Genomic DNA, 57671 nt, shown 5'->3' on the forward strand with positions numbered 1-57671 from the left:
TTACTCCAACAAAACAGGAATCTCTACATTTGAGCGCTTCAAACTAGGTGGTGACGGTATGCAAGGATTTGATTTCCTACAGGGGTCTGAAATCATCGCGATGCGTGGCTATGCAAATGGTTCCATTATTCCAGAAGGAACACAAAACGTTAATATCGCTATGCGTTCAGGTAGTCCAATTTACACCAAGTACCAAATGGAATTGAGACATCCTGTCATGTTAAATGAACAAGCAACAGTCTTTGTATTAGCTTTTGCTGAAGCTGGTAATACTTGGAACAAATTCTCTGAATACAATCCATTTAAAGTAAGACGCGCAGCGGGTGTTGGTGCACGTATCTTCTTACCTATATTTGGTATGTTAGGTATCGATTACGGTCACGCATTTGATCCGATCCCAGGTTTACAAAGTAGCCAGTGGAAACAAAATTTCACATTCAGTATCATGCAAAATATGGGCGGGTTTTAATCGCTGGATTTATCCAACCCTCAGGTACTATCAAAATAAAAAGAAAGGCTTTCACAATGGTGAAAGCCTTTCTTTTTACCACCAATTCCTAAAAGGGTTGAGAAGTTTGTTTTAAACACTAAGTTTTCAATTATTCTAAAAACGCGTTTCATCTCCTATGCCAAAAGTATAAAATACCATACTCACATCCAGCAACTCGATTATAAACCCCTCGAAACAGCATTTATAAAAAACGACTATAAGTGATAATACTATTTAACGAAACAAATAAAAAACACGCATTAAATGCTACATATCATTGATAATATTTCAAAAAAAGTTCCTACAAAAAAAATAATAATTCATCAAATTATCATTAACCACTAGAATCTATACTACTCATAACATGAAGGAAAAAGGGCAAACAAGTTAAATAGTGTTAAACCCGAAAAATATCGCATAGATTGCTTCTTTTTTATTATTTTTGGGCAGTAAGTTTACTGGAGATGATTTTCCCAAATTAAACTATTGGGTTTATCCATGGTCTTAAAGTAAATTAGTGTTAAATAATATATTATAGTCTATAAAACTTTCAGAGAATATGAAAAAAATAGTTTTAGTAATAGCATTTGTCGTAGTTACCATATCAGCTACTTTTGCACAAAATTTTGCCTATGTTAATTCAGAATATATTTTAAAGCATATCCCTGAATATACAGCCGCACAAAAACAGTTAGATGATCTTTCTCAAAAATGGCAACAAGAGGTAGATCAACAATATGCTGAAATAGAAAAAATGTATAAAGCTTATCAGAATGATCAAGTTTTACTAAATGAAGATATGCGCAGACGTCGCGAAGATGAAATCGTGAAAAAAGAAAAAGAAGTAAAAGATTATCAAAAACAAAAATTTGGTTTTGAAGGCGAGTTATTTAAACAACGTCAGCAACTGGTTCAACCTATACAACAACGCGTGTCCAAAGCAATTCAAGATGTAGCGCAATCACAAGGATTCGATCTTGTATTAGATAGAGGTCAAGAAGTAACATTCCTATATGCAAATCCAAAATTGGATAAAAGTAATGACGTCATTATTAAATTAGGATTAAAACCTAATTCAGCACTTGCAAACTAAATATTAGTTTATTAATATTGCGAGAACAAATACCAGTAGTAGTAAGTATTAAATTAGAAACACAAAAATTTGTCTCATTTATAATTTGAAGAGACGATTTAAGATTAAAATGAAAAGAATGAGAAATTTATTTAAAGGTGCTATTGCATTTGTAGCAGTTATTTTCGCTACTCAGTTAGCTCAGGCACAACAAAAAATTGGTCACGTTAATTTAGCTGAAGTTATTCAGGCAACACCAGAATTCAAAACAGCGGAAGGCCAATTGAAAACTTTAAGCGACGGAAAAACGAAAGAGCTTCAAGATATGTATGCGATGTATCAAACGAAACAAAAAGAAGCAAATGATAAAGCACGTAACAGAAGCGAAGCAAACAAAGAGACTGTTGATGTTGAATTACAAAAATTAGGTACTGAATTACGCGATATCGAAACTCGTATCAACGAAAACCAACGTGTTGCTCAAGAAGAATTAAACAAAAAAGAAGAAGAGTTGATTTCTCCTATTCATAGAAAAGTATCAGATGCACTTACTGCTGTATCTAAAGAAAAAGGATTTGCTTATGTTTTTGATATCTCAAGCACAAACATTCCTTATTTCCAAGGCGGAGATGATTTAACACCTGCTTTAAAAACAAAATTAGGTATTTCTGCAACAGCTGCTCCTGCAACTCCTGCAAAAAAATAATTAATTAAATCCTGAAATAAATTCAGGTCATAAAAAAACAGCAGTCCCTTCAAGGTCTGCTGTTTTTTTTTATGACCTTACCTTACCTTACCTTACCTTACCTTACCTTACCTTACCTTACCTTACCTTACCTTACCTTACCTTACCTTACCTTACCTTACCTTACCTTAACTTACCTTACCTTACCTTACCTTACCTTACCTTACCTTACCTTACCTTACCTTACCTTACCTTACCTTACCTTACCTTACCTTACCTTACCTTACCATTTGTAGCTAATAAGCAATATCGTCAGAATTGAATACACACCCCAGGCCTACCTCCAAACCACAATGCCAAACTTATTTATTCAAAAAAGTCATTAATTTTTAAAAATTCTAAATAATATATTATGCATGCATAATATATTATTTATATTATATTTGTGTATACAGTGATAAAAAGATATGATTAACCAACTTATATTTACATTATGCTTTGTTAGCGCAATAATTCTGTTTGCAAAAAATGCTAGGCAGATTTATAAAAATATAAAAATAGGAAGAGCGCTTAATCGAAATGACAAACCTGCCGAACGTTTTAAAACCATGCTTTTGGTTGCATTTGGTCAAAAAAAAATGTTTAAGCGGATTATTCCCGCAATACTTCACCTTTTCGTTTATATCGGTTTTTGTATTATCAATATAGAGATGATTGAGATCGTAGTAGACGGCATATTTGGTACCCATCGTTTTTTATCATTTTTAGGAGGATTTTATAATTTCTTGATTGCCTCATTCGAATGGTTAGCTTTTGGTGTTCTGTTGGGCTGTATCATTTTCTTTATTCGCAGAAATGTCCTTCACTTAAAGCGCCTCAATAGCCCAGAATTAAAGAATTGGCCAAAAACAGATGCAAACCTTATTCTGATTACAGAAATTCTGTTAATGACAGCGTTTTTATTAATGAATGCCGCAGATCAAAAATTACAGCTCTATGGCGAATCACATTATATTATTGCCGGCTCATTTCCAATCAGTCAATATATAATTTCATTCCTACCTTCCGATCCATCTGCTCTGATAATGATTGAGCGGATCTGCTGGTGGTTCCACATTCTTGGAGTATTAGCTTTTCTTAATTATTTACCCTATTCAAAACACCTGCACATTTTGCTGGCATTCCCGAACACCTATTTTTCGAATTTAAAACCCAAGGGAGAATTAACGAATATGGAAAGTGTAACCAATGAGGTAAAAGCGATGTTAGATCCAACCTTCACCCCTCCTGTATCAGATCAACCTATTCGTTTTGGTGCAAAAGATGTTCAGGATTTAACATGGAAAAACTTATTGGATGCCTACACCTGTACAGAATGCGGACGATGCACATCCTCTTGTCCCGCAAATATAACAGGCAAATTGCTATCTCCAAGAAAAATCATGATGGACACACGCGATCGTCTAGATGAAGTCGGAAAAAATATTAAAGCCAATGGAAGCTTTGTAGATGATCAAAAATCTTTATTAGACACTTATATAACTCGTGAAGAATTATGGGCCTGCACAAGCTGTAATGCATGTGTAGAGCAATGTCCAGTGAATATCAATCCCCTTGAAATAATTATTGAATTGAGAAGGTTCTCTGTGATGGAAGAATCACAAGCACCTGCAAGCATTAATACAATGTTTGGAAATGTAGAAAATAACGGTGCACCTTGGAAATATTCACAAATGGATCGTGCAAACTGGACTTCTCAAAAATAATGCTTTTTATAAAACGATAAAGATGGAAAAAGAATTACACGTCCCAACGATGGCCGAGTTAGTGGCTAAAGGTGAAACAGCAGATATTCTATTTTGGGTAGGTTGTGCCGGAAGTTTTGATGAAAGGGCTCAAAAGATAACCCGAGATATTTGCCGTATCCTACAGCATGTCGGAATCAAATACGCGATATTGGGAACAGAAGAAAGTTGTACCGGTGATCCAGCAAAACGTGCTGGCAATGAATTTCTATTTCAAATGCAGGCCATGATGAATATTCAGGTATTAGATGGCTATGAAGTAAAAAAAATAGTAACTGCATGCCCCCATTGTTTTAACACCCTTAAAAACGAGTATCCTGCACTTGGGGGGAACTACGAACTAATTCATCACACGCAATTGATTCAAAGTCTAATTGATGAAGGAAAACTGAAACCTGCAGACGGTCATATTTTTCAGGGCAAAAAGATCACTTACCATGATCCCTGCTACTTAGGTCGCGCCAATGAAGTTTACGAAGCACCTAGAAAAGTACTGGAAAGTCTAGATGCACAATTAATCGAATTAAAAAGATGTAAAAGCAATGGACTATGCTGTGGAGCTGGTGGCGGGCAAATGTTTAAAGAACCTGAGAAAGGCACAAAAGACGTCAATATAGAGCGCATAGAGGAAGTAATCGACAGCCAAGCTACGATTGTTGCCGCCGCCTGTCCATTCTGCATGACTATGCTTAAAGATGGAGTAAAAATTAAAGACAAAGAAACGGAAATAGAAGTATTAGATATCGCCGAAATAACGGTACGAGCTAATCGAATATAAAAAAAGGTCTGGAAAAATATCCAGACCTTTTTTTATCATCAATATGATGTACCCAGAAGCAGATTCGAACTGCCACACCCATACAGGCGCCACCCCCTCAAGATGGTGCGTCTACCAATTTCGCCACCTGGGCCTAATTTCAAAATGGTATCGCAAATTTAAACGTTTTTTTAAATTCTACAAGTATTTTTTACCTGTATATTCATTTTTATTTTTACCTCTTATTTTAGCAAATTCTTTTTTATCAAAGTATGGATAACCCCGTCAACTAATCCTACGCGAGGTACCATAATCTGCTTCAAGTGTCCATACTTCATGATAGTCATGAAAATTTCTGTCGCTGGGATAATGACGTCGGCACGATCATCATTTAATCCCAATAAAGTAATGCGTTCTTTTAAAGAATACGAAGTTAGATAATGATAAAGAGCCTTCAATTTTGCATAAGAAATAGGCTTATCACCTTTTTCATTTGCCAAGCGGGAAAGCTTATTGATATTACCACCCGTTCCTATACCGTACACCTGCTTATACATTTTTGTATTATTGGTTACCCATTCCTTAAGGTCATCCCAGGTCTCCTGTTCATCTTTGTTATCCAAAATACGGATTGTTCCTAAATTAAAAGATTTGGAATTCACCAATTTGGCATTTGCAAACAACGATAATTCAGTACTTCCGCCGCCAACATCGATATACAAATAAACTTTATCCATATCCATCTTCGCTTCCAGATGGCTATTGTAAATTATCTCAGCTTCTTTGGTTCCATCAATAATAGCGATATCAATACCAATTTCACTTACCCGTTTCACAACCTCAGGACCGTTGGTTACATCACGCATCGCCGATGTAGCACATGCCATATAATCTTCAACATTATACACATCCATCAGTTCACGAAATGCACGCATAGTCTTTACTAAATTATCCGCTTTTTTAGGCGATAATTTTTGATGGATGAAAGCGTCATCACCAAGACGCAACGGCACCCTTAGTAGGGTATTCTTTTTAAAAGAAAAACCTTCTTTTTCTTGAACAATATCAGCAATTAAAAGTCTAACCGCATTGGAGCCGATATCTATCGCAGCATACCTCACATTAATACATTTAAAGTAAATAAAAATGAAATTGACTTCTTACTGAGAATGGATAAAATACTCCTTCACAATAAGCCTTCTTTAATTGTTTCGAAAATATAAATAATAAATGAAGACGAAGTGAAATTAGTGTTAAATAATTATGAACAAGATAATAATTTAACACTAAGTCGGTTATTCCAAAATTTCCAATTGCCAATAAATCTGTTCTTCCGTAACAAAATAAGCCTTATCGTTTCTTATTTGATCGTAAACAGCATCAAACAACAGCATATAATTACCTTTTAAAGCTTTTAATCGTTCTGAGACCATATTACCCTGCTCTAAGTAAGTAAGCAATCCTTCGGCATGTTCATTCTCTTCTCCATAATGCTCATCAATAGGACTAATACCATCAATCAGTTGATTCTCTTGCACGTCCGTACGATCCTTAACAAAGGTTCCTTGTGTACCATGGAGCAGAAAGCTATACTGTGATTCTAAGACCAACATACTGACCGTGATAAATACGGTAAGACCATGATCAAAAGTCAATAGAAGTGTAGCAAAATCATCAACCTCAGAATCTTTACGATGTATAGATGTTCTTTTGACAGCAGTTAATGGCTTGCCAAATAAAGAGATCACCTGGTCCAGTAAGTGAGATCCCAGATCAAACAAAATTCCTGCGGCAGGACGCTTAGTTTCTTTAAAGACCTTTTGTCCAATCTCAGCACGATAACGATCAAATCGTAAATGAAGTTCAACAGGTTCACCAACTTTACCACATTCCAAAACAGATTTTAGCGAATTAAAATCCGAATCAAATCTTCTGTTATGATAAGGTAATACAAACTTTCCAACCTTTCGTCCCAAATCAAATAATTCCTTTGCTTCTAATACCGTAGGCGCAAAAGGCTTTTCAATCAGAACATGTTTTCCTGCCAGCAAAGCTTGCTTAGCTAAAGAAACATGGGTATCGTTTGGTGTATTGATAATGACAAGTTCAATTGCATCATCTGCGAGAAGCTCCTCAACACTATCATAACTGATAATCGAAGGATAATCTAATTGTGCTTTTTTAGTTGATCGCTCTACAACTGCCCGCAATTCAAAGCGATCATTATTGGCTATAAATGGCGTATGGAATACCCTTCCGGACATTCCATACGACAAAACACCTGTAATTATTTTATTTACAGTCATTAAAATAAGATTTTATTTAGTGATGTGCATGCTCATCTACTTTACCACCAGCAAGTTTATAAACCTCTTGAAGTTTTTCTAAGCTCTCATGTGAAAAGTGATTAACAGCAGCATTTGTATTGTGAGACTCTTTCGTCAATTTTTTATTTACTTCAGCTTGAATCTCAGCAACAAGATGAGTATAAGCTTTATCATTAAATGCTGCAGTACTGTCCGCACCTAAAGCAACCGGAGCTTGAAAAGCAGGAACACCTCTCATCGCATCATTAACATGAAGGCTCAATGCTAATGAATCCAACTGCGGAAGAATAGTACTATACGACTCTTGAATTTTTGCAGATAAAGCTTTCGTCTCTGCAGAAGTAGATTTTGACTCAGCAAATTTCGCCAAATTCATCAAATAGTTCCCTTGCTCACCCACAAACTTAAACATGGCATAAGCATCACCATCAGCCAAAGAAGCACGCGAATTTTTATATTGGTTATCCAAACCTGTTTGGTAGTTACAAGAAGCTAATAAAGAACTTCCACAAACTGCTACCGCTACAAATAACTTATTAAATTTCATATCAATTATATTAACAGCACAAAAATAATAAAATAAACGGGGTTCAAAACTCTAATTAAAAAAGAGTTGAACTTTATGCCACATTTCTACCGGCATTAACAACCCCATAAATTGTTCTGGCAATTAATTTAGCATAAGCTTCTCGCTTCTTTTCATCCAATTTACCCTCATTGATTACCTTGATAGCATAGTGTTGAATAATTAATAATGGCAACACAATATTCTCACGTGCCAATATGGATTCACGATCAATAGGGTAATTTTCCATTAATTTCGATGTATTGCTCAATTTTAACAAATACTCTTTGGTAATTAAAAACTCGGCATGCAACATCTTCCAAAACTCGCCATATTTCTCATCATATTGCATATAAGAAGTAATATCAAAGTTCGATTTGGTCATGGACATCATACAGTTATCAATTAAAGTCTGAAAGAAACCAGAAGATAAATATAACTGTTGAACATCTTTCCAAAGATTATTTTGTTCCGCCCATTTCAATGCTGTACCGACACCATAAAAACCGGGTATATTTTGTTTCAATTGACTCCAGGCAGTTACGAAACTGATAGCACGAAGGTCTTTAAGCTTCAGCTCCTTATCCGAATTTCTTTTAACTGGACGACTACTGATATTGATAGAGGAAAGCGCTTTTAAAGGTGATAAATTTTCTAAATAGCTTAAGAATAAAGGATTCTTACGTAAATCCATAAACTTATTATAGCTGAGATCTGCCAATTTATCCACAATACCTTTCTGATGCGGCGTTAAAGTATCACCCGACCTTTGTTTAAGATCTGAAATAATCCCAGCATGAAGTAATTGTTCGATATTAAATCGTGCTGTATCTAGAGAACCGTATTGACTACTTATAGTTTGTCCCTGAATAGTTAATTGAATATGATCATTAGCAATTTCTTCCCCCATTGATGCATAGAAACGTTGCGTTTTACCCCCACCTCTCGCAGGCGGACCACCACGACCATCAAAAAATACGAGATCCACATCATATTCTCGAGCAATAGCGGTTAATTCAATTTTAGCACTATAAATAGACCAGTTAGCCATCAAATAACCACCATCTTTAGTACTGTCAGAATAACCAAGCATAATTGTTTGCTTATTTCCTCTCAATTTAAGATGCTTGGCATACTCCTTATTCGTATAAAGTGATTTCATCACATCAGCAGCACGCGTCAAATCATCAACAGTTTCAAATAGAGGTACAAAATCAATAGTTAAAGTATCTTTCTTCCAGCCAGACCAGAGAAATAACTGTCGTAATCCCAAAATATCGCTCGCTTGCTGACAATTACTGATGATAAATCGCTGTGCAGCACGCTCAGATCCTGATTTTTGAATATCTTTCAGTAAACGAATAACTTGTAAAGTATCAACTTCCAATGCGGTAGCCTCTTCATCAAACGCTAGATCTAACTCTTTAAAATCAATAGCAGTCTGTTTATCTACTTCAGATAACGATGAGAAATCAGCTGAAATACCAGTTTCTTCCGGATATTTCTTAATGATATATTCAAAAGTTTGAGTCAGAATACTACTGTCCTGACGAATATCAAGCGTGGTAAAGAAACAACCGAAGGTCATTACTTTGCGTAACAAATCGTCAACAATCTCAACAAAAAGATTATTATGGTCCTCTTTAAGCACAACTTGAATAGCTTTTAGATTTTCAACAATCTGTGCTGTTTCATCAACAGGATTCTCAACAGGGTTAAAACTATTTTCATAAAACAGTTCCTGCAGATTATCCATATATTTTTCAACCCCTCTAAATGTAATGCGACGTTTTACAACTCTAAAATCCCTATAATAACAGCGAAATAAGATTGTCCTTAAAAGTGTCGCTACCTTTTTAGTACTTTCAGCACTTACATTAGGGTTACCGTCACGATCTCCCCCCGGCCAGAAACCCAGTTCAATCAATTGCCTAACCTCTTCCGTCTCTATACCTAGCTCATCATCAATATATGTTTGGATTTCAGAAGCAACTTTGTAAAAAACATTTTCCAAAAACCAAGCTAAACTAATAGCTTCATCAACTGGAGTTGGCTTATTGTTATTAATAAATGGTGTTTTACCTAACTGTTGCAATAATAAATGAATATTGTGAATATCATTCTCCTTAATCGCTCCAATTAAATCATTGATAATCGATAGAACAGTCCCAGGATAAAACTGAGTTGGATGAGCCGTTAACACAAGACGAACCGAAAAATCTTTCAATTTACCAACTATCTTACGCTTTAATTCCGGATTTATTTCAGAAGATTTAATTAAAGACCCAAGCTGTGAAGATTGATCAGTCTTGCCGATCGCTTTAAATGAAGAATCTTCAATAGCATCAAAAAGAACCACCTGTCTTTCTATATATTGCACAAATCGAAATAATAGATCGACCTGAGTTTGTTCATCCGAATAAAGCTCATGCTGCACAAAGAAAGAATTGATAATTTCCTCTGGAGTTTGATGTTTCTCAACACCCTTCTCACAATGTTGGGCAAAAAAAGGTAACAAGGTACCAGTATCCTTCACTTGCTGGAAGGGCAGTGTTAAAAATAGACTTTTAAAAAGTTCAAATCGCGTCAAAACTTCGTTTTGAAAAACGGCTTCTTTTGTACTCAATTTCATATTATAGAAAAAACAAATTGTCGTTAATGGAGAATGTTTGAATAAGATCAAACATTCAAATATATAAAATTAATATTCAAATAATCATTTAAATGAAAAATAGATAATAATAACATTGTAATATTACAATATTATTAAGAACAAAAACCTTTTGCCATTTGTTATATTATTTTAAATCATTAAACAAAGAGCGAAATGGGAAAACTATATACAGCAGAAGTTACCGCAACAGGCGGACGTAATGGCGAAGTGAAATCTTCAGATGGAATAATTGATTTGATCGTTAAAAAACCAACAGCAATGGGAGGTGAAGGTAATGCCACCAACCCTGAGCAATTATTTGCGGCAGCATGGAGTTCATGCTTTTTAGGTGCCGTAGCTGCAGTAGGAGAAAAAGATCATGTCGACATGAAAGATGCTACCGTAACCGTTAGAGCTTCATTTAATGAAGAAAACAATGCATTCTTTATCTCAGCTGAAATTGATTTGCACATTCCCACATTAAGTGCATCAGAATCTCAAAAGCTTGCCGAAAAAGCACATCGTGTATGCCCTTATTCTAAGGCGACCAAAGGAAATATAGAAACCAAAATAACTGGAATTTAGATTCTTGTATTTAAATATTAACAGGCTATGCTTTTACAATAAAAAGCATAGCTTTTCCTATTCAATCTTGTATATTTGTTTGTATTCGATATTATGAAGCAGACACAAGAGATAAAGAGTTTTTTTTATAGCCAATATTTCGCAGATGGTATTAGGATAACCATTGGGTGCATAGTTCCTGTCATTATTTTTGCTGCCATGGGTCAATTCATAAATGGTACTTATGTGTCATTAGGAGCCTTATTGGTCGGATTATCAGACACGCCCGGTGCCCCTTCCCATCGCCGTACCGGAATGTATTTTGCAGGTATATTAACCATCATTACCTTTATACTTACTGTTTCCGTAAACGCTAATATCTATTTATTGACCATACTCATTGCGGCATTATGTTTTATCTTCGCAATGTTTGCAGTTTTCAATGCCCGAGCTGCGAATGTAGGATTAATGTGTATGCTAATGATGTTGATACATGTCGATACGCCATTTACCCTATTTGGTGCCCTATCATATCTATTTTACTATAGTATCGGATGCCTCTGGTATATCATCATCAGCCTATCCATCACGCAGATTCGTCCATACAGATTAACACAGCAGGAACTCGCAGAATCCATTCGTCATGTTGCCGATTACCTCAGATTAAAGGCTAATTTTTATGATATCAATGTGGATAATGATAAGAATTACCTTAAACTTATCGAAAAACAAGTAGAAGTAAATGATCATCAGGAAAATGTAAGAAACTTACTTTTTCAAAGTAAGCGATCCATAAAAGATACCACCAAAACGGGCCGCTATCTAACCTTTGTCTTCAATGATATCATTGACCTTTTTGAACAAAGTATGGCGACACATTATGACTATAACACCGTCAGTGAAAAATTTGGTCATACCGGTATTTTGAACGAATTCAAACATATCATTTTAAAACTGACGAATGAGCTCGATCACATTGCATATCAACTCAATGCCAACAGAATGCCGAAACCTATGTATAACTTTGATCAAGAGATCAATTTATTACATAAAAAAATTGATACTGTTGAAAAAGAGCTTCAATACAGTACGATTGCCTTAAGGAAGATTTTAATCAATGTCCGAGATATCATCAGACATATCAATGATATCTACAGCTATTCCCATTTAAAATCTACAGAAGTTAATAAAATGGAAATTGACGAAGCAAAAAAATTTATAGAACCTTCGATCATTGATTTTAAAAAAATAAGAGAAAATTTAACCCTAGAATCCACTTATTTTAGACACGCATTACGCATGGCTATTGTCATGTCTGTTTCTTATTTTGTAGCCAAATCATTTCATATAACTGAAAATATCTTTTGGATACTGTTGACGATTATGGTGATTTTAAAACCTGGTTTTGGCTTAACAAAATCAAGAAATATACAGCGTCTCATGGGAACCGTAATCGGCGGTCTTATTGGCGCTCTTATTTTATTCGTAGTTCACGACGAAACGATTCGCTTTGTTTTGCTTATTTTTTTCTTCCTAAGTGCATACAGTCTTTTTCGGGTCAATTATATCGTTGCTGTTATTTTTATGACGCCCTATGTACTCATTATGCTAAGTTTTGTAAGTACAAATACCATGGAGGTAACAAAAGAGCGTATTTTAGATACTTTCATAGGAGGTATGATAGCATTTTTGTCCAGTTATGTCATTTTCCCAAATTGGGAAGCAACGCAGGTCAAATTCTCCATGCAAAAACTACTTATCGCAAGCTATCACTATATAGCACTAACTTTAAAAGAAATCGCAGGAAATGAGCCCACTATTACAGAATACAAACTGGTAAGGAAAAAACTTTACGTTGAAACAGCCAATATGGGATCAACCTTTCAACGCATGTTAACGGAACCAAAAAATAAACAGAAATACACAAAAGATGTAAACAAGTTTGTTATTTTTAACCATGTTTTAGCCTCATTTGCAGTAACCCTGCATAATCAGGTTACATCCTCAAGAGTCAACCACACAATAACAAAAGAACATATTAAATTGATCCGTAAAATATTAAGTTCCTTAGAAACGGCTATCAAAGCATTGGCCAACCCCAATGAAGAAAATCAATTTATACCTGTAGATTTTCAAATACCAGAAAATCAAATATCAGTTGATGAAACGGCCGATGAAAACAGTACTTTAATGACCGAACAACTTCAATTTATTACTAAAATTGTTGCAGACATAGCTAAATTGGTACAGCAATTAAAAGAAAAAACAAGCGCTGAGATCGACCCCATGTTAAACAATAAAATGCATTAATTTTCATACAACAAGCAACTATGCACGATAATTATTACGATATCATCATTGTAGGCGGAGGACCAATTGGACTGGCCTGTGCTTTAGAAGCATCTTTAAATAACAAGACATACCTGATCCTGGAGAAAGGATGTTTGGTGAACTCGTTATATAATTATCCGCAGAATATGACTTTCTTTTCCTCTTCCGACCGCTTAGAAATTGGCGACATCCCATTTGTAACCACCTTACCTAAACCAAAAAGAGCAGAAGCATTAGAATATTATCGCCGCATCCAGCAGAAATTTAAGCTCAATACCCGACTATTCGAAGAAGTAACTGAAATAACAAAAGATCACCATCTTTTCAAAATCAATACGATAAAAAATACCTACAGTTCGAAAAATGTCATCATTGCTACCGGGTTTTACGACATCCCCACGCTACTTAATATTCCAGGTGAGGAATTAGAAAAAGTAAAACATTATTATCATGATCCGCACTATTATGCCAATCAAAAAGTAATTGTAGTTGGAGCAAGCAATTCATCAATTGATGCCGCACTTGAGACTTATAGAAAAGGCGCAGACGTGACGCTCGTGATTCGCGGGAAAGAAATTAGTCCAAGAGTAAAATATTGGGTCAAACCAGATATTGAAAACAGAATCGCCTCCGGCGAAATACGTGTACTATATAATAGCAAATTAAAAGAGATCACAGATTCGCACGCGCACGTCCATACCCCAACAGGCGATATCATACTAGAAAATGATTTTGTTTTGGCCCTGACAGGATATCAGCCTAATTTCAACTTTCTTAAAAAAATCGGTATTCATATTCCCTCCGAATCACCCTGTCTTCCTGAACATGATCCTGATAGTATGGAAACAAATATTGATGGGTTGTATCTTGCAGGAGTGGTCTGCGGAGGTTTAAATACTCATTTATGGTTCATTGAAAATTCACGAATACACGCAAAACAAATTTTAGCAGATATCAAGAAGAAAGAAATGAGAGAATAATTTACTTTCTTAAACCTCTCAAAAATATTTGCATCATCTTCTTCTGCAAACTTAATATCACATCAAATTCATCCTTGGTCGGAAACAGCATATTCTTCATATCTTTCAATATTCCCATTCTCATTCCAAACAAAGAATATAATAAAATGCGGGCAGTCTCTTCAACATCCTCTACCTCGATTTTATCAGTTTCAACACCTATTTCTAATATTTCAGCAAAAAGATCAACCTCCCTTACATAAGATTCTTTGAAAACGCGTTCCAGTTCTTCAGGAAGTTCTTTGACCATATTGATCGTATATTCAAAAAGATTATAATATTGATTAATTAGTTCAACTCTTTTATCGATGGTATACATCATGATTTCTTCAAAATCATCACAGGTGTTGATCTTCTCTCTAATATCCTGCACCATCTTATCAATCACATACTCGAATACAGCAGAATAAAGACTATTCTTATCTGGAAAATAATAATAAAGAAGTGCTTTTGAAAAGTTCAGATCAGTTGCAATTTCGGACATGGTTGTTTTGGCCATACCAAAATGAGCAAATCTACGCGTTGCTGCCTCTAAAATCCTTGTCCTCTTTAAATCTGCATTTGCCATCAATTCAAAAATTAATTACACATAATAACTGCTTTGTACTATCTTTACTAACTATTATATAAAGATAATTTATTTTTTTGAATTTTTGAAAAAACTAGTCAACAATGGGTATAAATATACAGTCAGATATCTCTTTAAAAAAATATAACACATTCGGCATTACTGAAGTTGCTTCACATTTCATTGAAATAACAGAACCCACTCAGTTATTAAGCGCTTATGAAGCCGGAATATTTGAAAAAGATTTCTTGACATTGGGAAGTGGAAGCAATATTTTATTTACCCAACCATACGCAGGTTATATCATTAAAATCAACATTAAGGGGATTACAGCAAAACCGCATCAGAACGACATTTTTATCACCGCTGCAGGTGGTGAAATATGGAATGAACTCGTTTGGTTCTGTGTCAATAACAATTATAGTGGTTTAGAAAACATGGCTCTAATTCCTGGAACAGTGGGCGCTTCTCCAGTTCAAAACATAGGCGCATACGGCACCGAGCTTATGGACATTTTTTACAGTTGTATTGCTTTCGACACATTAGAAGGAGTGTTTAGAATATTCTATAATGAAGATTGCAAATTTTCTTACCGGGATAGTATTTTCAAATCAGAACAAAAAGGACGATATATAATTACAGAGGTTACTTACAAAGTTAATTCTTCTCCATCAATAAATACCTCTTATGGAGCCATAAGTGCCGAACTAAAAAAAAGAAATATAAGTGATCCTACCATAAAAGATATTGCGGAAGTGGTATCCTTTATTCGAGTTGAAAAATTACCTGATCCAAGTACGGTAGGCAATGCCGGAAGCTTTTTTAAAAACCCGATTATTTCATTAAATAAATATCAGGGATTAAAAGAACTCTATCCAGATATAGTCAGTTACAACATGCCCGATGGTGGTGTAAAGTTAGCTGCAGGCTGGTTAATAGAGCAATGCGGATGGAAAGGGAAAGTGATCGGCCAGGCAGGTGTATGGAAAAATCAAGCACTTGTACTAATAAATGTACAATCTGCAAGCGGAACTGAAATTTTTGAATTATCGTCTAAAATAATAAACGATGTTGATCAAAAATTCAATGTAAAGTTAGAACGTGAAGTAAATATTTTTTGATTTTTAATAAAAAAATATTTTAAAAATAGCTTTATAAAAATGGTCATTTAAAGCTTCTGGCTAGGCGTTTTACACAAAATAACATTTCTATAGACGAAACTTCCTGTTAAATATTTATTAAATTTATATCAATTCTCAATAATTAGCATACTATTTGCGATTAGTCTACTGAACCGTATTAAAATCGCTGAGGAATCAACATTTCAATTTCTCACTCAGTGTTTTGTAAACCATTCATTTTAAAGTGAATAAAAATTCAGTGATATGACTAAGTATGAATTCAACTCGTTAGTGGTAGAGCAGTCAGACTCTCTAAAACACTATGCAAAGAAGTTTACAAATGATAACGAAGATGCTAACGATTTAGTGCAGGACACTCTGCTTAAGGCTGTTACATATTTCAACAACTTCAGAGAAGGAACCAATCTTAAAGGATGGTTATATACTATTATGAAAAATACATTCATTAACAATTACCGCAGAATTGTTAAAACGAATTCTTTCATAACAAAAGAAGAAGAAATTTCAAATGCAAACTTGATCTTATCAGCATCAAAAAATCAAGGTGAAAACAAATTTGTCATGGAAGACATCCATGATGCGCTTTCAAAATTATCGGAAGACTACTACGTTCCATTCAGCATGTATTTCGAAGGCTATAAATACCATGAAATTTCAGAATATTTAGCAATCCCAATTGGTACTGTAAAAACCCGGATACATATCGCCCGCAAAGTAATGAAGAAATCATTATCCACATATAAACTTATCGACTAAGTTTTTTATAACTTCGTCCTATGGACAATCATGAGGAGTTAACGGTATATTCTAAATCAAAACTTGCTTTACGAAATGGGCAAGATAAGCCTGAAATATGGGTTGCTTTTCAGGGCATTATATATGATGTTACAGAAAGTCGATTATGGAGGTCCGGAAAACATTACGAACATTGGGCAGGTCAAGACCTAACTGAGGAGCTTTCAGAAGCTCCTCACTCAGATCAAGTATTTAAAAAATTTCCTATAATAGGAAAGATCGGATAATTAGATATCAAATTTAGATAAAGCAACAAAGGCTTTTAATCGAGCTTCAATCTCGTCTTGCGTTAACGTTTGCAAACGCTCCGTACCGAATTTCTCAACACAGAATGATGCTAACGCCGATCCATAGATAACCGCATTTTTCATATTGGTAAAGTTAATCGTTTTTACCTTCGCCAGATATCCTATAAAGCCACCAGCAAATGCATCACCAGCACCTGTTGGATCGAATACTTCTGCCAGTGGTAATGCTGGTGCAGAGAAAATTTGTCCTTCACCAAACAATAATGCACCATGCTCACCTTTTTTAATAATCAAATATTTAGGTCCCATCTCAAGAATAGTTGCGGCAGCTTTCACCAACGAATATTCACCAGATAATTGACGCGCTTCACCATCGTTGATTGTCAAAACATCAACATGCTTCAACACCGCTTTCAAATCATCCATCGCGATATCCATCCAGAAGTTCATGGTATCCAAAACAACCAATTTAGGTTTGTTCTTTAAACGATTTAAAGTAGTCATCTGAATCTGAGGAGTAGCATTGCCTAATAGCAAGAACTCACAATCCTGGTAGCTCTCAGGAATAATCGGATCAAAGTCAGCTAATACATTCAATTCTGTAGTGATTGTATCACGGCTATTCATATCATTATGATACTTACCTGCCCAGAAAAATGATTTTCCACCTTCAATAATCTGAATCCCCTCTACATTTACACCTTTACTCGTAATGATATGTAAGTTATCATCACCAAAATCTTCACCGATTACACCTACTAATTTCACCTGGTCATATAAAAAAGACGCAGAAAGAGCTGCAAAAGTACCTGCTCCGCCAACAATTTTATCTGTTTTACCAAAAGGCGTTTCGATAGCGTCGAATGCTACCGTGCCCATTACTACTAAACTCATAGTATATAAATAAATAACTGTAAACAAAAAAAACCGGCTATAAAGCCGGTTTCACCTAACGCTCCTGAAGCTGGGCTCGAACCAGCGACCCTCTGATTAACAGTCAGATGCTCTAACCAGCTGAGCTATTCAGGAATCTTCATAAGAAAGATGACTATATATCTTTCTCTTTTGATGCCACAAAAATAGCTAAATCCAACGTATTTCCAAATCTTTTTTAAAGATTTTTTACTTTTTTTTCATCTAAATATTCATCATATTTAGATTATCAAATTGTAGCGATTGAAAACAAGGCAATTACATAACTTAACCATCACTATAAATTTCTTACATAACCGATTTTCATGAATAAACCACTTTTAAAAACAATCACATTGCTTTTATTTGCTCCTATGCTGTTCAGTTGTAGTAAAAAAAATCTAGAGGAAGAAAAGCCAAAGGAGAATGTTGTAGAACCAGAACCTGAAAAAAAAGTCAGTCGCGTAGATCGATTAGCTGACTCACTATTCTACTATGCACAGGACATTTATTTCTGGAACGACCAATTACCCACGTATGAAGTATTTAATCCGAGACAATTTAGCAAAGGAAGCGTCGAATTCAATAGCTTGAATAAAGTACTATTCAATATTACTAGATATGGTACAAACCCTGCTACTGGAAAACCCTATGAATACAATGAAATCGATAATAACGATACAAAATACAGTTACATCGACAAAGAAAGCTACGATGGAAGTAAATCATTCATTAAAAAAAATGAATTGTCAAACCTCGATTTAGAAGGAAATGGAGACGATTTAGGTCTGAAGATAGGTCTATACGGGGTCGAGCAGAATTACAAGATCCTAGTTCAATTGACTTATCCTGGATCACCAGCTGCAATTTCGGGATTACAACGTGGAGATATCATCACCGAAATTAATGGAGTTAAGTATGGCACCAATTTCAATCATGAAGTACCCTCCTTAAGCAACGCGCTTTTTGAAAGCCAATCTGCAATTATTAAAGGAAAAACAAGTAGCGGTACCCCATTTGAGATGACCTTGAACAAGATAAAATATCAAACAAAATCAGTCATTAAAGACAGCATATATTTAGATAAAACAAAAAAGGTTGGCTATTTTGTTTTCAATTCCTTCTCCAAACTAAGCCACACCCAAGCCGATTTAACGGCGACCTTTAATAAATTTCAGCACGCCGGTATTACAGATCTCATAATTGATTTGCGCTACAACGGAGGTGGGTATATCAATACTGCCGAATTTCTTGCCAATAAAATAGCTCCAAATTCATTAAATGGGAAAGTTATGTTTACTGAAAACTTCAACAGCACCATGCAAAACAATAAAACAAAATATTTAAAGAACTTGAGCCTTGAAACGACAAACAGTAAGGGCGAGAAAGTTAAGGTCAGATACACCGATTTAGATTACAGTATTTCGGGGAATACATTCAAATTCAACCCTACAGGTAATATAAATATCAATACCCTTGTATTTATTGTAACAGAAAATACAGCCTCAGCAAGTGAGTTATTGATCAATATATTTAAACCACATCTAAACGTAAAAATCGTGGGAGCAAAAACCTATGGAAAACCAATTGGTTTTTTCCCCTTGACAATCGGCGGTTATGATGTCTATTTCAGTATGTTTGAATCACGAAATGCATCAAATGAAAGCGATTATTATAACGGTATATCCGTTAACAAATCAAGTAACGATGACGCCTACTACCCTTTCGGCAATTTAAATGAACAATCGTTTAAAGCCGCATATGATTACATAGTAACAGGAAACTTTTCGAATAGTACATCTATGCTCTCCGGTAAAGCATCGGGTTCAAACCAACTTCAAAAATTAAAAGCGCTCTCTCCTCCTCAATTTAAAGGAATGATTGAAAACAGAATCAAATCACACTAAACGCAAAAAGCCTTTCCAAACTGGAAAGGCTTTCATTTGCTCCTGAAGCTGGGCTCGAACCAGCGACCCTCTGATTAACAGTCAGATGCTCTAACCAGCTGAGCTATTCAGGAATCATTCAAGAGTATATTACTATAGCTCTTTGGTTATTTAAGAATTTGCATTCTTATCTCTTAAATACATTCAATCTAGACTTTCGATTGAATCACGATTTTACTATCTAAAATCGTTTTGCTCCTGAAGCTGGGCTCGAACCAGCGACCCTCTGATTAACAGTCAGATGCTCTAACCAGCTGAGCTATTCAGGAATCCGGTTAATTTTCCGAAGCGTCATTTCCGTTTCGGTGATGCAATTATCGGAAGATTATTGCAATCTTACAAATCTTTTAAAAACATTTTTTGCAACTCCCTCGCTTCCAACAAGAATAATTTTCATCTCATTTAGATCAAAACACCCTTCAAGAGTAAAACAGCAAATGTGAAGTAAATTAATAGGCCGGTCACATCAACCAAAGTCGATACAAATGGAGCTGAAGAGCTAGCAGGATCAGCACCAAGCTTTCTTAAAATAAAAGGAAGCATAGATCCCATTAAGGATCCCCACAGCACTACTCCTACTAAAGAAAAGCCAACCACAAGCCCCACTAAAACCCAATGTTCACCATAAGCATCAGAAAACCCCTGAAAAGTCATAATTCTGATGAAACCTAAAATACCTAATATTAAACCAAGCAGAAAACCAGAAACGATCTCCCTCTTCATAACACGCCACCAGTCCCCTATCGTAATCTCTCCCAATGCCATGGCTTGAATGATCAAGGTAGATGCTTGTGAGCCACTGTTACCACCGCTCGATATGATCAGTGGCATCAATGCGAAGAGCATGATAGCACTCGCCAATTGATGTTCAAAATGCTCAATGACTGTCGCAGTTAACAGTTGACCGAAAAATAAGACCACTAACCACCCAGAACGTTTTTTAACTAAATTAACGATCGACACATCCAGATATGGTTCATCTAAAGCTTCAGTTCCCCCAAATCGTTGCATATCCTCCGTATACTCTTCATTTGCCACCCAAAGAATATCATCGATCGTAACAATACCTAACATTATTCCCTGCTCATCAACAACAGGTAAAGCAACTCGATTATTCATCCGGAAAATATTCACAGCCTCTTCTTGTGGGTCATTCGCATGTAGAGAAATAAGCCTATTGTCAATAAGATCACCAACAACAACATTTGGATCTGCCATTAATACATCTTTAATACGAATATCGTCTATTAATTTACCTGCGGCATCAATGACATATAAGACATCAATTGTTTCCGAATTTTTACCATAACGGCGAATATGCTCAAGAATTCGGATGATATTCCAATGTGGTTTTACAGTGATATAGTCTGGGGTCATCAGACGCCCCACACTATCTTCAGGATAACCTAATAAAGAAAGAGCTTCTTTACGATCCTGAGGTGGCAGTAAAATAATCAATTGTTTTACGACATCACCATCCTTCAGTTCACTGAAAAATGATGTCCGGTCATCCGGAGGCATTTCATTAATTAATTCACTAATTTTTGCACCTGAAAGCTTCTTAAAAATACGCTCTTGCGTAGGGAAATCTAAAATACGAAATACATTAACCGCACGGTTCAAATTTAATGTTTCGATGAATATGTGGCCATATTCGGGTAGCTCATCGATCAACGCCTCTACATCCGAAATATTTAGCTCATTTAAATATGCTTGTAACCCCTCATTATCCTTCGACTCAATGAACTGTTCGATTTGTTCTACCTGCATTTCCAATTCTTCCATAATTCCCTTTCTTTACTAATATGCTACATCGGTGTATTTAAAATTTTATGCAAAAATCGTCTTTTTAAAAATAATATAAGAATTTATTTATTACCTATTGAAAATAGAAATTTTCAATAGGTAATAGAACAATAAAAAACATATTCTAATGCAGTATTAGATCATAAAATAAAGATCGTGATCATAATCGATACACCTAATCTATAGAAAAATAAATGATAGTGTCTCCAACAATAATTTATAAAAAAAAACAACTTCATGAAAAACAGTTACTTATAAAAAGTTAGATCTATTTTTCTTAAATCCAATTCATAAAATCTCCAAATAAGACAATCTAAATCAAAGAAAACAACAACACTAACTATCAATTCATTACAACATAAAGAACAAGTAACTCAGTAAATTGAAATAAAAAACCTATATTTAATTTGCAAATTATTGAATACATTTAACGAATTACAAAACATAAACACCTAACGATCAAGCTATATAGTTATTCGAAAGTTAAAAAAACAACCATCGATCTAAAATAATTAGCAACAGCAACTTAAGTACATGAAAATCTACCTACTCTCCTTCATACTATCGATTTTAACATTTCATAAAGGTATTTGCCAAATCTTTGAAGACAGTCAGGCACCTCCATCTCAAAAATGGCATCAGATTGACACTAAAGAATTTAAACTGATCTTTCCGGTCGAAATGAAAAAAAAGGCTTCAACGCTTGCCAGTCAAATTACACAGTATTTAAAAACAAATCATAAAGACTTACAAGTAAAACCGCGTAAAATTTCTTTAATTCTTCAAAACACCGAACTTCGTCCTAATGGTTTTGTCCAACTCGCTCCACGCAAATCGGAGCTGTACAGCAGTCCAACCCCTGAGCCAGATAATCAGGAATGGCTCTCCAATCTAGCATTGCACGAACTTAGACACGTTGCTCAATTTGATAAATTGACCGGAAAATTAAAGGCACCGTTCTTAGAACAGCTTGCCCTTGCTATATACGGTCTAACGTTGCCTTCCTGGTATTTTGAAGGTGATGCAGTCTGGGCAGAAACATTTTATTCCAAAGGAGGAAGAGGTCGACTCCCCTCTTTTGAAATGACGCTAAAAGCTAATGAAAGAACTGATAAAAAATATAAATTCGAGAAATATTTATTAGGTTCTTATCGTGATAAAATACCGAGCTATTATACCATTGGTTATTTCATGACCAATTATTTAAAACAAAACGTAAAGGAGAACTTTGAACCCGAACTGTATCAAAACATCAACAAAAATATATTGATGCCCTACAATTTTAGTCGGTCGCTAAAAAAAACAACTGGATTTAATAATACGAGTCTATTTGCACATACGATGGATGATCTGAATATTAAATGGAAAAAAGAAGAACATGAAAGACCAACGATATCCTACCCGATAATTGAACCAACATCCAGTAAAAACTACCAGGATTGGTTATTGCCTAAAAACAATCACGACAATAGCACCCTATCTATTTTACAGACCCCAGAAAAAACAGCTGAAATCGTTAAAATAGATAACAACAATAAAATAGAATCATTGTTAAAATTGGGAAATCAGATCGTCCCAAACTATGATTTCAGAAATAATATGATTGTATGGGATGAAGTTAAAAGAGATATCCGATACACCAAAAGATCCTACAATGTAATTAACCTTTACCATTTAGAAACAAAAAAGCGAGAGCAGATTAGTTTTAAAAGTCGCTATTTCTATCCCATACTACACCCATCCAAAGCAGAAATACTGACAATTGAAGTAGATTTAAGTAATCAGACAGCAATTCTATTGCTCGATATTAAAACCAAAAAAATATTAAAAAGAATTCCGATAGCTTCCGATATTTATCTTCAACAGCCTTCATTTAATGAAGAGGGCTCAAAAATAGTAGCTATTGCTATTTCAAACAAAGGCACAACCTTAGTAGAAATCGAATTAGAATCCTCCCAAATTACTTTTCTTCAGGACTGGAGCAATGAACAATTTGAAAGACCGCAATACATAAACGATCACCTTTTTCTGTTTAAAGCACAATATTCAGGTATCGATAATTTATATCAATATAATAAACTATCAAAAGCATTAACGAAGCTTACAAATACCACTTTCGGAGCTTTCAACCCCTCTTATGATGTCAATAAAAAAGAAATTCTCTTTAATAATTACCAGTACAATGGATATAAAATATCCAAAATAACATTTAATGACACCGATACAGTTCTTAAGAACTCATATAGCATAAAAACTATTAGTAACAATTTAAAAAACAAAATTGATAGCATCACAGAAAGTGTTTCAGATTACAATGTAAGTCCTTATAAAGGCTTATCTAGAACATTTAATTTTCACAGCCTTTCTCTTAGCAACACCAATTTCGAAAGCTTAGATAACTTCAAACCAGGTGTATTTTGGCTTTCCAACAATATTCTAAATACAACACAATTTGTACTCGGTTACGAATACGATACCGATATTAAAAAATCTATTTACTCTGCAACCTTAAATTACAATAAATATTTTCCCAAATTCACACTTAAATATGAAAACAAAGGACAGATAGGAACAGCAAAAATCAATAGTAAATCTGATAGCACGATCAATTTCGATTGGAGAGAGCATGATATAAGTGGTCAGATCTCCATTCCATTGGCTTACTATAAAAGCAATTATGTCTATAGCTTAGGTTTCAATTTTGCGACATCATACCTTCAACGATACAACACAAGTATTAAAAACCTTAAAAACTTCGACTCAAAGGTATTGTTCCCCTTAACTTATCAAATTTATTGGAATAGAAACGCCATGATGTCAAAAATGGATATCACACCTCGATGGGGACAAAACTTTAGTATGACTTATCGCCACCTTCCATTCGAAGATCAAGAAGGAAATCTTTTCTCCATTCGAAGTGGATTCTATATTCCTGGATTTGTCAGTAATCATGGATTTCAAATTAGATTTGGTTATCAAAAAGCATCAGGCCGTTATCAATACAGCAACGATATACCAACAATTAGCGGCTACGGGTACTATAAGTACGAGAAAATTAAAAACACCTTATTACTAAACTACAGATTCCCGATCAGCTATCCAGATTGGGCAGTTGGAGGCATAACGTACATCAAACGAATTAAGGGAGGGGTATTTGCCGACTATCAAAATATCCATCACCAGTCCGACATGAGTCCAAAAACTTTCGGTCTTTCTGTGTCAGCAGATTTTAATGCTTTCAGATACCCATTACCCAATTTTGAAGCCGCTCTTAAACTCACTTATATCAACGATGTTACCGCTACACAAAGAGTTGTACCAACCGTTAGTTTAAATTATACCTACTAAAATCTTAAAACAGGAAAAGGCATCTAACGATGCCTTTTCCTGTTTTATATTTCAAAGTTATTACTCTTCGATAGCCTTTACTCCAGGTAAAACTTTACCTTCCATATATTCTAACAAAGCACCGCCACCAGTGGATACATAACTTACCTGTTCAGTCATGCCAAATTTAGAAACTGCAGCTGCAGAATCACCACCACCGATCAATGAAAATGCACCTTTTTCAGTTGCATTGACCACCGCATCGGCAACAGCTTTTGTACCTTTAGCAAAGGTATCAAATTCAAAAACGCCCATAGGACCATTCCAAAGAATAGTTTTAGACGATTCAATTATTTTTGCAAACGCTTCTCCAGATTCTTTACCAATATCCAATCCTTCCAATTCCGCAGGGATCTGATCATTTGGTCCATCATAAACAGTTGCATCATTTGAAAATTTATCCGCAATTTGAGCATCAGTCGGTAATACCAGGTTAACGCCTTTTGCCGCTGCTTTCTTAACCAATTCCGTTGCCAAGTCCAACTTATCTAACTCAACTAATGACTTACCGATCTCTCCACCACGAGCTTTAATAAAAGTATAAGCCATACCTCCGCCTATAATCAGGTTATCAACACGATCCAATAAAGCTTCGATTAATTCTAATTTATCAGAAACCTTCGCCCCTCCCATGATAGCAGTAAATGGACGTTCAGCTTTATTCAACACTTTTTCTGCATTACCAATTTCTGCAGCCATTAAATACCCGAAATATTTCGCATCAGGGAAAAATTGAGCAATAACAGCAGTAGAAGCATGAGCACGGTGAGCTGTACCAAAAGCATCATTGACATACACATCACCCAATTTTGATAATTTCTCTGCAAATGCAACATCACCTTTTTCTTCCTCTTTGTAAAAACGAAGATTCTCCAAAAGTAAAACTTGACCTGGTTTCAAATTTTTTGCTTTTTCAACCGCATCTTCACCAATACAATCAGCAGCAAACTGAACATCAACCTTTAACACTCCAGATAAATGTGAAACAATGTGCTTTAGTGAATATTTATCTGTAGGCCCATCTTTTGGTCTACCTAAGTGTGACATCAAGATAACAGATCCACCATCCTTTAATATTTTTTTAATCGTGGGTGTCGCACCTTGAATTCTATTATCATCTGTAATATTAAAATTGTCATCCAAAGGAACATTAAAATCTACACGTATTAGCGCTTTTTTGTCAGCGAAGTTTAAGTTGTCAACTGTTTTCATCTCTATTATTTATTATGAAGTATTTACCCACCTATTCAAATGGACAGCTAAATATAAAAAAAGCCTTTTACTATCCGAATAATAAAAGGCTTTTTTTGATAAAATGAAAAATAATTAATGTATTTCAATCGAATACGGCAATTTCGCCATAATACCAGATTGTCCAGAAACTTTTTTGATCACATCAAAGTAATTATAGAATTCTCCCATTTGCTGTTGTGCCATCCATATTTGAACCTTTTCCTTAGACGAATTTAAAAAAGTTGAAATTGCATCCTCTTTGGCAGGATATTGCTTAACTGCATATTGTCCTATTTTTGCTTTCTTTGCTGCTGCTTTAATAGCATCATCAATACCACCTATACGATCTACCAATCCAATCTCTACAGCCTGTTTACCAGTCCACACACGGCCTTGACCAATAGTATCAACCTGAGCAACCGTTATTTTACGACCATCAGACACACGCTTCATAAACGTTTGATAAACACGATTAACCTCCATCTGGATGATATCGCGTTCTTCAGCAGTTAAAGGACGATCCGGAACCATACCTAAATCAGAGAATTTACCAGTTTTCACCCCATCAAAATGAACACCTATTTTATTATTCAATAAATTCTTAAAATTTGGAATAACCCCAAACACCCCGATTGAACCTGTAATCGTATTATTCTCAGCAAAGATTGAATCTGCTGCCGCCGAAATATAGTAACCGCCCGAAGCCGCATAATCCCCCATAGAAACTATGATCGGTTTTACTTGCTTTGTCAACTCAACCTCTCTCCATATAACATCAGATGCTAAAGCAGAACCTCCAGGAGAATTAACACGGAAAACAACTGCTTTCACATTATCATCTTGTCTTAACAAACGTAGCTCACGTGAAATTTTATCGGATCCAATCTCACCTTTAGTCCCCTCTCCTCCTACAATAGCACCTTCAGCATACAAAACAGCAACCTGATTAGATTCAGAACCACTCGGCATCTTCGATTTATAGTCAATTAGGGATACAACAGAGAGATCATCTTTTGTTGCTACGTTCAATCTTTTCTTTAATTCTAAAATCAGCTCATCTTTATACAATTTAGCATCAGCCAATTTATACCTTACAGCATCATCAGCGTTACGAACCAAATAATTTGTCGCTATACTCCTTAATGAGTCGGCAGACATTTTTCTTGAAGTTGAAATTTCCTGAATAAATGAATCATAGATACTTCCCAAATAAGAATTAACCTGTAAACGGTTCGCCTCACTCATTTGGTTTAAGAAATAAGGTTCAACAGCACTCTTAAAAGTTCCCACTTTTACAACCTGCATATCCACACCAAATTTATCAAAAGCATCTTTCATAAACATGGTGGAGCTTGCCAATCCTTTAAAATCAACAGTTCCTTCTGGATTCACATATACCTTATCTGCAACACTAGCGACATAATAAGCTTTTTGAGAATAACCCTCGTTGTAAGCCACAATAAATTTACCCGATGACTTAAAGTCTACCAAAGCATCTCTAATCTCTTTAAGACTAGCAAATCCAGTAGCAATTGTACTTGCATCCATAAAGATCCCTTTAATCTTACTATCTTCTTTAGCTGTTCTTATTCTCAACAGAATATCATCAAGACCAAGATTTTTCAAATTATAACCAGGAATATCCAAGGAACCAAAAGGATTATCTATGGAACGTTCTGTAATCTCATGATTAAAAGAAAGATACAATATTGAATTATCCTTAACCATAACTTCTTTTTCCGAAGATGCAGAAGTTACTAACGCGCCGATAATACCTAACATTATTATAAATAAAACTACCGATGATATCACAATTCCCGTGACAGTAGCAAGTACATACTTAAAAAATGATTTCATAAAATGAATAATCTAAAGTTCAATTGATTTATTAGTTGCCAATTTAGTACAAATGTTACAAATAAATTTTTAAATCTTTCATTTAATTAACTAAAATTCTATATTTATAAGGTGAAAAGCATCTACATTTTATTAGGAGCAAACCTGGGTGATCGTTTAATGCAATTAAACAGCGCATTAAGCGCTCTGGAGGATTCCTTGGGCAACATTGCAAAAGTTTCAGCTATTGTCGAAACCGAAGCATGGGGGGTAGAAGATCAACCCAGTTTCTTAAACCAAGTAATTGAAGTCAAAACATTTCTTAACCCAATAGAGGCGCTTGAAATCTGTCAAAGTATAGAAAATCAATTAGGGAGAGTTCGTTCAGAAAAATGGGGAGCACGTGTGATCGATATTGACATTTTATATTACGAAAATGAGCACATTAACTTGCCTAACCTCCAAATTCCACATCCCTATATACAGGATCGTAAATTTACACTAATTCCATTAGTCCAGATCGCTCCAGAATATATACACCCGATTTTAAAAAAGAGTAATAAGGAACTCTTAGCAATATGCACAGATCCCTTAGACGTAAACATCTACAAAAAAAATGTATAAACACATAAAACCAGATATTATCAAGCAAAGTATGTTTAATAATGAGGACATGATAAAAGAGTTTATCGCCCTTTACCGAACACAAACTCCTTTAGATTTTGAAAAATTAACAGCAGCAATAACAGCGAAAGACTATCAGGAGATTAATAATGCAGCACACCATATCAAACCTACTATGGAATACATTGGAGCACCACATTTAAAAGAGCAACTGCAGCTCATAGAATCATTAGCAAAAGAAACCGCTGACATTAATCACATTGAATCGGAATGCTCCTTATTAAAAATACAATTCGATGAATTATTTACAGAATTAGAGCAGTATGAAAAATCGATTTAATCTTTATTTCAAACGTTGAAAATGTAACAGTGAAAGCAAGATATAGCTTAATAAAATAATTGGCAATGCCACGAATTGAAAAACAGCAAATAAGACAACCGCTAAAATCACAAAAATAAATTTATATTTATTTTCAGACCAAGCCAATGACGATAGCTTCATAGAGAACAATCTAATCTCACTAACCAATAAAAAACTTGTTAGTGCAGTGCTGATCAAGAGAAAGAAGGGATTTAATATAATATCTGGATATTTTTCAGCAATAAAAGGCAGTGATAAGACATAAAAAGTATTCATAGGTGTATTTAACCCTATAAAATCAGTCGTTTGGCGTTCATCCAGATTAAATTTTGCCAATCGAAGCGCTGAAAACACGGTTACCACAAAACCTAAATAAGCAAACAAGGGTTGCTCAATAAAAACCTCAGACAATAACATATAAAGGATAGCACCTGGCAAGAAACCAAAACTAACCATATCAGCCAGTGAATCTAATTCCTTACCGATATTGGATTTGACATGTAAAAGCCGTGCTACCATACCATCGAAGAAATCAAATATACCAGAAGCCAATACACAATAAGCTGTTGTCATATAATCACCTTTAAGTGCCATTAACACCCCGATACATCCACTAAATAGATTTAAACAGGTTATGGTATTAGGAATATGTTTTTTCATATTTTCAATATAAATAAAAAGCCATCATTTTTTATAAATGATGGCTAAATTATTAAAATCAAATGGAATTACCCATTCATGCTAATCAAAAACTCTTCATTAGACTTAGTACCACGCATTTGCGCTAATAAAAACTCCATTGCCTCATTAGAATTCATATCCGCCAAGTGATTGCGTAATATCCAAAGACGACGAATCGATTCTTTATCCATTAATAAATCATCACGACGCGTACTTGAAGCTGTTAAATCGATAGCAGGGAAAATACGTTTGTTCGCCAATTTACGATCCAACTGTAACTCCATGTTACCAGTACCTTTAAACTCTTCAAAAATAACCTCATCCATTTTAGAACCAGTCTCTGTAAGAGCTGTTGCTAAAATAGTTAAAGAACCTCCGTGCTCGATATTACGAGCAGCACCGAAGAAACGTTTTGGTTTATGTAAAGCATTTGCATCCACACCACCTGATAATATTTTACCAGATGCAGGGGCAACTGTATTATAAGCACGAGCCAAACGTGTAATTGAATCTAGCAAGATCACGACATCATGACCACACTCGACCATACGTTTTGCTTTCTCTAAAACAATATTTGCGATTTTTACATGACGCTCTGCAGGTTCATCAAAAGTAGATGAAACCACTTCAGCACGTACACTTCTTGCCATATCTGTCACCTCCTCAGGTCTCTCATCGATTAATAAGATAATCAAATAAACTTCAGGATGGTTTTTAGCGATCGCATTTGCAACCTCTTTCAACAAATTGGTTTTACCTGTTTTAGGTTGAGCTACAATAAGACCACGTTGTCCTTTACCAATAGGAGTGAACAAATCCATGATACGAGTCGAATAGTTGCTTGTACCCAAATCCAAATTCAAACGTTCATTAGGGAATAATGGCGTTAAGAAATCAAAAGGAACTCGGTCACGAATTTCAGCAGGATTTTGACCATTGATCGCTTCTACACGTACCAATGGAAAATATTTCTCACCTTCTTTTGGAGGTCTAATGCTACCTCTGACTGTATCACCAGTTTTCAAACCAAATAATTTGATTTGCGACTGAGAAACGTAAATATCATCTGGAGATGTTAGATAATTATAGTCAGAAGAACGTAAAAAACCATATCCATCAGGCATAATTTCCAACACACCTTCATTGACAATAACATTGTCAAAATCTGCATTTGATGAAGCTGTTTCTACTTTTGGAGGTGCTGACTTAATTGCGGGAGCTGCTTTTATATTTTCTTCAGATTCTGAGATTGCTACTTCGCTAGCTGAATCTGTTTCTTCATTTTCTTTTTTACGGATAGTAACCGGCTCAGACGCTTTTGCGGTTCTTATTCTTTTTCGAGGTCTCTCCGTTGACTCATCATGATTTTCTTCCTTTTTTTCAGAAGTATTTTCGGACTCATCACCAGTGCTGATTATTTTTTCAATTAACTCTTGCTTTCTAAGCTTATCAGCGTCACCGATACCTATTAATTTTGCAATTTCGCGTAATTCAGACACGAGTTTTGCATTTAATTCATTAATATCCATTAAATTTTTATTATGATATATTAGGATTTTATTTTAAAATGAAATTTATTACACTCCATTAATCATTTTGATTAACAAACAAAGGGATTTAAGAACTAAGTGATTTCTTCTATACCTGAAGCGGAATAAATTATGAGAACCTGCACAAAGAAAAAAAACAAATCTGACAATTCAAAATTATTTGTAAAAAAAAACATACTTATAACAAATCATATCTTGTTAAAACGTTTTACTAAAAAATCAAACGTAGTTATTAACAACAATATTATATTTAAATATGATATATTTTTTTGTAAGTTAGCGGTGCAAAAAAAACAAAGCAAACGATTTAGATGGAAAATAAACTCATTAAAACAAATTATCCCGCCTTATATACATTAATAATTGTATTTTTCTTTTGGGGTTTTATTGCAGCAGGAAATAGCGTATTTATTCCCTTTTGTAAAAACTACTTTCACTTAGACCAATTTCAGTCACAATTGATTGATTTTGCATTTTACACCGCTTATTATCTTGGTGCATTATTACTTTTTATTTTCAGCACATTTTCAGGAAAAGATTTAGTTGGTAAGTGGGGCTATAAAAAAAGTATTGTCTATGGTCTATTATTCTCAGCATTAGGTGCCGGAGCAATGATCGTGGCAGTAGAAGTAAATGTATACATCGGTATGTTACTTGGACTTTTCACTGTTGCCTTAGGTTTTTCATTACAACAGACCGCTGCAAATCCATTTGCAGTTTTATTAGGAGATCCCAAAACTGGAGCTTCACGTGTCAATTTAGGCGGTGGTATCAATTCTTTCGGAACAACAATAGGACCCTTAGTTATCGGTTTTGCGTTATTCGGAACATTTGAGAAAATATCCGATTCCGAAATAGCTAATTTACCTTTAGACAAAGTCGTTTTCCTATATATAGGTGTTGGTTTATTGTTTCTACTAGCAGCAAGTTTGTTTTACTTCAGTAAAAAGGTGCCTGCAGGAATAAGCAATGAACCCATGGAAAAAGCTAATAAAGCCCTTAATACTTTGGTTATCATGACCATCTTGCTTTTTGCCATGTTCGCTCCTGTATTTTTAAGTTACAAAAGTGAAGTAGCAATTCAGGTAGATCAATTACAGGCACAATTAAAATCTTTAGTTGATCCAGCAAGTATAGAGCAATTAAAAATTCAGATTAAAGAGATTGCTCACCCACTTGAAATACAACGTATGCTGTGGTTAGCAGGTGCACTGATTGTTGTTGTTGGTGGATTGATTTTTGCAAATGTAAAAGCGCAGAAAAACCCAGAAGGATGGGGAGCTATGAGATACCCTCAACTTGTATTGGGTATGATTGCCCTATTTTTATACGTTGGAGTTGAAGTAGCCATAGGAAGTAACTTAGGTGAACTACTTACATTAAAAGAATTTGGAAGCCTACAATCATCGCAAATTACGCCTTACGTTTCGATGTATTGGGGTAGTATGATGATTGGTCGTTGGGCTGGAGCGATTACAGCGTTTAACCTAACTAAAACAACTAAAAACATATTACTTATCATTGTTCCACTTGTCGCATTTTCTATTATTATAGGCGTTAATGCAATGGCGGGCTTTGAAATGTCACACCTATACTATTATGTTGTTTGTATACTTATACAAATCGGAGCATTTTACCTAAGTAAAGAAAAACCTGCTAGAACATTAATCGTTTTCGGTCTATTCGGAATTATCGCTATGACTGTTGGTTTATTATCTTCAGGTACAGTAGCTATTTACTCTTTCTTAGCAGGAGGATTAGCTTGTTCTATCATGTGGTCATCAATCTTCAGCCTTTCAATCGTAGGACTTGGAAAATATACAGCACAAGGATCAGCATTCTTAGTCATGATGATCTTAGGTGGTGGTGTTATTCCCCCTATCCAAGGAAAATTAGCTGATATCATAGGTATCCACAACTCTTACCTACTTCCATTGTTAGGTTTTGCCTACATTGTATTCTTTGCAATAGCAGTAAAATCAGTACTCAAAAAACAAGGAATTAATATTGATGATGTCGAAGCAGAGGGATCACATTAAGCTTATTGATAAAGCTAACTAATTGTAAAAAATACACTATTAAATCAATTTAATAGCATCTTAAAAAAAAGGCCTTAAATACAATTTTAAGGCCTTTTTTTTCAAATTGCTGTAAAGTAGATGAAATAATTTTTCATTTTAGTGCTTTGATCATACATAAATTATAAATAAAAAAATGTATTTTCGAAAATCGGATTCAAATGATCCAATTTTAAAACGAAAAAACTCAATTAAAACTACTCAATAATGATTATTATTGCTGACGGCGGGTCAACGAAAACAAACTGGTGTTTGTTGGATGATTCAAACAAAAAAATTTACTTCAATACAGAAGGGTATAACCCATATTTTGTAGATAGCGAATACATCGTTAACTCTTTAAGAAAAGGCTTACCAAATGATTTACCTTTTGATGAAATTAAAGAGGTTAACTATTACGGTGCAGGCGTTCATAATAAAGAAAAAGCAGAAATCGTTATTAAAGCCATCCAAGAAGTTTTCCAACAAGCTCAAGTTGAGGTTGGTCACGATTTATTAGCTGCCGCAAGAGCTTTATTAGGTACTGAATCAGGTTTTGCAGCCATTCTAGGAACGGGTACCAATTCTTGTATTTATGATGGAAATGACATTACCTATAACATCGACTCATGTGCTTACATCTTAGGTGATGAAGGTAGCGGAAGTTATATCGGTAAAAAATTATTAACAGATTACATCCGTGATTTAATGCCTCAAGATGTTCGTAAAGTATTTTACGACACCTACAAGATCACTCCAGATGAAATCATGGATACCGTTTACACAAAGCCATTAGCGAACCGTTTCTGCGCAAGTTTCAGCAAATTTGTTTACGACAACAATGTGAATATTGAATATACACGTGCTATTGTAGATGATGCTTTCGAAGCATTTTTCAAAAACTTAGTTAGTAAATATCCAAACTACCAAGAATATACATTCAACTGTATCGGTTCTGTAGGCTATAATTTCCGTAATGTTTTGGAGGAAAAAGCAGTACAGTACGGCATGAAAGTTGGCAAAATATTACGTTCCCCTATCGATGATTTAGTTCAATTCCACATCAATAGAGCGTCAAAATAGTTTCAAGATATTTTAGTATTAAAAATATAAAGGGTGTAGATCGTATCTTCACCCTTTATATTTTTAATAATTTCATAACAAAGCATTTATATACAGATCATAATAAAATGCGTCTTTTGAAAAACGGAAGTTATGAAAAGAAATCTCGATATCGTAGTATTATCAGACATTCATCTCGGAACACATGGAAGTCACGCAAAAGAGTTACTCTATTATTTAGAGTCGATCGCACCAAAAATGCTGATTTTAAATGGCGATATAATCGATATTTGGCAATTCAAAAAAAGCTATTTCCCATCCGAGCATTTACATGTTATCAAAAAAATAATCGATCTCAGCGCCAATGGCACCGAAGTGCATTACATCACCGGTAATCATGATGAAATGCTCCGAAAATTTGCAGATTTAAAACTTGGCAATATCAAATTAACCAACAAGCTCTTATTATCCCTTAACAATAAGAAAGCATGGATATTCCATGGTGACGTATTTGATGCCTCCATCCATCATTCAAAATGGTTAGCAAAATTAGGCGGTTGGGGATACGATAAACTGATCCAATTAAACCATATGATCAATTGGATCTTGCTTAAAATGGGGCGTGAGAAATATTCATTATCAAAAAAAATAAAGAACAGTGTTAAAAAAGCTGTCAAATATATTTCTGATTTTGAAGAAACAGCCACTGAACTAGCTATTGAAAAAAATTACGACTATGTGATCTGTGGACACATCCATCAACCACAAATCAAAGAAGTCATTACCCGGAAAGGAACAGTGACTTACATGAACTCAGGTGATTGGGTTGAAAACTTAAGCAGTTTAGAATATCATAACGGCGAATGGCGATTATTTCATTACGAAGATTATAAAGAATCCATTCTCAAAAACAAGCTGACAGAAACACCACTATTCACCTTAGAAGATCTAAAAAATCTGGTAACGATATAACAAATAAGGGGGATTTGCATCCCCCTTATTTGTTATAATTCGATTGATTCACCAATTGCTGGTAAGTATAATGTCTTACCATAATTTGCGAATTTTTCAGAAGCAATAACTTTATCAATGGTAATAGGAGGAAATGTATCGTAATGCACACCCACTATTTTATCACAATTAATAAATTCTGCCGCCTTTACCGCATCATCAACATCCATGGTATAATGTCCACCGATAGGTAAAAATGCCCAATCCAATTCAAGATCTGCCAAAAGCTTCATTTCCATTGTAAGCGCTGTATCTCCTGCAAAATAAATTTTCTTGTTACCATAATGCAGAATGAAACCAACAGGAAATCCACCATATTGTCCGTCAGGAGTGCTATTTGTATGCATAGCATACACCATCTTCACAGTCCCAAAAGAAGTCACAATAGTACCTCCTAAATTGAACTCAATTACTTTTTCATCCGGAACTCCTTGTTTCCTAACCCATGCTGCAGTCTCTACAATAGCTGCAACAGTTGCTTGGCTATTTTTTTGAATCTGTGCCATATCTGCCACGTGATCCTGATGACCGTGACTTAAAAAAATATATTCTGGTAATAGAGCATTAACGTCTACACCCTTTGCCAAGGGATTATAAGTGATAAAAGGATCCATTAATACCTCGTGTCCATCAAAATTGAACATAACACAAGATTGTCCGTAATATGTCGCTTTCATAAAACTATTGATTAAATAGGCCTCCTAAACCACCAAGCATATCCTGACTAGCAGCAGACATCTCAGATTGACTCACATTTTCAGCTTGGGTCATCGCTTTATTTAAAGCCACAACAAGCAATTCTTCCAGTTCCTCTTTATCCGCATTACTCAAGAAGATCGGATCAATTGTAATTTCTTTAATTTCTTTATTGGCAGTTGCAACTACTTTTATCAATCCACCTTCAGCTTCTCCAAAAACAGAAATATTATCTAATCTTTGTTTAATTTCTTGTGCTTTTTGTTGCGCTTGGAATAATTTATCAAACATAATATATGATCTAAATGAACAATTCTAAATATAATGCAATTTACACATTTGAATTCAAATCATAGATGACAAAATAACCTTTCAATTTAATTCGCAAATCAAATCATCATTTGTAAATTTGCATCATGCAAAGCAATCAAGAAATTTTAGTTGAAGCTATTCTGAATCAATATGAAGTAGACAAAACGCAGTTGCCAACGGATATTTTAGAGCAAATCTATACCTTATCCAGTAATTTGGTCACGAGTCATGATATTATAAATTATACAGAGTCTATTGGAAGACTATTAAATAAGGATGAAAAAACCGCAGAGCTTTTAGAAATTTTGGATGATGAAGTTCATATCATCATTCATAAATTGAAATTTATTGCAGCAAGCGATCGCCCCAAAGTAATTCTTTTAGATGGCCTCAACCCTGCCGTAATCAATACCAGTGACTATTTACAAGAGTGTATTAAAATAGCAGGTGGTATCCCTACTTACACCATTTCGGAAGCAGATAAAGTTATTATTATCAATTCAGAAGAATTAACAATAGCACAAATTCCCGCACTATTATCTGACACAAACTGGTCTGATAGTAATGCCGTTAAGCTAAATCAAGTTTTTTTAATCAATAAGGAGGAATTTGGAAAAACTCCGGGAGCTGACTACTGCTTAGAATTAGAAACATTAGCGGAAATACTGCAGCCCAAATATTTTTTTTACGGCTTAGAGGGAAATACCTGGATACAGTTTCAATTACAATAAAAAAAGCTGACTTGAAGTCAGCTTTTTTTTATGCAAATCTTTTACGAATCAATAAATACAGCTTTTCAACCGATTGTGGTTTTTCAACCCATCTATTTTTAACCGCATAATTCGTTTGCAGAAAAGCATCCGCTTCCGCATAATCGTTACATCTGTTCAATAATTCAACAGCTTCACTGTAAGCTAAACTATACCCATTAAAGAGATCCTTAATAAACAGCAGCTTATCATTCAAATTAATGATCGATTTGATATCTTTAACCTGCCCCGAATTTCCTGAAGCATTGTTCATCTCATAAACCCGGTTTTGTACACCAGCTTTTTTCTGTTGTGAAATAATTTCATTTAACGTTAACGGTCTTGAAGGAGTCTCTTGCTCCACATCTGGACGAATCTCTTCTTCAATCAAGATTTGTTTTGATTCTTCAATAACTTCATTAACAACTAGCTTCTCTTGCTCCACCGGATTAACAGCTACCTGTTGAGGCTTTGCCTCCTCTTTTTCATATGTTGGTATTACACGATCTCGTGGTTTATCCCCTTGAGTAGTAGCAGACACAGGCTCAGGGATACTGTTGTCAACAGTCACTTTCTCTACTTCAGGAATGACCTCCTCTTGAGTAAATTCTTCTTTATCAGGCTCTTCTTTCAAATTTAAATCTTCGACAGGGGCAACTTCTTTCTGTGGTGTATTCAAACTGATATCAGCTGTTTCATCTACCACCTCCGTTACCACATTAGGTTGTTCTTCTTTCTTTTCAGGAACACTTTGAAACAAATTGGAAGGAGGTGTAAAGTAGTTATTAAAAGAAACTTTCTCCTCTTCTATCCGGTCATGCACTACTTTTGGAGCCGCAGGTTCATCAACTCTTTCAATTTTCTGAGCTATACCCAACAAATTCTGTGCTTTTAAAACACCAATCTGAGCGGCAATATATTGTGCGGTAGCTTCAAAAAGAGCTAAATCAGTTTTCTTATCTTCAAAGCCATCCTTTGAAAGCGCAAGATATTGCGCTTCCAACTCCTGCAATAAATCTCCTATTTTATCAAATAAATTTTGTTTCGTAACCATAAATTAATACATTTCATTGTTCGTAATTCCAGTAAAACACTAAATTTTACAAAAGGAATAAAACTTCATTTTCAACTTACTGATTTATACTTTATTGTTAAGTATTGTAGCTTTTATAGACTCAAATTTAATATTAAATTCTGATATTAGCAGGACTTAAGTAGTATTATTTTATTTAAAAAATCAGATTTAATACTGATTGAAAGTAATATTCAATTTATTGATTTTAATTCATTTAAATGCTTTTTTCTGAACATAATTTCACACAAAGGGGCCCAGCATACGGAAGTATCGAAGTGATATGCGGTTCGATGTTTTCCGGTAAGACCGAAGAACTCATCCGTAGACTAAAACGGGCACAATATGCTAAACTCCATGTCGAAATTTTCAAACCGGCAGTAGACAAAAGATATGATGATCGTTTAGTTGTTTCGCACGACAGCAACAGTATACCATCTACCCCTGTTGAACACTCCTCTTCTATTTTATTGCTGAGCAATGATACGCAGGTTGTCGGTATAGATGAAGCGCAATTTTTTGATGAAGGTTTGACAGAGGTATGTGTCAATTTGGCAAATAAAGGAATTCGTGTCATAGTTGCAGGTCTAGATATGGATTTTAAAGCACAACCTTTCGGTCCTATACCCCATATAATGGCAATTGCCGAACATGTAACAAAAGTACATGCCGTATGCATGCAATGCGGAGCGCCTGCAAATTACTCTTTCAGGACTTCTACAGATACAAAAACAGTCCTTTTGGGTGAAAAAGAAGCTTACGAAGCAAGATGCAGGAGATGTTACTATAATTTAACAAATTATTAACATTTACTTAATATATGATGGCATATTTTGGCATTACCTTTGTATAACTATAATAACAAGATAATAACAGCTAGTAATAGCTACAAAATACTTTTCATAATTTAGGTTTATAATTGGTTAGTTAAAGTCCACCCTCCCAAGGTGGACTTTCTTTTTTACAATCTAATTTCACAAAAAAAAACCAAGAAGATTTACTTCCTGGTTTCTCAATTTCTATTTCTTCACCCAATTGACAATTTCATCTGCAAGTGGATTAACTGCCGAACGATAGCGATGAACCAGCTTTCCGTTCTCATCGATTAGAAACTTTTCAAAGTTCCACTTGATATCACCTTTGAAATCCGGATTATCTTGCGAAGTCAGGTATTTAAATAAAGGATCAATCTGATCACCTTTTACTTCAACCTTCTCTGCCATTAAAAACTCTACACCATAGTTTTGTTCGCAAAATTCCTGAATATCTCCATTCGTACCAGGTTCTTGATTCCCAAAATTGTTCGCCGGAAACCCAATGATCACCAAATCATTTCCATACTCCGAATACAATGCTTGCAGATCTTTATACTGTTTAGTAAAGCCACATTTTGAGGCTGTATTGACTATTAAAATTTTCTTCCCTTTAAAAGACGACATTTTAACATCTTTACCATCGAGACTTTTAAAACTATAATCGTAAATGCTAGGATTTCCAAATATCATGGAAAAACAAGCAATAATCGTTGATAAAATCATCATGTTATTTTAAAAATTAATAAGTGAACTTTTTTCTCTTTCTATCACAAAATCAAACAATTCATTGATCGGTGATTTCAATATTTTTCCAATTTTAATATTATATCCATTACAGACATCACGTAATATCAGATCCAGATAATAAGCAATTGATCCCACAAAGTGACACTCGTAATCCTGATAATTCTGATAAGTTAATACACAAGTCTGTACATATTCCTCGAAACCTGAACGAATAATTTCATCTATAAACGGATGCGTAATATTCGCAGATAAAAATGGTGCAAATGAAGCCAAATAAGCATTCGGTCTCTCCTTTTGGTACACATTCTTAATAACGATCTCCTTTGTTATGCGATAATTCTCTGCGAAATTCTCTGACAGATCCTTAGGCAATCGACCATAAAGAAACAATGTAATTAACTTTTTGCCAAACCAGGCACCCGATCCCTCATCTCCCAGCACATATCCATTTCCATGGTTAGAGGGTTGCACCTCCTGTCCATCAAAAAAACTAATATCAGAGCCAGTACCCAATGTGGCAATATACCCTTTATTAGTACCACAAGTCGCTAAAGCACTACCTACAAGATCGTTCTCTACCGAAATAAAAGCATTTTCAAACAAAGGAGTCAGCGCATTGGAAACCATTTCCCTACGATCTGGAGATATACAACCTGCGCCATAGAAATAAAGTTCCGTTATTTCATTCGCATAAGGTATTATCTCAGGTATTTCTTTAATTACTCGGGTTATTTCTTTATCGTTTACAAAAAAAGGATTAAGCCCATTTGTCGAAAAAGACAAAGGTGGACTATCTGGAAGTTCTAATTTCCAGTCTGACTTAGAAGAACCGCTATCAACGACTAAAATCATAAATTATAAGATTATGCTACATCGAGCGTATCAAATATACAAAATTTTCAAGTTTAAATTAACCAAAGATGTAGCCATAAAATAAAATGGCCTACCATTACAAAACATTACGTCAAATAATTTTGTATAACCCTCATAACCTTGTACTTTTGCATACCACAAATAAATTTTGAACTGGTATAGCTATCAGTTATTTAACGCTTTAAAATGATTGAAAAAAGTAATTATACGTCAAAAATACATTTTGATGTTTCCTTTAGTGAGCCTCAAGCACATTACGCAGCCGTAAAAATGTCCATCAAAGAAATTCAGTCTGATTTTATTGATGTTAAAATGCCCGTTTGGTCCCCAGGATCCTACCTAGTACGTGAATATTCTAAACAAGTAGAACGATTCTCTGTTGAAGATCAAGTAGCATATGAAAAAATAAGCAAAAATACTTGGCGTATATTTACCAAAAATAAAAGCTCAATTGTTATCAACTACCATATCTATGGTTTTGAAACATCCGTACGTACTAATTTTATCAATGACGAGCATGCCTTTATAGTACCGACTGCAACCTTTTTACATATAGACAGCAACATTGACAGCCCAGTAACTGTTACCATCAGACCCGCTGAAAACTGGAGCAGTATTTCAACAGGTCTTGAACAAATCGATACGCATACTTTTTATGCACCCGATTTTGATATTCTTTACGATTCACCCTTTGAAGTCGGTAATCAAGATATTTGGACCATTCAAGCTTCCAACGTAGAGCATGAATTTGCCATGGTAGGTGGTGGTACTTATGACAAAGAACGATTAAGTGCCGATGTCAAAAAAATAGTCGAAGAAGAAACCCGCATCTGGGGTTCTAACCCCAATAAAAGATACGTCTTCATTACCCATAACTACCAATCCGGAGGCGGAGGATTAGAACATCTCAATTCGACCGTACTGGGAGCATCAAGGACAGCATATAGTAACGAAGGATCGTACAAGACATACCTCAGCCTAATTGCCCATGAGTATTTCCATTTATGGAATGTTAAACGACTTCGTCCCAAAGCATTGGGACCATTTAACTATGATCAGGAAAATTACACCACGGGGCTGTGGATTATGGAGGGCTTTACCTCATACTACGATAACCTGATCATCAAAAGATGTGGTTTCTTCTCAGAACTAGAATATCTGAATCTACTAGCAAATGATTTCACAACAGTACTGAATCGTCCTGGACATCACATACAATCAGCCGCAGAAGCAAGCTTTGATGCCTGGATCAAATATTATAGACAAGATGAAAACTCACCTAATTCAAGTATATCCTATTATAATAAAGGAGCTATGCTCACGGTGTTGCTGGATTTAAAAATTATAGCAGCTTCAAAAGGAACAAAAAAATTAGATCATGTATTAAAAGAAGCATATAACCATTTCTATTTAGATCAGAACAGGGGTTTTGAAGAAGATGAATTTCAGCGACTCGTAGAAGAATTTACAGGTACATCCGTTTCCGATATCTTCAAAGCTGCACACGAAAATGGTGAACTTGACTATAATGCATATTTCAAGCTAGTAGGTTATGAGATCATAGACATTAATGCCGAAAGCAAAACTTTAGGAATTGGAATAAGTCATCAAAAAAATGATGGGATCCAAACCGTTACTGCAGTAGAACGAGGTTCAGGAGCTTGGGATGGAGGATTAAATGTCCGTGATGAATTAATAGCCATCAATGGCATCAGACTCGACCTCAAAGATAAAGAATACGACTATTTTATGCAGCATAGCAATGAAGGAGATATATTAGATATTTTAATAGCAAGAGATGGTATTATAAAAGAACTGAAAATTGAGATACGGGCGGCCAATAAAAAATTATTCCGTATACAACCCCTCAAAGAACAATCGGAAGAGCAAAAACAATTAGCAGAATTCTGGTTATCATAAAAATGCAAAAAGGTCACTCGATTTATCAAGTGACCTTTTTTGTTTTATTAGAGGATATCTAAAATTTATATCGAAATGAAAAACCGATTGGATCTATAAGCTTAATAGTACTCGATTGCAAGAAATCAAAATAAGGTTTAACATCCAAAGAAACCTGGAAAGGAGTTTCAGGAATATTATATTCAATCCCTATAATTCCATCAATACTAAGCGCCAGCTCCGAATCATATTCAACACGTTTTCCATCAATCGTTTTGTCTTTTTCCTTATAAGACCCCAGGCCACCACCAAATCCATAATACCAATTAAAACCACCTGATATAGGCCTATAATATTCGTACAATCCAACGACTCTAAAACGTCTATAATTTGAGTTGCTCTGAATACTCAAAAGCCCTTCGAAAGCTCGGTCATTTGAAAGTGTATGTCTATAGGTAATTCCCTGAGCAGAACCAAAACGAGCCCCAATTGCCCCTTTTGAATCTAATTGCGCGGAAGCTTCGTTCGATACGCCCAATAAGCCAACTGTCACTCCAAAGATCCAAGATAATTTTTTCATATTTAACGTGCCTATTTGTTTTTCAATTTATTCGTTCAAAGTTAATATCAATAATTAAACGACGCAAATACTAAATTGTTATTAACAATTTTAAATATAAAAAATGTACATCAAAACATTTTTCATATATTAGATTGTATTTGAATACTTAGTAATAAACCAATTAAGCAAATATTTTAAATATTTCATTATGGCACAACAAAGTAGAATTTTTGACCTCATCACAAATTATAAATCCGAGTTCTCCGATAAAACGATTATTGCTGGACGCGATAAAAATGGTCGTTGGAAAACCTACTTGACCAGTGAATTCATTGATAAAATAAATAGTCTCAGCAGAGCGCTACTAAGTATCGGCTTAATAAAAGGAGATCGAGTTGCCCTGATGTCCGGAAACCGCCCTGAATGGAGTATCATTGATTTTGCCTGTAATCAATTGGGTATTGCACTTGTACCGCTGTATCCTACATTAGCTCCACAGGACCTATCCTATATTGTCAATGATGCAGAAGCTAAATTGATATTCGTCAGTAATGCCGAGCTTGCTGCACGTGTTGACACAGCATTAAAAGATCATCAATTAACAATTCCGCTCTATACTTTTGAGAAGACTGATCATCATAAAGATCTAGAATCCTTATATCAAATTGGTGACACATTGGATACAGATCTAAAGCCTTACAATGACGCTATACAGGAAGATGATCTACTCACGTTAATCTACACATCAGGTACCACCGGTAAACCGAAAGGAGTATACTTATCCCATAAAAATATTTTAAGTAATGTACTCGCCTGCTACCATCTCATAAGACCCGATTTTAAAAAAGCGATCAGCTTTTTACCCTTATGTCATATTTTTGAACGGATGGTTGTATACATGTATTATTCAAAAGGTATAGAGATCTATTTTTGTGAAACACTGGACAATGTTGTTGTGGATATCAACGAAGTTAAACCGGATCTTTTTACCACTGTACCGCGGGTACTCGAAAAAGTATATGATAAAATCGTTGCGAAAGGAAAAGACTTAACTGGAATCAAGAAATCACTGTTCATGTGGGCATTAAACCTTGGCCTTCGTTACCAAGAGCCAACAAAAAACAGCGCTTGGTACAATTTTCAATTAGCCATTGCTCGAAAATTAATCTTTTCAAAATGGAAAGAAGCCCTTGGTGGTAATATAAAAATTATTGTTTCTGGTGGTGCAGCTCTTCAGGAAAGATTAGCGCGTGTATTCTGGGCTTCTGATATGAAAGTATTAGAAGGGTATGGTCTAACCGAAACATCTCCAGTTATAGCAGTCAACACATTTTTTGACACGGGTATCAAATTCGGAACAGTTGGTCGGCCTCTGAAAAATTTAGAAGTAAAAATAGCTCAAGATGGAGAGATCTTAGTAAAAGGACCAAGTGTCACCTCTGGCTATTACAAAAATGATGAAGCAACAAAAGAATCATTTGATGAAAACGGATTCTTCAAAACAGGCGATATTGGCGAAATATCGACTGATGGATTTCTGAAAATTACAGACCGCAAAAAAGAAATGTTCAAAACAGCAGGTGGCAAGTACATCGCACCACAGCCTATTGAAACAAAACTAATGGAATCTACCCTCATTGCACAAATTATGGTCGTGGGAGAAAATAGAAAATTTCCATCAGCTTTAATCGTTCCCGCTTTTGAAGAAATCGAAAAATGGATGAAACATAAAGGCATTCCTGTAGGTTCCAAAGAAGAGATCGTTACAAATCAAAAAGTAATCGAAAAATATAATCAAGAAATCGACAGGTTATCTACAGAATTCGGTCACTGGGAAAAAGTCAAAAAAATTATCTTACTTCCTAAAGAATGGACCATCAACGATGGTCAGTTAACACCAAAATTAAGCTTAAAAAGAAAAGTCATTCTCAAAGAGTTTGATGAGAAAATTGAGAAGCTCTATCAGGAAAATTAGAAAAAATACCCTCTATCTAAAAAATAGAGGGTATTTTTGAAATAAAATTTGTTTATCCGCCATCATATTATGAAAGAAGTATACTTTAAAGATTTATTGACCCCTACCTACTGGAAACAAGTTTTAAGATTAGTTTATGATGCCTTTAATGGCTTTATGGACGACAACTGCATGAAAAAAAGTGCATCATTAGCCTACTACACGGTGTTTTCTATTGGTCCATTATTGATGATCGTGATCTGGTGTATCGGTTTCTTTTATGGACAGCATTTGAGTAAAGAAACTACTGGACAGAAGGAAGTTTTTGATGAGCTAATGGTCTTATTCGGAGCAGATGTTACAAAACAAATTCAATCCTTTATCGAAAAAATAAACTTTGAAAATAAATCTAATTTAGGAATTACTATTGGTATTGTAACCCTTATTATTAGTGCTACAACGATATTTGTCGACATTCAGGATTCTATTAATCAAATCTGGAAAGTGAAACCCAAACCAAAAAAAGGCTGGTTAAAATTAATCATTAACAGGCTCATCTCCTTCTCGATTATTATTGCATTAGGTTTCCTTCTTATCGCTTCATTAATGATCAATGGCGTCATTGCAGCAGTTACAAATCTTGTGCTACAATATTTTCCTTTTATCCCGATTACATTAATTGACTGGATCAATACCAGTGTCACGTTTATCATTATCACGACGCTCTTTGGCTTCATATTTTCATTTTTGCCAGATGCAAAGGTGAAATTTAAAGATATACTTGGTGGAGCAATCTTCACAGCTTTATTATTCATGTTAGGTCGCTATTTTATATCACTATACTTGACTTTATCCTCTACAGCAAGTTTGTACGGCGCCGCAGGTTCAATCATCGTTATGTTATTGTGGATATACTACTCTGCAGCAATTTTATATTTTGGCGCTGAATTTACTAAGTTCTATGCTCAAAAATTAGGTGGCGGTATTGAACCTTCCTCATTCGCTGTTGTTATCGAACAGACAGAACGCATTAAAAAAGTTGGCGAAGAAGCCGATTCCAAAGAAGGAGAAATTCTTCATGTTCTAAAATAAAAAAAGGGTGCACTTTATAACAAAATGCACCCTTCTAAAATAATATTGATTACTTCCTTATGGAGTAACGTTATAACGAATCACTTTTCGACCCACATTACCTGTTTCATCCATACCTTCCACAATGACTTTATATTGTCCATTTCCATCAGCATTATAGAATTCTAAAGCAGCCTCACCCGTTTCAGTAACCTTAACTTTTGGATTCCAATAAATTGTTGTCCTCAAATCATTCATAGCTTTACTTTCTGGTGTTTCATATTTTGGCTCATAAAACTTTCTTTCTTTTATATAACCCAAAGGAAACAGATCAATCACATTTGATTTTGGTAATAATTTTTCAATTTCCGTCAATGACATTCTAGGTTTTTTCTCTACTTTCTTCGTATAGATAGACACAACCCCATTATTCTGGTACATTCTGGAAACAGTTCCGAGGTCATCCTTTAGGAAAATCTCAATTCCTTCAATATCCGGAACATTAATACTATTTAATCCTGGTTCATCGATTGCCATTCCATTTAAGAAAAATTGAACGGGCACCCGACTTCCACTATTATAAGATCGTGTAACATAGTATTTCTGCGTCTGCGAATCGTAAGTAATACCAGTCAACAATGTGTTCAGACACATCGTCAATACATTACATCCTGATAAACGCTCTGCATCAATACGATGTTCAGGCATCGACAATCCTGAAATGGAAGGAAAATCTCTGTTGGTGATCACCTTTTTCTGCACACCAGTAACCGCGACCTCATCCAAAAGAATAGATTTACGATATTCCTTTTTGCTATTTTCTAGATACGGAACCATTGCCCGATCAATATTCATGACAAAATTATTCTTATAAGCATTGTTTTTATCAATCTCCGGAAAATAAGTCTGATCCATATTAATCACCATACTGCGGTAATTATCATTTCCCCGGGCATTAACAGTAACTTTTGAAGAATCTGTAAATACAAGATCTTTAAATAGGAAACGCCCTTTATCATCTGTATAAGTATCTTTACGAATACTCTTAGAAGGAATAGATAAGAGTAAGCCCCCATTCGGCACAGTTCTACCCGTGTTCAGTCTTAACGTTCCACCAATCTCAATTCCCTGTTCAGGCATAAATGATAGTACAGGAAGTTTCTCAGCCACCAGGTCTTGATAATCAAATCGACGGAATCCTTGTGTCATTAATAAAGCATCCAATGCTTTATCGCGATTCACATTCTTTTCATCAAAATACGTATTTGGACTTTCAATATATCCCTTCAGATCAGAAGTCAACAAGAAATTACTGACAATTGATAAATCCTGATTATCATCATAAGGAACTTTAGATTCATCAATAACAGAAATGGAATAACTACCCGGGTATTTTTTACCATTATTAAGTACAGAAAGTTTCAGATTAACCTTTTCCTTCGCTTTAAACTGTTCCTTATTGACCGCTAAATTGATATCCAGTAGTTTCTCACTTTTAACAAAAGTAAGACGTTCACTGATCACCTTACCTGCGGAAGTCATCAAAGTTACTTGAGCAATACCATTAGGAAGACGTTCCTTCGGAATAGTAATCAATGCTGTTGCACTTTTCAAGTTCGCCTGTGCCGCATATACGAGATGACCGTTTGATTGTACCAGCACATAGAACGATTGATTTGGATTTTTAGCAAAATCTTCTTCACTCGTCACAATCGCCATATTCAGATTTGTTTCATCTTGTTTTACAAAAACAACATTCGCTTTATTCTGAACCACTTCCGGCAATTTAAACTTTCGTTCCTGACCATTAGCAAATGTAATCGAGGCTACATATTTTTCATTTGGGAGAGGTAAAAGACTAAAAAATCCCATACCTAAGCCTAAATCTGAAAATTCTGCGACTTGTTTTCCTTTACCGTCCAAGATACGGCCTTTAACAGCAATACCTTTTCCATCGGCAGAAACAGCCTTAAAAGCAACGTTTTTAGCGATTCCAGCTAATAGATCACCCCCTTCAGGAAAGAATTGAACATCGGCATCCCACAAGGCATTTTTTAAGGAAAATGTACTCTTTAGTGGCTTGTCGTTCTTATTCTCTTGAAGTGAGACTTCTAGATATGCCTTTTTCAGGATTTCTTTATCTTTAGCACTTAAATTGACAGTGACCTTACCCATATTATCCGTTTCACCTTTGCCATCAGCAATGGTTTCCCATCCAGAAATCATAGACCAATTCACTTTCGAATTAATCAATAGCTTACCAACAGCATCTCTAAATTGAATAACAGCCTGACTTTTAGCAGCATTCTGATCATTGTTAACAAATGTAATATCCGTGATTAGTTTTTTACTAATAGCATCTCCAATAGGAACCACTTTATTATAAAAATAATCCGATGAAAAGTTACCCATCCATTTCGTGTACGCTCGAAATCGATAATTGTCCTGAGCCAGGTACTGCGGATCTAAAACAAGATAACCATCTCCCACTCCCTTATCCAACGGAATCCTTAACGTTTGAATCAGCGAATCTCTGCTATTAAGAATCTCAACATATGTAACCTTACTCGGTTCATACTCCGCAAGATTGCGTGATAAGTAACTGTTAAACCACAACGTATCACCTATCGCATAATATGGTTTATCAAAGTGAAGATGCACTTTTTCAACAGGAAATACTTGAAATAACTTTTGTACTCTTTCGACTATTGTATTGATAGGTAGTGTAGCTTCGGTTGTCTGGGCAACGGCATGCTTTACTCCACAAACTCCCATCGTAAGCGTCAATAATTTTATATACTTCATCTAATACTATTGGTAATTAAAATAGAATAGATAAATATATTCAATTTTAATTAGATATCGGAAGTATCACAAGTTTTTAACATTTTTTAGGCTATAATAAAGGTGCCAAAAGCCGGCATAAAGAATCAATACCCCTTTTCCATTTTTTTCGATGTGCCCAGATGTACAAAGTAATCAGATCAGACGCCTCCTTATCGATTTCAAATTGATTTTCAAGACGTTTACAATAAGCCTCATCAGAAACAATACTTGCTATTTCATAATTGATGTAGAAACTCCGCATATCAAGGTTTACAGTCCCTACGAAAGCCAATTGACCATCAATACATACTGTCTTAGCATGGATAAAACCTTTCTTATACAGATAAACCTGCACACCACGTTGCAAAAGAGGCTTCAAAAAGGAAAAAGAAGCATGTTGTACAATATAAGAATCGGCTTTCTCTGGGAGCATCAGCTCCACTCTTACCCCAGAGGAAACAGCTATCTCTAAAGCCGTAGATAACTGCTCACTCGGTATAAAATAAGGCGTACACAATTGAATGCTTTCCTTCGCATCATTGATCGCCAATATGATAGCTTCCATATTAAAAGGACCAAGTGACCCCGGATCACTAGAAGAAAATGCAACAGCGGCACGCTCAGGAATGTGCGGTACACTAAAATTTAAATATTCATCAGTCAATAAAAAGGGTTCACCTTCAGTTTGATTCCAACTGTTCCAAAATTGGATCTGCAGATTATTAACTGCTATCCCTTCTACAGCCATTGCAGTATCTCTCCAATAATCAATCTGATCCGGAGTATTGATATATCGATCAGAAATATTAATTCCCCCCACAAAACCATATTGACAATCAATCACGACAATCTTTCTGTGATTTCGATAATTACTATTTGCTAAAGAAGTAAAATTGACTGGTAAAAATGCAACAAAAGGATAACCAGGTGGATTTTTAACTAAATATTTGATCACATCAGGAGAACCAAAACTATCCAGTATCAGTCGCACTTTTACCCCCGCTTTTGCCTTTTCTTCCAAAATTTCAAGCACCTGACGACCAATATTGTCCAATTCAAAAATATAGTATTCCAGGTGTATGGAATGTTTTGCTTCTCGAAGTCTTTTTAATAAAACTGGAAATTTCTCCTCGCCATTGATAAACAATTCGACCCTATTATTTAAAGAGAAAAACGATAATTTTTGGTTTTTCAGATAGTCAAAAACGCGGGATAAAGTTCCTATTTTTTCATGAATTGTTTCCAGTTGCTCGTCCATTCGTATTAAACTTTCCTGCCATGCTGCTAACAGTTTTGTGTTCTGCTCGCGATTAATATGTTGCAGTCGCCTAACTTTTCTAAATTTTTGTCCGAATAGATAATATAGAACCAATCCAATACCTGGAAGAAATACAATAACCATTACCCATGAAATCGTCTTCGTTGGATTCCTATTTTCAATCAGTATTGTACTTATTACCCCAAAATATAACACAAATAAGGGAAGCCAATACCAATTTAATAGCCATTGCCACAATTGGTTCCAATCTATTTCAATCTCATTAAAGAAGTTTTGCATATAAAAATCAACTTATTTTAATCTTATAAGTAACAAATAGCCCTATCAAACGTTAACATTTGTAACATATCAGATACATTTGGAAATAAAGTATCTCTAAATGAAGTCAAATCTGATCAATTTATTTTGTTAACAAATGTTAAATCATACTATACAGAACTTATTGGCAACATTTATGTATTAATGTATAATAATCTAAAAGTCAAAAGTTAATTAACAATTAACTCTAAATAATATTTATGAATAAAATCGCACTTTTTACCCTAGCCCTTGCCTCGACCGGAATACTCTTTTTTAGCTGTAACTCGGGTAAAACCAAAGAATTAGACAAAAAAAACAACGCTATTGCACTACCAATATACTCAATTGATACAAGTTCTGCGAATACAATAAAAGATTATATTGGTACGATTGAAGGAAAAGTCAATGTTGAGATCCGCCCACAAGTTGAAGGGATTTTAGAAGAAATATATGTCGATGAGGGTGATTTTGTGAAAGCTGATCAAAAATTATTTAAAATTAATGCCTCAGCCTATGATGAGATATTAAATAATATGGTCGCGACAGAAAATGTAGCCAAAGCAAAATTACAGAATGCACGTTTAGAAGTAGAGCGTCTCCGTCCTTTAGTAGAAAATGAGGTCATTTCAGAAGTACGCTTAAAATCTGCGCAATCAGAATATGATGTCGCAAAAGCATCCTTACAGCAGGCATCCGCGGCGGTACGTTCAGCCGATATAGACAAACAGTTTACAACAATCAAAGCACCTGTTTCAGGTTATATAGGCCGTATTCCCAAACGCGTAGGAAATTTAGTGACTAAAAATGATTCCCAGTCTCTTACCGTACTATCCGATGTGCAAGAAGTCTATGTATATTTTTCGATGAGCGAATCCGATTTCTTATATTTCACAAAGAAACAAGCAAAACAAGACCAGCAAGATGAATCCTACAAATCGGATGGAAAAATCCGAAAACTTGCTTTTCCAGAAGTATCATTGGTACTTGCAGACGGAGAAGCCTACAGTCAAAAAGGAAGAGTTGATGCCGTAAATGGTCAAGTAAATAGAACCACTGGTGCAATTTCTTTACGTGCCACTTTCCCAAATACTGACAATATATTACGTACAGGTAGTACCGGTACATTAAAATTTGTGGAAACGCAAAAAGGAGTGATACAAATCCCACAAGTATCAACATCGGAGCTACAAGATAAAACCTTTGTATACGTTGTTGATAACAAAAATACGGTTCACCGCAGGTCTATCAAAATTGAGGGTAAATCCAATTCGAACTATATCATCTCAGAAGGGTTAGCTGTAGGAGACAGAATTTTAATGTCCGGTTTCGACAAGATTTCGGAAGGAGCTACCATCATTCCGATCAACAAGACCCAATAAAATACTTTTCCAATTTTTAATTAAACGCACTATAAATGCTAAAAACATTTGTTAATAAACCCGTATTGGCTACCGTTGTCTCCATGCTCTTAGTAGTATTAGGAGCTGTGGGGCTAAAAATGTTACCTGTATCCCGTTTCCCAGAAATAGCTCCTCCGTCTGTGGTCGTTTCATTAAGTTACCCTGGCGCGAATGCCGAAACCGTTGCTAAATCTGTTCTCCTTCCAATTGAAGAAGCCGTAAATGGTGTAGAAGATATGACTTACATCCGTTCAACGGCCAGTAATTCCGGCTCAGGATCTGTTCAGGTGTTCTTTAAAACAGGTATTAATCCAGATATAGCTTCTGTAAATGTCCAAACCAGAATATCGAAAGCAATAGGTTCTATTCCTTCAGAAGTCAATGAAGCCGGTATCACGGTAATGCCTCGTCAATCTGGGGTAATCATGACCATCAACCTCTTTGCAGATTCCAAAGAAAGTATGTTTGATGAAACTTTTCTTCAAGCCTATTCCCAAATCAATATCATCCGGCCATTACTTCGTGTTGATGGCATTGCCCAAGTTTCTCGTGTTGGAGCACGTGATTACTCCATGCGTATGTGGTTGAATCCTGAAAAGCTAGCTTTGTTTAATCTAGTTCCTGACGATGTCATAACTGCCATTAAAGATCAGAATTTCGAAATTGCTCCCGGAAAATTTGGCGAAACATCCGATGAGGTATTTGAAACCGTAATTAAGCATAAAGGACGATTCAGTCAACCCGAGGAATTTGAAAACATTGTTATAAAAACAAATGAAGATGGTTCCGTATTATATTTACGAGACTTAGCCCGTATAGAGTTTGGCTCTTCTAACTTAGGTTCGGACAATAAAGTAAATGGAAAACCCGGATTAACCTTAAATATCACACAGACATCAGGTTCCAATGCCCACGATATTGATATCGAAGTGCGTAAAGTATTGGAAGAGTTATCCAAAACTTTTCCAGAAGGTATTAAATATGAAGTTTCCTACTCTGTAAGAGATCAGATTGACGCATCGATCTCTCAAGTAAAACATACTTTATTTGAAGCATTTATTTTGGTATTTATTATTGTTTTTATCTTTTTACAGGATTTTAGATCAACTATAATTCCAGCGATTGCAATTCCAGTCTCCCTCATAGGTACCTTTTTCTTTCTCAATTTATTTGGTTTCTCACTCAATGTGCTCACCATGTTTGCATTGGTACTATCGATAGGTATTGTTGTTGATGATGCCATTGTCGTCGTCGAAGCCATTCACTTAAAAATGCATGAGACAGGTATGAAAGCCAGGGAGGCAACGCTTTCTACAATGTCCGAAATCTCCGGAGCCATTGTATCCATTACCTTAGTCATGGCGGCCGTATTTATTCCGGTCGGTTTTATGGAGGGACCAGCAGGTATATTCTATCGTCAATTTGCTTATACCCTGGCAACAGCAATTTTGATTTCTGCTCTAACCGCCTTGACTTTAAGTCCGGCCTTATGTGCCTTGATTCTAAAAGCACCCGAACATGAAGATCAGACGGATCAGAAAGAAAAAAATAAATTTACCGCATATAAAAAGCGCTTCTTCACGGCCTTTAACACCTCATTTGATAGCTTAACCTCACGCTACATTGTCGGTGTTAAATATCTGATCCGAAATAAGAAGATTGCCATTACAGGATTGATCGGTATTTCAGCAATCGGATTTACCTTATTACTTTTAGCACCCAAAAGTTTTATCCCTACGGAAGACGATAGTTTTGTGACCTATTCGCTGGCCATGCAACCAGGTGCTTCACTAGCAAGAACTACAGAAGTTTTAAAACAAGCAGATAGTATTCTTCAAAAAAGAAATCCAGATATTGCAGGAATGACCACCATCTCAGGATTTAATGCATTAGATGGAAGTACAAGTCCTGCATATGCAGTTGGTTACATTAACCTAAAAAGCTACGATAAAAGAGAAAAAATTAAAGATATTGAAGCCTTTATGGATTCGATCCGTCAGGACTTATCAGTAATCAATGAAGCCACTTTCAATGTCTTTCCTCGTCCCACTGTTCAAGGTTTTGGGGATTTCGCAGGTATACAGCTGGTTTTAGAAGATAAATTAGGGGGAGAGATCTTGGATTTTAGCAGTATTGCAGACAACTTCATCAATGAAATCAATCAATTACCAGAAGTTAAAAGTGCATACACTTCCTTTAAAGCAAACTTCCCACAATATGAAGTGGATATCGATGCTGTTAAAGCAAAATCATTGGGAGTCGATATTAAATCCTTGATGTCTACCATACGAGCTTACTACGGCCGTGTACAGGCCGGCGATTTTAGTCGTTTCGGCAGACAATATCGTGTATACATTCAGGCAGATTACGATTACCGAACAGATCCCGAATCCTTTAAATCCATTTTTGTCAGAAACAAAAACAACGAGATGGTCCCCATCAGTACATTACTTACCTTAAAAAAGGTAGTGGGACCGGAAACCATCACTCGTTATAATCTGTACAATGCAATTACCATTAATGCCAATCCAAATGAAGGGTACAGTACAGGCGATGCCATGAAGGCGATAGAGAAATTAGCTTTGGAAAAATTACCTGGAAACTACAGTTATGAATGGACCGGTATGAGCTTAGAAGAATCGGAATCAGGTTCCCAAACTATACTGATTTTCATCATGAGTATTGTTTTTGTATACTTTCTATTATCGGCACAATATGAAAGCTACATCTTACCTTGGGCCGTTCTGTTATCCATTCCAGTTGGGTTAGTAGGCGTTTATGCGACCATCTTACTCGTAGGATTAGAAAATAACATTTATGTACAGGTTGGTGTCATCATGCTGATTGGGTTGCTTGCCAAAAATGCCATTCTGATTATTGAATTTGCCGTACAGGAAAGAAACAAAGGTTTGAGCATTTACGACTCTGCTATTGCAGGAGCCAAATTACGTCTGCGTCCTATCCTTATGACGTCATTTGCATTTGTAGCAGGATTAATACCCCTTATGTGGTCATCAGGACCATCAGCAAAAGGAAATCATTCCATTAGTTTTGGTGCCGCTGGTGGTATGCTTTTCGGTGTATTGCTCGGGATCTTTATTATCCCAGTACTTTATATCATCTTCAAAACCTTAGATGAACGTTTAAAAATTAAATTCAAATCAAATTAGTCCGATACACATGAATCTTATCAATCGCCATATCTTCCTATTCGGGGCTATCTTACTTCTGTTCTCTTCCTGTAAAGTTGGACAACGCTATACTGCTCCAAAATATAATCTTCCAGATCAATACCGTGCAGATTCGACCTATCAAGATAGTGTAGGGGCACTCGCCTATGTCAATTGGCGCGATTTCTTTAGAGATTCAAGCCTGATAAAACTAATTGATGCCGGATTGGCAAATAACTATGATATGCGTAGTGCTATCTTGAATATTCAAATCGCAAATCGTCAATTAACGCAGGCTAAAGCAGGTTATCTGCCAGAATTGGATGCAACGATTGCAGGTGTAGGCCAAGAATGGCGTTCCAAAAATTATTACGCAGGACCTGCTTCCAAAATCTATAATGGTAAAGAAGCAAAAAATAATCTTTTTAGAACCCAATCTCAGTATTTAACGGAATTAAACCTCAGTTGGGAAATTGATATATGGGGTAAAATATCTGCCCAGAAAGAAGAAGCACTCGCTAACTATTTAGGTACTGCAGAAGCAAAAAAAGCGATTCAAACTAGTCTGATTGCAAATATTGCTAAGGGTTATTTCAATCTTTTAAAGCTAGATGCTCAGATTGAAGTGGCCTTACGTAATGTACAACTCAATGATAGCACTTTACGTATGATTCAATTACAGTTTGATGCCGGAGAAATCACCTCATTAGCCATTCAGCAAACGCAATCCCAAAGATTGCTCGCAGCATCACTAGTTCCGCAGTTGGAACAAGAAATACAGATTCAAGAAAATTCACTTTTAGAATTGACCGGTAGAATGCCCGATAAAATTGAACGGGGCAAAAGTCTACAGTATTTAATTGATGAATCTAAGATCTCAATGGGATCTCCTATAGATCTGATCCGCAACAGACCAGATATCCGTGAAGCAGAATTAAGTTTAATCGCATCAAATGCACAAGTTAATATTAATCAAGCTTTACGCTACCCTTCATTGACGCTCGGAGGTACACTGGGTCTAAACTCCATGTTGCCTGAAAATTGGTTTAATATTCCAGGATCATTGCTAGGTTCCGCATTGGGAAATATTACAACTCCCATATTTAAAAACAAAAAACTAAAGACAGCTTTTGAAGTGTCAAAATTAGAACGTGAAAAAGCAGAGATCAACTTACAGAAAACAGTATTACGTTCGGTCAACGAAGTATCCAATAGCTTCACATCACTTGCGAAATTAAAAGAGCAATTGGTACTCGCAGAAGCCCGAGTCGCAAATTCTCATTTGGCAGTAAAAAATGCTAGTTTATTGTTTAAATCTGGATATGCAACCTATCTCGAAGTTATTACAGCGCAATCCAATGCCTTGACATCCGAACTTAACCTCGTTTCCATAAAGCAATCCCAGCTGGATTCATTCGTTGAACTATACAAATCCCTAGGAGGTGGATGGGCAGAAACTAAATAATATGACAGTTCATTGCTCCGTCGACATGGAGCAATGGACTTAAATAAGGAATATCTAAATTTGCTCCACGCAACAGAAACCAGATTCCCATCAAGATATAGAGAAAAGGTAACCATTTCGAAAAATTCATTTTAAAATATGTCCGAATAAAGTTGCCTAAAAAAGAGAAGATTAATAACAGTGGCAATGTTCCCAAACCGAACATGACCATAAAATAGAAACTTGTTAAACTTGATTCTGTATTCATTGCTGCAGCTGCGGCCATATACAGCATGCCACAAGGTAAAATACCATTCAATACACCCGCAAAAAAACTTCCACCTGGACGGTATAACCAACGTCCCATAAGTTTAGCTATCGGTTGAACCAAACGTGTCTGCAATTTTATAAAATCCTGGTTTTTAAATTTAAATAATTGCACTAAACCTATAACAAGTAGTATCAATCCCGTTAAAATGCTCAATCCCATTTGCCATCCCTGGATCGATGCAATTCTACCAATCATACCAAGTGCAAGACCATAAACACCATAGGTCAATATCCGCCCTATCTGATATAATATCTTATTGAACGCTATTTTCCAGGTCAGTTCATGATTACCCTGCACAGCAAAAAGCAAAGGACCACACATCACCGCACAGTGTACACTGCCAAACAAACCCATAAAAAAAGCAAAATATTGGTAACTCATCTTATAAATGCAGTTGCTGATCTGTCAAAAACTCTAAACCTTCACTCTTCCAAACAATTTCCAGATTCCACGCTCCTTTTTTTAAAGTGGAAATCGGTAACTGATATACACCTGTATTTGTTTCAAATGGTAACTGCAAATCGATACTGCGATCCGAAGGACGTTTAAAGATCAGATTACCGCTATTTGCAACAGTGGCAAACTGAATATACAAAGTATCATGATTAATTTTAATAACAGGTTCAGCTTTATGCTTGGCAACATTTGATTTCTTATTATAAACCTGATCATAATTTAGACCTT

General features: G+C 35.3%; 47 protein-coding genes and 4 tRNA genes (2 of these 51 only partly in view). 26 read left to right on the forward strand and 25 right to left on the reverse strand.

From position 1 onward, the window contains the following. From bamA to EDF66_RS18015, 5 genes are all read left to right on the forward strand, one after another. A protein-coding gene (gene bamA / locus EDF66_RS17995; RefSeq protein ID WP_132772032.1) for an outer membrane protein assembly factor BamA crosses the window boundary here: on the forward strand, positions 1-469 show its 3' end. The gene continues 2099 nt to the left of window position 1, outside the view; only the last 469 of its 2568 coding nucleotides appear in the window; its start codon lies beyond the left edge, outside the window; it ends in the stop codon at positions 467-469. A 580-nt stretch (positions 470-1049) separates the two neighbouring features. After that, entirely contained in the window at positions 1050-1583 is a 534-nt protein-coding gene (locus tag EDF66_RS18000) for an OmpH family outer membrane protein (protein ID WP_132844073.1), read from the forward strand. Between the two features lie 118 nt (positions 1584-1701). Continuing rightward, the gene (locus EDF66_RS18005; protein WP_031287178.1) at positions 1702-2268 is read left to right on the forward strand and encodes an OmpH family outer membrane protein; all 567 of its coding nucleotides are present in this window, start codon (positions 1702-1704) and stop codon (positions 2266-2268) included. A 446-nt stretch (positions 2269-2714) separates the two neighbouring features. Next, positions 2715-4013 carry a (Fe-S)-binding protein gene (locus tag EDF66_RS18010; RefSeq protein ID WP_132844075.1) on the forward strand — a complete coding sequence of 433 codons (1299 nt, stop codon included), beginning with the start codon at positions 2715-2717 and terminating at the stop codon, positions 4011-4013. A 22-nt stretch (positions 4014-4035) separates the two neighbouring features. Then, complete coding sequence (locus tag EDF66_RS18015) at positions 4036-4830, forward strand: (Fe-S)-binding protein (RefSeq protein WP_132844127.1); 795 nt, start codon at positions 4036-4038, stop codon at positions 4828-4830. A 49-nt stretch (positions 4831-4879) separates the two neighbouring features. On the opposite strand, the gene EDF66_RS18020 is transcribed toward EDF66_RS18015, so the two are convergent. The 5 genes from EDF66_RS18020 to EDF66_RS18040 form a co-directional block, all read right to left on the reverse strand. Further along, positions 4880-4963, reverse strand: a tRNA-Leu gene (locus EDF66_RS18020). Positions 4964-5051: 88 nt separating this feature from the next. Continuing rightward, entirely contained in the window at positions 5052-5930 is an 879-nt protein-coding gene (locus tag EDF66_RS18025; RefSeq protein ID WP_132844076.1) for an exopolyphosphatase, read from the reverse strand. A gap of 174 nt (positions 5931-6104) precedes the next feature. Next, on the reverse strand, positions 6105-7115 hold the full coding sequence (locus EDF66_RS18030; protein ID WP_132844077.1) for a Gfo/Idh/MocA family oxidoreductase: 1011 nt from the start codon (positions 7113-7115) through the stop codon (positions 6105-6107). Positions 7116-7131: 16 nt separating this feature from the next. Continuing rightward, positions 7132-7683 carry a hypothetical protein gene (locus EDF66_RS18035; RefSeq protein ID WP_132772038.1) on the reverse strand — a complete coding sequence of 184 codons (552 nt, stop codon included), beginning with the start codon at positions 7681-7683 and terminating at the stop codon, positions 7132-7134. A 73-nt stretch (positions 7684-7756) separates the two neighbouring features. After that, entirely contained in the window at positions 7757-10333 is a 2577-nt protein-coding gene (locus EDF66_RS18040) for a phosphoenolpyruvate carboxylase (RefSeq protein WP_132772039.1), read from the reverse strand. Positions 10334-10528: 195 nt separating this feature from the next. Here EDF66_RS18040 and EDF66_RS18045 point away from each other — a divergent pair, with 195 nt between their 5' ends. The 3 genes from EDF66_RS18045 to EDF66_RS18055 all read left to right on the forward strand — a co-directional run bounded on the left by EDF66_RS18045 (position 10529) and on the right by EDF66_RS18055 (position 14229). Then, on the forward strand, positions 10529-10939 hold the full coding sequence (locus EDF66_RS18045; RefSeq protein WP_132772040.1) for an organic hydroperoxide resistance protein: 411 nt from the start codon (positions 10529-10531) through the stop codon (positions 10937-10939). A gap of 93 nt (positions 10940-11032) precedes the next feature. Beyond that, positions 11033-13228 carry an FUSC family protein gene (locus tag EDF66_RS18050; RefSeq protein ID WP_243656079.1) on the forward strand — a complete coding sequence of 732 codons (2196 nt, stop codon included), beginning with the start codon at positions 11033-11035 and terminating at the stop codon, positions 13226-13228. A gap of 20 nt (positions 13229-13248) precedes the next feature. Beyond that, positions 13249-14229 (forward strand): YpdA family putative bacillithiol disulfide reductase, encoded by a 981-nt coding sequence (locus EDF66_RS18055; RefSeq protein ID WP_132844078.1) that lies wholly within the window; start codon positions 13249-13251, stop codon positions 14227-14229. A gap of 1 nt (position 14230) precedes the next feature. Here the strand turns inward: EDF66_RS18055 and EDF66_RS18060 are convergent, their stop codons facing one another. After that, a complete protein-coding gene (locus EDF66_RS18060; RefSeq protein WP_021191073.1) occupies positions 14231-14836 on the reverse strand; it encodes a TetR/AcrR family transcriptional regulator in 606 nt (201 codons plus the stop codon). A gap of 104 nt (positions 14837-14940) precedes the next feature. Between EDF66_RS18060 and murB the strand changes: the two genes are divergently transcribed. The 3 genes from murB to EDF66_RS18075 all read left to right on the forward strand — a co-directional run bounded on the left by murB (position 14941) and on the right by EDF66_RS18075 (position 17000). Continuing rightward, positions 14941-15957 carry a UDP-N-acetylmuramate dehydrogenase gene (gene murB / locus EDF66_RS18065; RefSeq protein WP_132844079.1) on the forward strand — a complete coding sequence of 339 codons (1017 nt, stop codon included), beginning with the start codon at positions 14941-14943 and terminating at the stop codon, positions 15955-15957. Positions 15958-16221: 264 nt separating this feature from the next. Then, positions 16222-16734, forward strand: coding sequence for an RNA polymerase sigma factor (locus tag EDF66_RS18070; protein WP_021191074.1), 513 nt, complete (start codon positions 16222-16224; stop codon positions 16732-16734). 20 nt (positions 16735-16754) lie between these two features. Continuing rightward, positions 16755-17000, forward strand: a complete 246-nt coding sequence (locus EDF66_RS18075) for a cytochrome b5 domain-containing protein (RefSeq protein WP_021191075.1) — start codon at positions 16755-16757, stop codon at positions 16998-17000. On the opposite strand, the gene EDF66_RS18080 is transcribed toward EDF66_RS18075, so the two are convergent. Beyond that, positions 17001-17915, reverse strand: a complete 915-nt coding sequence (locus EDF66_RS18080) for a PfkB family carbohydrate kinase (RefSeq protein WP_132844081.1) — start codon at positions 17913-17915, stop codon at positions 17001-17003. 61 nt (positions 17916-17976) lie between these two features. Next, a tRNA-Asn gene (locus EDF66_RS18085) sits at positions 17977-18050 on the reverse strand. Positions 18051-18259: 209 nt separating this feature from the next. Here EDF66_RS18085 and EDF66_RS18090 point away from each other — a divergent pair. Then, on the forward strand, positions 18260-19840 hold the full coding sequence (locus EDF66_RS18090; RefSeq protein WP_132844082.1) for a S41 family peptidase: 1581 nt from the start codon (positions 18260-18262) through the stop codon (positions 19838-19840). 39 nt (positions 19841-19879) lie between these two features. On the opposite strand, the gene EDF66_RS18095 is transcribed toward EDF66_RS18090, so the two are convergent. The 3 genes from EDF66_RS18095 to mgtE all read right to left on the reverse strand — a co-directional run bounded on the left by EDF66_RS18095 (position 19880) and on the right by mgtE (position 21664). Beyond that, a tRNA-Asn gene (locus tag EDF66_RS18095) sits at positions 19880-19953 on the reverse strand. A 121-nt stretch (positions 19954-20074) separates the two neighbouring features. Further along, positions 20075-20148, reverse strand: a tRNA-Asn gene (locus EDF66_RS18100). A 133-nt stretch (positions 20149-20281) separates the two neighbouring features. Then, positions 20282-21664, reverse strand: coding sequence for a magnesium transporter (gene mgtE, locus EDF66_RS18105; protein WP_132772046.1), 1383 nt, complete (start codon positions 21662-21664; stop codon positions 20282-20284). Between the two features lie 555 nt (positions 21665-22219). Here mgtE and EDF66_RS18110 point away from each other — a divergent pair. After that, positions 22220-25033 carry a hypothetical protein gene (locus tag EDF66_RS18110; RefSeq protein ID WP_132844084.1) on the forward strand — a complete coding sequence of 938 codons (2814 nt, stop codon included), beginning with the start codon at positions 22220-22222 and terminating at the stop codon, positions 25031-25033. Between the two features lie 60 nt (positions 25034-25093). Here EDF66_RS18110 and EDF66_RS18115 read toward each other — a convergent pair whose 3' ends face one another. Together EDF66_RS18115 and sppA are read right to left on the reverse strand one after the other, a co-directional pair. Then, positions 25094-26284, reverse strand: a complete 1191-nt coding sequence (locus tag EDF66_RS18115) for a phosphoglycerate kinase (RefSeq protein ID WP_132772048.1) — start codon at positions 26282-26284, stop codon at positions 25094-25096. Between the two features lie 114 nt (positions 26285-26398). Further along, complete coding sequence (gene sppA, locus EDF66_RS18120) at positions 26399-28162, reverse strand: signal peptide peptidase SppA (RefSeq protein WP_132844086.1); 1764 nt, start codon at positions 28160-28162, stop codon at positions 26399-26401. 111 nt (positions 28163-28273) lie between these two features. On the opposite strand from sppA, the gene folK reads away from it, so the two are divergent. Then, positions 28274-28765, forward strand: coding sequence for a 2-amino-4-hydroxy-6-hydroxymethyldihydropteridine diphosphokinase (gene folK, locus EDF66_RS18125; protein ID WP_132844087.1), 492 nt, complete (start codon positions 28274-28276; stop codon positions 28763-28765). Continuing rightward, on the forward strand, positions 28758-29105 hold the full coding sequence (locus EDF66_RS18130) for an Hpt domain-containing protein (RefSeq protein ID WP_237682893.1): 348 nt from the start codon (positions 28758-28760) through the stop codon (positions 29103-29105). Before folK ends, EDF66_RS18130 begins: the two co-directional genes overlap by 8 nt. 3 nt (positions 29106-29108) lie before the next feature. Here EDF66_RS18130 and EDF66_RS18135 read toward each other — a convergent pair whose 3' ends face one another. Together EDF66_RS18135 and rho are read right to left on the reverse strand one after the other, a co-directional pair. Beyond that, positions 29109-29786 (reverse strand): CDP-alcohol phosphatidyltransferase family protein, encoded by a 678-nt coding sequence (locus EDF66_RS18135; RefSeq protein ID WP_132772051.1) that lies wholly within the window; start codon positions 29784-29786, stop codon positions 29109-29111. A 68-nt stretch (positions 29787-29854) separates the two neighbouring features. Then, entirely contained in the window at positions 29855-31336 is a 1482-nt protein-coding gene (rho, locus tag EDF66_RS18140) for a transcription termination factor Rho (protein WP_021188684.1), read from the reverse strand. A 332-nt stretch (positions 31337-31668) separates the two neighbouring features. On the opposite strand from rho, the gene EDF66_RS18145 reads away from it, so the two are divergent. From EDF66_RS18145 to EDF66_RS18155, 3 genes are all read left to right on the forward strand, one after another. Next, positions 31669-33396, forward strand: a complete 1728-nt coding sequence (locus EDF66_RS18145; protein WP_132844089.1) for an MFS transporter — start codon at positions 31669-31671, stop codon at positions 33394-33396. Positions 33397-33642: 246 nt separating this feature from the next. Continuing rightward, positions 33643-34497: an N-acetylglucosamine kinase gene (locus EDF66_RS18150; protein WP_021188685.1), complete on the forward strand. Its 855-nt coding sequence runs from the start codon at positions 33643-33645 to the stop codon at positions 34495-34497. A gap of 132 nt (positions 34498-34629) precedes the next feature. After that, complete coding sequence (locus EDF66_RS18155) at positions 34630-35448, forward strand: UDP-2,3-diacylglucosamine diphosphatase (RefSeq protein ID WP_132844091.1); 819 nt, start codon at positions 34630-34632, stop codon at positions 35446-35448. A 32-nt stretch (positions 35449-35480) separates the two neighbouring features. On the opposite strand, the gene EDF66_RS18160 is transcribed toward EDF66_RS18155, so the two are convergent. Both EDF66_RS18160 and EDF66_RS18165 read right to left on the reverse strand, forming a co-directional pair. Then, positions 35481-36164 carry a metal-dependent hydrolase gene (locus EDF66_RS18160; protein WP_132844092.1) on the reverse strand — a complete coding sequence of 228 codons (684 nt, stop codon included), beginning with the start codon at positions 36162-36164 and terminating at the stop codon, positions 35481-35483. Positions 36165-36168: 4 nt separating this feature from the next. After that, a complete protein-coding gene (locus EDF66_RS18165) occupies positions 36169-36474 on the reverse strand; it encodes a YbaB/EbfC family nucleoid-associated protein (protein WP_021188688.1) in 306 nt (101 codons plus the stop codon). 125 nt (positions 36475-36599) lie between these two features. Between EDF66_RS18165 and EDF66_RS18170 the strand changes: the two genes are divergently transcribed. Beyond that, entirely contained in the window at positions 36600-37226 is a 627-nt protein-coding gene (locus EDF66_RS18170; RefSeq protein WP_132844094.1) for a hypothetical protein, read from the forward strand. A gap of 28 nt (positions 37227-37254) precedes the next feature. On the opposite strand, the gene EDF66_RS18175 is transcribed toward EDF66_RS18170, so the two are convergent. Continuing rightward, positions 37255-38298: a hypothetical protein gene (locus tag EDF66_RS18175; protein ID WP_132844096.1), complete on the reverse strand. Its 1044-nt coding sequence runs from the start codon at positions 38296-38298 to the stop codon at positions 37255-37257. A 239-nt stretch (positions 38299-38537) separates the two neighbouring features. Between EDF66_RS18175 and EDF66_RS18180 the strand changes: the two genes are divergently transcribed. Then, positions 38538-39122, forward strand: coding sequence for a thymidine kinase (locus EDF66_RS18180; RefSeq protein WP_021188691.1), 585 nt, complete (start codon positions 38538-38540; stop codon positions 39120-39122). 213 nt (positions 39123-39335) lie between these two features. Here the strand turns inward: EDF66_RS18180 and EDF66_RS18185 are convergent, their stop codons facing one another. Next, positions 39336-39854: a glutathione peroxidase gene (locus EDF66_RS18185; RefSeq protein WP_132772090.1), complete on the reverse strand. Its 519-nt coding sequence runs from the start codon at positions 39852-39854 to the stop codon at positions 39336-39338. A 9-nt stretch (positions 39855-39863) separates the two neighbouring features. Next, positions 39864-40730: an N-acetylglucosamine kinase gene (locus EDF66_RS18190; RefSeq protein ID WP_132772058.1), complete on the reverse strand. Its 867-nt coding sequence runs from the start codon at positions 40728-40730 to the stop codon at positions 39864-39866. Positions 40731-40937: 207 nt separating this feature from the next. Between EDF66_RS18190 and EDF66_RS18195 the strand changes: the two genes are divergently transcribed. Beyond that, complete coding sequence (locus EDF66_RS18195; RefSeq protein WP_132844098.1) at positions 40938-42671, forward strand: M61 family metallopeptidase; 1734 nt, start codon at positions 40938-40940, stop codon at positions 42669-42671. A gap of 58 nt (positions 42672-42729) precedes the next feature. On the opposite strand, the gene EDF66_RS18200 is transcribed toward EDF66_RS18195, so the two are convergent. Beyond that, positions 42730-43230, reverse strand: coding sequence for a hypothetical protein (locus EDF66_RS18200; RefSeq protein ID WP_132844099.1), 501 nt, complete (start codon positions 43228-43230; stop codon positions 42730-42732). A gap of 190 nt (positions 43231-43420) precedes the next feature. On the opposite strand from EDF66_RS18200, the gene EDF66_RS18205 reads away from it, so the two are divergent. Together EDF66_RS18205 and EDF66_RS18210 are read left to right on the forward strand one after the other, a co-directional pair. Further along, the gene (locus EDF66_RS18205; protein ID WP_132844101.1) at positions 43421-45187 is read left to right on the forward strand and encodes an AMP-dependent synthetase/ligase; all 1767 of its coding nucleotides are present in this window, start codon (positions 43421-43423) and stop codon (positions 45185-45187) included. Between the two features lie 69 nt (positions 45188-45256). After that, positions 45257-46258, forward strand: coding sequence for a YihY/virulence factor BrkB family protein (locus tag EDF66_RS18210; RefSeq protein WP_021188696.1), 1002 nt, complete (start codon positions 45257-45259; stop codon positions 46256-46258). A gap of 57 nt (positions 46259-46315) precedes the next feature. Here the strand turns inward: EDF66_RS18210 and EDF66_RS18215 are convergent, their stop codons facing one another. Both EDF66_RS18215 and cls read right to left on the reverse strand, forming a co-directional pair. Further along, positions 46316-49042, reverse strand: a complete 2727-nt coding sequence (locus EDF66_RS18215; RefSeq protein ID WP_132844103.1) for a carboxypeptidase regulatory-like domain-containing protein — start codon at positions 49040-49042, stop codon at positions 46316-46318. Positions 49043-49133: 91 nt separating this feature from the next. Beyond that, positions 49134-50621: a cardiolipin synthase gene (gene cls / locus EDF66_RS18220; protein WP_021188698.1), complete on the reverse strand. Its 1488-nt coding sequence runs from the start codon at positions 50619-50621 to the stop codon at positions 49134-49136. Between the two features lie 239 nt (positions 50622-50860). On the opposite strand from cls, the gene EDF66_RS18225 reads away from it, so the two are divergent. The 3 genes from EDF66_RS18225 to EDF66_RS18235 are packed head-to-tail and all read left to right on the forward strand — an operon-like array spanning position 50861 to position 56677. Continuing rightward, positions 50861-52021 (forward strand): efflux RND transporter periplasmic adaptor subunit, encoded by a 1161-nt coding sequence (locus tag EDF66_RS18225; protein ID WP_132844104.1) that lies wholly within the window; start codon positions 50861-50863, stop codon positions 52019-52021. A 35-nt stretch (positions 52022-52056) separates the two neighbouring features. Further along, entirely contained in the window at positions 52057-55212 is a 3156-nt protein-coding gene (locus tag EDF66_RS18230; protein ID WP_132772065.1) for an efflux RND transporter permease subunit, read from the forward strand. Positions 55213-55222: 10 nt separating this feature from the next. Continuing rightward, positions 55223-56677 (forward strand): efflux transporter outer membrane subunit, encoded by a 1455-nt coding sequence (locus EDF66_RS18235; RefSeq protein ID WP_132772066.1) that lies wholly within the window; start codon positions 55223-55225, stop codon positions 56675-56677. Here the strand turns inward: EDF66_RS18235 and EDF66_RS18240 are convergent. Together EDF66_RS18240 and EDF66_RS18245 are read right to left on the reverse strand one after the other, a co-directional pair. Beyond that, positions 56670-57368 (reverse strand): sulfite exporter TauE/SafE family protein, encoded by a 699-nt coding sequence (locus tag EDF66_RS18240; protein ID WP_132844106.1) that lies wholly within the window; start codon positions 57366-57368, stop codon positions 56670-56672. The two genes, EDF66_RS18235 and EDF66_RS18240, sit on opposite strands and share 8 nt — an antisense overlap. A 1-nt stretch (position 57369) precedes the next feature. After that, on the reverse strand, positions 57370-57671 hold the 3' portion of the coding sequence (locus EDF66_RS18245) for a FixH family protein (protein ID WP_021188309.1). It continues 121 nt past the right edge of the window; 302 of the gene's 423 nt are visible here — the last part of the coding sequence; its start codon lies off the right edge, out of view; the stop codon is at positions 57370-57372.

The organism is Sphingobacterium sp. JUb20 (genome assembly GCF_004342035.1).
Lineage (GTDB): Bacteria > Bacteroidota > Bacteroidia > Sphingobacteriales > Sphingobacteriaceae > Sphingobacterium > Sphingobacterium anhuiense.

Coding starts and splice junctions, on each gene's coding strand:
- EDF66_RS18210 (WP_021188696.1), top strand. CDS start 45,257: ATGAAAGAAGTATACTTTAAAGATTTATTGACCCCTACCTACTGGAAA.
- EDF66_RS18175 (WP_132844096.1), bottom strand. CDS start 38,298: ATGGTTACGAAACAAAATTTATTTGATAAAATAGGAGATTTATTGCAG.
- sppA (WP_132844086.1), bottom strand. CDS start 28,162: ATGAAATCATTTTTTAAGTATGTACTTGCTACTGTCACGGGAATTGTG.
- EDF66_RS18170 (WP_132844094.1), top strand. CDS start 36,600: ATGCAAAGCAATCAAGAAATTTTAGTTGAAGCTATTCTGAATCAATAT.
- EDF66_RS18080 (WP_132844081.1), bottom strand. CDS start 17,915: ATGAGTTTAGTAGTAATGGGCACGGTAGCATTCGACGCTATCGAAACG.
- EDF66_RS18150 (WP_021188685.1), top strand. CDS start 33,643: ATGATTATTATTGCTGACGGCGGGTCAACGAAAACAAACTGGTGTTTG.
- EDF66_RS18180 (WP_021188691.1), top strand. CDS start 38,538: ATGCTTTTTTCTGAACATAATTTCACACAAAGGGGCCCAGCATACGGA.
- EDF66_RS18090 (WP_132844082.1), top strand. CDS start 18,260: ATGAATAAACCACTTTTAAAAACAATCACATTGCTTTTATTTGCTCCT.
- EDF66_RS18070 (WP_021191074.1), top strand. CDS start 16,222: ATGACTAAGTATGAATTCAACTCGTTAGTGGTAGAGCAGTCAGACTCT.
- EDF66_RS18030 (WP_132844077.1), bottom strand. CDS start 7,115: ATGACTGTAAATAAAATAATTACAGGTGTTTTGTCGTATGGAATGTCC.
- EDF66_RS18130 (WP_237682893.1), top strand. CDS start 28,758: ATGTATAAACACATAAAACCAGATATTATCAAGCAAAGTATGTTTAAT.
- EDF66_RS18145 (WP_132844089.1), top strand. CDS start 31,669: ATGGAAAATAAACTCATTAAAACAAATTATCCCGCCTTATATACATTA.
- EDF66_RS18185 (WP_132772090.1), bottom strand. CDS start 39,854: ATGATTTTATCAACGATTATTGCTTGTTTTTCCATGATATTTGGAAAT.
- EDF66_RS18010 (WP_132844075.1), top strand. CDS start 2,715: ATGATTAACCAACTTATATTTACATTATGCTTTGTTAGCGCAATAATT.
- murB (WP_132844079.1), top strand. CDS start 14,941: ATGGGTATAAATATACAGTCAGATATCTCTTTAAAAAAATATAACACA.
- EDF66_RS18015 (WP_132844127.1), top strand. CDS start 4,036: ATGGAAAAAGAATTACACGTCCCAACGATGGCCGAGTTAGTGGCTAAA.
- EDF66_RS18205 (WP_132844101.1), top strand. CDS start 43,421: ATGGCACAACAAAGTAGAATTTTTGACCTCATCACAAATTATAAATCC.
- EDF66_RS18155 (WP_132844091.1), top strand. CDS start 34,630: ATGAAAAGAAATCTCGATATCGTAGTATTATCAGACATTCATCTCGGA.
- EDF66_RS18000 (WP_132844073.1), top strand. CDS start 1,050: ATGAAAAAAATAGTTTTAGTAATAGCATTTGTCGTAGTTACCATATCA.
- EDF66_RS18135 (WP_132772051.1), bottom strand. CDS start 29,786: ATGAAAAAACATATTCCTAATACCATAACCTGTTTAAATCTATTTAGT.
- EDF66_RS18005 (WP_031287178.1), top strand. CDS start 1,702: ATGAGAAATTTATTTAAAGGTGCTATTGCATTTGTAGCAGTTATTTTC.
- EDF66_RS18035 (WP_132772038.1), bottom strand. CDS start 7,683: ATGAAATTTAATAAGTTATTTGTAGCGGTAGCAGTTTGTGGAAGTTCT.
- EDF66_RS18045 (WP_132772040.1), top strand. CDS start 10,529: ATGGGAAAACTATATACAGCAGAAGTTACCGCAACAGGCGGACGTAAT.
- EDF66_RS18055 (WP_132844078.1), top strand. CDS start 13,249: ATGCACGATAATTATTACGATATCATCATTGTAGGCGGAGGACCAATT.
- rho (WP_021188684.1), bottom strand. CDS start 31,336: ATGGATATTAATGAATTAAATGCAAAACTCGTGTCTGAATTACGCGAA.
- EDF66_RS18115 (WP_132772048.1), bottom strand. CDS start 26,284: ATGAAAACAGTTGACAACTTAAACTTCGCTGACAAAAAAGCGCTAATA.
- EDF66_RS18215 (WP_132844103.1), bottom strand. CDS start 49,042: ATGAAGTATATAAAATTATTGACGCTTACGATGGGAGTTTGTGGAGTA.
- EDF66_RS18190 (WP_132772058.1), bottom strand. CDS start 40,730: ATGATTTTAGTCGTTGATAGCGGTTCTTCTAAGTCAGACTGGAAATTA.
- EDF66_RS18040 (WP_132772039.1), bottom strand. CDS start 10,333: ATGAAATTGAGTACAAAAGAAGCCGTTTTTCAAAACGAAGTTTTGACG.
- EDF66_RS18075 (WP_021191075.1), top strand. CDS start 16,755: ATGGACAATCATGAGGAGTTAACGGTATATTCTAAATCAAAACTTGCT.
- EDF66_RS18225 (WP_132844104.1), top strand. CDS start 50,861: ATGAATAAAATCGCACTTTTTACCCTAGCCCTTGCCTCGACCGGAATA.
- EDF66_RS18235 (WP_132772066.1), top strand. CDS start 55,223: ATGAATCTTATCAATCGCCATATCTTCCTATTCGGGGCTATCTTACTT.
- cls (WP_021188698.1), bottom strand. CDS start 50,621: ATGCAAAACTTCTTTAATGAGATTGAAATAGATTGGAACCAATTGTGG.
- EDF66_RS18060 (WP_021191073.1), bottom strand. CDS start 14,836: ATGGCAAATGCAGATTTAAAGAGGACAAGGATTTTAGAGGCAGCAACG.
- mgtE (WP_132772046.1), bottom strand. CDS start 21,664: ATGGAAGAATTGGAAATGCAGGTAGAACAAATCGAACAGTTCATTGAG.
- EDF66_RS18165 (WP_021188688.1), bottom strand. CDS start 36,474: ATGTTTGATAAATTATTCCAAGCGCAACAAAAAGCACAAGAAATTAAA.
- EDF66_RS18110 (WP_132844084.1), top strand. CDS start 22,220: ATGAAAATCTACCTACTCTCCTTCATACTATCGATTTTAACATTTCAT.
- EDF66_RS18230 (WP_132772065.1), top strand. CDS start 52,057: ATGCTAAAAACATTTGTTAATAAACCCGTATTGGCTACCGTTGTCTCC.
- EDF66_RS18240 (WP_132844106.1), bottom strand. CDS start 57,368: ATGAGTTACCAATATTTTGCTTTTTTTATGGGTTTGTTTGGCAGTGTA.
- EDF66_RS18050 (WP_243656079.1), top strand. CDS start 11,033: ATGAAGCAGACACAAGAGATAAAGAGTTTTTTTTATAGCCAATATTTC.
- EDF66_RS18160 (WP_132844092.1), bottom strand. CDS start 36,164: ATGAAAGCGACATATTACGGACAATCTTGTGTTATGTTCAATTTTGAT.
- EDF66_RS18200 (WP_132844099.1), bottom strand. CDS start 43,230: ATGAAAAAATTATCTTGGATCTTTGGAGTGACAGTTGGCTTATTGGGC.
- EDF66_RS18195 (WP_132844098.1), top strand. CDS start 40,938: ATGATTGAAAAAAGTAATTATACGTCAAAAATACATTTTGATGTTTCC.